58 protein-coding genes (1 of these 58 running past the window's edge) are annotated in these 57,671 nt (G+C 43.2%); 1 reads left to right on the plus strand and 57 read right to left on the minus strand.

The window, feature by feature from the left end; translation table 11 throughout:
• Positions 1–235: 235 nt before the first annotated feature.
• The 3 genes from JOC94_RS16355 to JOC94_RS16365 form a co-directional block, all read right to left on the minus strand.
• Positions 236–460 carry a YlzJ-like family protein gene (locus JOC94_RS16355; RefSeq protein ID WP_205179881.1) on the minus strand — a complete coding sequence of 75 codons (225 nt, stop codon included), beginning with the start codon at positions 458–460 and terminating at the stop codon, positions 236–238.
• Positions 457–1,227, minus strand: coding sequence for a ClpP family protease (locus tag JOC94_RS16360; protein ID WP_077111679.1), 771 nt, complete (start codon positions 1,225–1,227; stop codon positions 457–459). The genes JOC94_RS16355 and JOC94_RS16360 overlap by 4 nt, the downstream gene beginning before the upstream one ends.
• Positions 1,228–1,341: 114 nt before the next feature.
• Positions 1,342–3,009: a ribonuclease J gene (locus tag JOC94_RS16365; protein ID WP_205179882.1), complete on the minus strand. Its 1,668-nt coding sequence runs from the start codon at positions 3,007–3,009 to the stop codon at positions 1,342–1,344.
• 206 nt (positions 3,010–3,215) lie between these two features.
• Here JOC94_RS16365 and JOC94_RS16370 point away from each other — a divergent pair, with 206 nt between their 5' ends.
• A complete protein-coding gene (locus tag JOC94_RS16370) occupies positions 3,216–4,691 on the plus strand; it encodes a PAS domain S-box protein (RefSeq protein WP_077111681.1) in 1,476 nt (491 codons plus the stop codon).
• A gap of 436 nt (positions 4,692–5,127) precedes the next feature.
• Here JOC94_RS16370 and dapA read toward each other — a convergent pair whose 3' ends face one another.
• The 54 genes from dapA to fliF all read right to left on the minus strand — a co-directional run.
• The gene (gene dapA, locus JOC94_RS16375; RefSeq protein WP_205179883.1) at positions 5,128–6,015 is read right to left on the minus strand and encodes a 4-hydroxy-tetrahydrodipicolinate synthase; all 888 of its coding nucleotides are present in this window, start codon (positions 6,013–6,015) and stop codon (positions 5,128–5,130) included.
• 18 nt (positions 6,016–6,033) lie between these two features.
• On the minus strand, positions 6,034–7,266 hold the full coding sequence (gene dapG, locus JOC94_RS16380; protein ID WP_205179884.1) for an aspartate kinase: 1,233 nt from the start codon (positions 7,264–7,266) through the stop codon (positions 6,034–6,036).
• Between the two features lie 13 nt (positions 7,267–7,279).
• A complete protein-coding gene (gene asd, locus JOC94_RS16385) occupies positions 7,280–8,347 on the minus strand; it encodes an aspartate-semialdehyde dehydrogenase (protein WP_205179885.1) in 1,068 nt (355 codons plus the stop codon).
• Between the two features lie 181 nt (positions 8,348–8,528).
• The gene (dpaB, locus tag JOC94_RS16390) at positions 8,529–9,128 is read right to left on the minus strand and encodes a dipicolinate synthase subunit B (RefSeq protein WP_077111685.1); all 600 of its coding nucleotides are present in this window, start codon (positions 9,126–9,128) and stop codon (positions 8,529–8,531) included.
• A gap of 2 nt (positions 9,129–9,130) precedes the next feature.
• Positions 9,131–10,027 (minus strand): dipicolinic acid synthetase subunit A, encoded by an 897-nt coding sequence (gene dpaA / locus JOC94_RS16395; protein WP_205179928.1) that lies wholly within the window; start codon positions 10,025–10,027, stop codon positions 9,131–9,133.
• A 185-nt stretch (positions 10,028–10,212) separates the two neighbouring features.
• Complete coding sequence (locus JOC94_RS16400; RefSeq protein WP_077111686.1) at positions 10,213–10,446, minus strand: YlmC/YmxH family sporulation protein; 234 nt, start codon at positions 10,444–10,446, stop codon at positions 10,213–10,215.
• A gap of 523 nt (positions 10,447–10,969) precedes the next feature.
• Complete coding sequence (locus tag JOC94_RS16405; protein WP_205179887.1) at positions 10,970–12,208, minus strand: M16 family metallopeptidase; 1,239 nt, start codon at positions 12,206–12,208, stop codon at positions 10,970–10,972.
• Positions 12,209–12,238: 30 nt separating this feature from the next.
• Positions 12,239–13,204, minus strand: a complete 966-nt coding sequence (locus JOC94_RS16410; protein ID WP_205179898.1) for a polysaccharide deacetylase family protein — start codon at positions 13,202–13,204, stop codon at positions 12,239–12,241.
• 106 nt (positions 13,205–13,310) lie between these two features.
• A complete protein-coding gene (gene pnp, locus JOC94_RS16415) occupies positions 13,311–15,428 on the minus strand; it encodes a polyribonucleotide nucleotidyltransferase (protein WP_077111689.1) in 2,118 nt (705 codons plus the stop codon).
• Between the two features lie 267 nt (positions 15,429–15,695).
• On the minus strand, positions 15,696–15,965 hold the full coding sequence (gene rpsO, locus JOC94_RS16420; protein WP_077111690.1) for a 30S ribosomal protein S15: 270 nt from the start codon (positions 15,963–15,965) through the stop codon (positions 15,696–15,698).
• A 130-nt stretch (positions 15,966–16,095) separates the two neighbouring features.
• A complete protein-coding gene (gene ribF / locus JOC94_RS16425) occupies positions 16,096–17,037 on the minus strand; it encodes a bifunctional riboflavin kinase/FAD synthetase (protein WP_205179900.1) in 942 nt (313 codons plus the stop codon).
• A 7-nt stretch (positions 17,038–17,044) separates the two neighbouring features.
• Positions 17,045–17,959, minus strand: coding sequence for a tRNA pseudouridine(55) synthase TruB (gene truB / locus JOC94_RS16430; protein ID WP_205179902.1), 915 nt, complete (start codon positions 17,957–17,959; stop codon positions 17,045–17,047).
• Between the two features lie 206 nt (positions 17,960–18,165).
• Positions 18,166–18,384 (minus strand): hypothetical protein, encoded by a 219-nt coding sequence (locus JOC94_RS16435; protein WP_205179905.1) that lies wholly within the window; start codon positions 18,382–18,384, stop codon positions 18,166–18,168.
• A 193-nt stretch (positions 18,385–18,577) separates the two neighbouring features.
• On the minus strand, positions 18,578–18,919 hold the full coding sequence (gene rbfA, locus JOC94_RS16440; protein ID WP_077111693.1) for a 30S ribosome-binding factor RbfA: 342 nt from the start codon (positions 18,917–18,919) through the stop codon (positions 18,578–18,580).
• Between the two features lie 15 nt (positions 18,920–18,934).
• Positions 18,935–19,213, minus strand: a complete 279-nt coding sequence (locus JOC94_RS16445) for a DUF503 domain-containing protein (RefSeq protein WP_077111694.1) — start codon at positions 19,211–19,213, stop codon at positions 18,935–18,937.
• Positions 19,210–21,507, minus strand: coding sequence for a translation initiation factor IF-2 (infB, locus tag JOC94_RS16450; RefSeq protein WP_205179907.1), 2,298 nt, complete (start codon positions 21,505–21,507; stop codon positions 19,210–19,212). The genes JOC94_RS16445 and infB overlap by 4 nt, the downstream gene beginning before the upstream one ends.
• Positions 21,508–21,521: 14 nt before the next feature.
• Positions 21,522–21,809, minus strand: coding sequence for a YlxQ family RNA-binding protein (locus JOC94_RS16455; protein WP_077111832.1), 288 nt, complete (start codon positions 21,807–21,809; stop codon positions 21,522–21,524).
• Positions 21,810–21,823: 14 nt separating this feature from the next.
• Positions 21,824–22,099, minus strand: coding sequence for an RNase P modulator RnpM (gene rnpM / locus JOC94_RS16460; RefSeq protein WP_077111696.1), 276 nt, complete (start codon positions 22,097–22,099; stop codon positions 21,824–21,826).
• 12 nt (positions 22,100–22,111) lie between these two features.
• The gene (gene nusA / locus JOC94_RS16465; RefSeq protein ID WP_077111697.1) at positions 22,112–23,224 is read right to left on the minus strand and encodes a transcription termination factor NusA; all 1,113 of its coding nucleotides are present in this window, start codon (positions 23,222–23,224) and stop codon (positions 22,112–22,114) included.
• A gap of 38 nt (positions 23,225–23,262) precedes the next feature.
• Positions 23,263–23,730 (minus strand): ribosome maturation factor RimP, encoded by a 468-nt coding sequence (gene rimP / locus JOC94_RS16470; protein ID WP_077111698.1) that lies wholly within the window; start codon positions 23,728–23,730, stop codon positions 23,263–23,265.
• Positions 23,731–23,924: 194 nt separating this feature from the next.
• Entirely contained in the window at positions 23,925–28,256 is a 4,332-nt protein-coding gene (locus tag JOC94_RS16475; RefSeq protein ID WP_205179909.1) for a PolC-type DNA polymerase III, read from the minus strand.
• Positions 28,257–28,595: 339 nt separating this feature from the next.
• Positions 28,596–30,305 (minus strand): proline--tRNA ligase, encoded by a 1,710-nt coding sequence (locus JOC94_RS16480; protein ID WP_077111700.1) that lies wholly within the window; start codon positions 30,303–30,305, stop codon positions 28,596–28,598.
• Between the two features lie 21 nt (positions 30,306–30,326).
• Positions 30,327–31,592 carry an RIP metalloprotease RseP gene (gene rseP / locus JOC94_RS16485; RefSeq protein WP_077111701.1) on the minus strand — a complete coding sequence of 422 codons (1,266 nt, stop codon included), beginning with the start codon at positions 31,590–31,592 and terminating at the stop codon, positions 30,327–30,329.
• A 15-nt stretch (positions 31,593–31,607) separates the two neighbouring features.
• A complete protein-coding gene (gene dxr, locus JOC94_RS16490) occupies positions 31,608–32,750 on the minus strand; it encodes a 1-deoxy-D-xylulose-5-phosphate reductoisomerase (RefSeq protein WP_077111702.1) in 1,143 nt (380 codons plus the stop codon).
• A gap of 27 nt (positions 32,751–32,777) precedes the next feature.
• Complete coding sequence (locus JOC94_RS16495; protein ID WP_077111703.1) at positions 32,778–33,566, minus strand: phosphatidate cytidylyltransferase; 789 nt, start codon at positions 33,564–33,566, stop codon at positions 32,778–32,780.
• Complete coding sequence (locus JOC94_RS16500; protein ID WP_077111704.1) at positions 33,566–34,360, minus strand: isoprenyl transferase; 795 nt, start codon at positions 34,358–34,360, stop codon at positions 33,566–33,568. Before JOC94_RS16500 ends, JOC94_RS16495 begins: the two co-directional genes overlap by 1 nt.
• 213 nt (positions 34,361–34,573) lie before the next feature.
• Positions 34,574–35,131 carry a ribosome recycling factor gene (gene frr, locus JOC94_RS16505; protein ID WP_077111705.1) on the minus strand — a complete coding sequence of 186 codons (558 nt, stop codon included), beginning with the start codon at positions 35,129–35,131 and terminating at the stop codon, positions 34,574–34,576.
• Positions 35,131–35,856, minus strand: a complete 726-nt coding sequence (gene pyrH / locus JOC94_RS16510; protein ID WP_077111706.1) for a UMP kinase — start codon at positions 35,854–35,856, stop codon at positions 35,131–35,133. Before pyrH ends, frr begins: the two co-directional genes overlap by 1 nt.
• An 82-nt stretch (positions 35,857–35,938) precedes the next feature.
• A complete protein-coding gene (gene tsf / locus JOC94_RS16515) occupies positions 35,939–36,820 on the minus strand; it encodes a translation elongation factor Ts (protein WP_077111707.1) in 882 nt (293 codons plus the stop codon).
• 93 nt (positions 36,821–36,913) lie between these two features.
• Positions 36,914–37,642 carry a 30S ribosomal protein S2 gene (gene rpsB / locus JOC94_RS16520; RefSeq protein WP_077111708.1) on the minus strand — a complete coding sequence of 243 codons (729 nt, stop codon included), beginning with the start codon at positions 37,640–37,642 and terminating at the stop codon, positions 36,914–36,916.
• 162 nt (positions 37,643–37,804) lie between these two features.
• Positions 37,805–38,314, minus strand: coding sequence for a DUF6115 domain-containing protein (locus JOC94_RS16525; protein ID WP_205179911.1), 510 nt, complete (start codon positions 38,312–38,314; stop codon positions 37,805–37,807).
• A 12-nt stretch (positions 38,315–38,326) separates the two neighbouring features.
• The gene (locus JOC94_RS16530) at positions 38,327–39,091 is read right to left on the minus strand and encodes a FliA/WhiG family RNA polymerase sigma factor (protein ID WP_077111710.1); all 765 of its coding nucleotides are present in this window, start codon (positions 39,089–39,091) and stop codon (positions 38,327–38,329) included.
• Between the two features lie 60 nt (positions 39,092–39,151).
• A complete protein-coding gene (locus JOC94_RS16535; protein WP_205179913.1) occupies positions 39,152–40,015 on the minus strand; it encodes a MinD/ParA family protein in 864 nt (287 codons plus the stop codon).
• The gene (flhF, locus tag JOC94_RS16540; protein ID WP_205179915.1) at positions 40,012–41,118 is read right to left on the minus strand and encodes a flagellar biosynthesis protein FlhF; all 1,107 of its coding nucleotides are present in this window, start codon (positions 41,116–41,118) and stop codon (positions 40,012–40,014) included. The genes JOC94_RS16535 and flhF overlap by 4 nt, the downstream gene beginning before the upstream one ends.
• Entirely contained in the window at positions 41,118–43,151 is a 2,034-nt protein-coding gene (flhA, locus tag JOC94_RS16545; protein WP_408021927.1) for a flagellar biosynthesis protein FlhA, read from the minus strand. Before flhA ends, flhF begins: the two co-directional genes overlap by 1 nt.
• A gap of 23 nt (positions 43,152–43,174) precedes the next feature.
• The gene (gene flhB, locus JOC94_RS16550) at positions 43,175–44,257 is read right to left on the minus strand and encodes a flagellar biosynthesis protein FlhB (protein WP_205179917.1); all 1,083 of its coding nucleotides are present in this window, start codon (positions 44,255–44,257) and stop codon (positions 43,175–43,177) included.
• On the minus strand, positions 44,254–45,033 hold the full coding sequence (gene fliR, locus JOC94_RS16555) for a flagellar biosynthetic protein FliR (protein ID WP_077111714.1): 780 nt from the start codon (positions 45,031–45,033) through the stop codon (positions 44,254–44,256). The genes flhB and fliR overlap by 4 nt, the downstream gene beginning before the upstream one ends.
• A gap of 4 nt (positions 45,034–45,037) precedes the next feature.
• Positions 45,038–45,307, minus strand: a complete 270-nt coding sequence (fliQ, locus tag JOC94_RS16560; RefSeq protein ID WP_077111715.1) for a flagellar biosynthesis protein FliQ — start codon at positions 45,305–45,307, stop codon at positions 45,038–45,040.
• A 467-nt stretch (positions 45,308–45,774) separates the two neighbouring features.
• Positions 45,775–46,440 (minus strand): flagellar type III secretion system pore protein FliP, encoded by a 666-nt coding sequence (gene fliP, locus JOC94_RS16565; protein ID WP_205179921.1) that lies wholly within the window; start codon positions 46,438–46,440, stop codon positions 45,775–45,777.
• Positions 46,433–47,101 (minus strand): flagellar biosynthetic protein FliO, encoded by a 669-nt coding sequence (locus tag JOC94_RS16570; protein ID WP_205179922.1) that lies wholly within the window; start codon positions 47,099–47,101, stop codon positions 46,433–46,435. Before JOC94_RS16570 ends, fliP begins: the two co-directional genes overlap by 8 nt.
• 46 nt (positions 47,102–47,147) lie before the next feature.
• Entirely contained in the window at positions 47,148–48,305 is a 1,158-nt protein-coding gene (fliY, locus tag JOC94_RS16575) for a flagellar motor switch phosphatase FliY (RefSeq protein WP_205179923.1), read from the minus strand.
• Positions 48,298–49,296 (minus strand): flagellar motor switch protein FliM, encoded by a 999-nt coding sequence (fliM, locus tag JOC94_RS16580; RefSeq protein WP_077111718.1) that lies wholly within the window; start codon positions 49,294–49,296, stop codon positions 48,298–48,300. Before fliM ends, fliY begins: the two co-directional genes overlap by 8 nt.
• Before the next feature lie 36 nt (positions 49,297–49,332).
• Positions 49,333–49,755: a flagellar basal body-associated protein FliL gene (fliL, locus tag JOC94_RS16585; RefSeq protein WP_077111719.1), complete on the minus strand. Its 423-nt coding sequence runs from the start codon at positions 49,753–49,755 to the stop codon at positions 49,333–49,335.
• Complete coding sequence (locus tag JOC94_RS16590; RefSeq protein ID WP_077111720.1) at positions 49,748–49,963, minus strand: flagellar FlbD family protein; 216 nt, start codon at positions 49,961–49,963, stop codon at positions 49,748–49,750. Before JOC94_RS16590 ends, fliL begins: the two co-directional genes overlap by 8 nt.
• 47 nt (positions 49,964–50,010) lie before the next feature.
• Entirely contained in the window at positions 50,011–50,805 is a 795-nt protein-coding gene (flgG, locus tag JOC94_RS16595) for a flagellar basal body rod protein FlgG (protein ID WP_077111721.1), read from the minus strand.
• An 81-nt stretch (positions 50,806–50,886) separates the two neighbouring features.
• Positions 50,887–51,279, minus strand: a complete 393-nt coding sequence (locus JOC94_RS16600) for a TIGR02530 family flagellar biosynthesis protein (RefSeq protein ID WP_077111722.1) — start codon at positions 51,277–51,279, stop codon at positions 50,887–50,889.
• 16 nt (positions 51,280–51,295) lie between these two features.
• On the minus strand, positions 51,296–51,931 hold the full coding sequence (gene flgD / locus JOC94_RS16605; protein WP_077111723.1) for a flagellar hook assembly protein FlgD: 636 nt from the start codon (positions 51,929–51,931) through the stop codon (positions 51,296–51,298).
• 8 nt (positions 51,932–51,939) lie between these two features.
• Entirely contained in the window at positions 51,940–53,298 is a 1,359-nt protein-coding gene (locus JOC94_RS16610; RefSeq protein WP_077111724.1) for a flagellar hook-length control protein FliK, read from the minus strand.
• 5 nt (positions 53,299–53,303) lie between these two features.
• Complete coding sequence (locus tag JOC94_RS23235) at positions 53,304–53,918, minus strand: MotE family protein (RefSeq protein WP_077111725.1); 615 nt, start codon at positions 53,916–53,918, stop codon at positions 53,304–53,306.
• A gap of 8 nt (positions 53,919–53,926) precedes the next feature.
• Positions 53,927–54,373 carry a flagellar export protein FliJ gene (gene fliJ, locus JOC94_RS16620; protein ID WP_077111726.1) on the minus strand — a complete coding sequence of 149 codons (447 nt, stop codon included), beginning with the start codon at positions 54,371–54,373 and terminating at the stop codon, positions 53,927–53,929.
• On the minus strand, positions 54,370–55,698 hold the full coding sequence (fliI, locus tag JOC94_RS16625) for a flagellar protein export ATPase FliI (RefSeq protein ID WP_077111727.1): 1,329 nt from the start codon (positions 55,696–55,698) through the stop codon (positions 54,370–54,372). The genes fliJ and fliI overlap by 4 nt, the downstream gene beginning before the upstream one ends.
• Positions 55,695–56,441, minus strand: coding sequence for a flagellar assembly protein FliH (gene fliH / locus JOC94_RS16630; protein WP_077111728.1), 747 nt, complete (start codon positions 56,439–56,441; stop codon positions 55,695–55,697). The genes fliI and fliH overlap by 4 nt, the downstream gene beginning before the upstream one ends.
• The gene (gene fliG / locus JOC94_RS16635; RefSeq protein ID WP_077111729.1) at positions 56,434–57,444 is read right to left on the minus strand and encodes a flagellar motor switch protein FliG; all 1,011 of its coding nucleotides are present in this window, start codon (positions 57,442–57,444) and stop codon (positions 56,434–56,436) included. The genes fliH and fliG overlap by 8 nt, the downstream gene beginning before the upstream one ends.
• A 5-nt stretch (positions 57,445–57,449) precedes the next feature.
• Positions 57,450–57,671: the 3' end of a flagellar basal-body MS-ring/collar protein FliF gene (fliF, locus tag JOC94_RS16640; RefSeq protein ID WP_077111730.1), read on the minus strand. The gene runs 1,377 nt beyond the window's last position; the window shows 222 of its 1,599 coding nt (coding positions 1,378–1,599); its start codon lies off the right edge, out of view; its stop codon occupies positions 57,450–57,452.

Consider the following 57,671-nt stretch of genomic DNA (forward strand, 5'->3'; position numbering starts at 1 on the left):
CTTGGTATGCCTTTCCCAAGAAATGTTAGTTGAACCAATCGGGCATTTAGGTGCCGTTTTCTCACACTTGGACCTTTTGTATTCACTCAAGATTTGAAGTGGGAGTCTTACGGCACCTTACATGCGGGGTAAAGAGAAAGCAGCCTGAAAACCGGGGCTGCATTTTCTTTCCATTATATCATAGATTTGGCTGGCTGAAGTAATGATACATGAAAGCGGGAACAGCGGTCAAAGCCTATAACAGCTTTGTTTCGTTGATCGTTAAGTAAGAACCGGGCTGTATTTCCGGACGCAAAAAGTCTTCCAAGTTACTGCTCATGACCCGAACCACTTTACATTGCTCCCCTTCCGGCTGCACGATGAGCGGGATGCCGTTCCACTGACACTGTCTTTGGTTCGAGAAATCTTCATCATGGGCAGGGAAAATGAGTTCATGCGGAACGATTGAATGGATGATCATTGGATGATGCCTCCTTCTTCTTCATTTTTGCCGGGATCATTTAGTTCAATGAGTTCATTCAACTTTTTCATCGCCTTTCCTATGCCGCCCACTTCATCTATTAACCCATATTTCACAGCTTCTTTTCCGATAATATTGGTTCCAATATCTCTCGTTAAATTTCCTTTCGCAAACATGAGGTCTTTAAATTTTTCCTCGGAAATATTGGAATGGCTAGTGACAAATTTTACAACCCGCTCTTGCATTTTATCCATGTACTCAAAGGATTGGGGAACACCGATGACAAGCCCGGTCAACCTGATGGGGTGGATGGTCATTGTGGCAGTCTCTGCGATAAAGGAATAAGAGCAGGAAACGGCTATGGGCACGCCAATGGAGTGGCCTCCTCCTAGGACAATCGAAACAGATGGCTTCGTCAAGGTAGACAACATTTCCGATATGGCCAAGCCCGCTTCCACATCACCGCCAACGGTATTTAATACGACGAGTAGTCCTTTAATATTGGGGTTTTGTTCAATCGCCGCCAATTGCGGGATAATATGTTCATATTTTGTTGTTTTATTTTGAGGAGGCAGTTGCATATGCCCCTCAATTTGGCCGATGATCGTCAAGCAATGTATGTTCGTATCCTGCGGCATTTGCGGAACATTCGTTTGCCCTAGCTGTTGTATTTTCTCTATGATGCCGGAAGGCTTGTTTTCAGGTGTTTCATTCGGCGTTTCATTTGGTGTTTCAAAACGATATTCTGGATGATTGTCATTATTCATGGAGTCCTCCTGAGGTAAAGAATTCCACGTTATTATTTGCCTGTTTCCACTTTTCCATTCAAAGATAAAGCGTTCAAGAAAAACAAATTCTTGAACGCTTTTATCGCAACTGATTTATATTTCCATGATGATCGGCAAAATCATCGGCCTTCTTTTTGTGCGATCAAATAAATATTGATTGAGTTTGTCCCGGATATCTTGCTTGATTCCCGCCCAATCAAAAGAACCTTCCGCTACCGCTTGTTCCACGATTTTTCGTACGATTTTTGTGGATTCTTCGATTAATTTTTCCGATTCTCTGACATAAACAAACCCGCGTGATATAATTTCCGGTCCTGACGCGATGCGTTTATGCTTCTTGTCCAATGTGACAACAACCGTAAAAATGCCGTCCTGGGATAGTAATTTCCGGTCGCGAAGTACGATGTTTCCAACATCACCTACTCCTATGCCGTCAATTAACACATTCCCGGCAGGAACTCTGCCGCCTTGCCTCATTCTTCCGTCTTTGTATTCAATGACTTCCCCGTTTGCCGGTATAAATATGTGGTCTCTGGCCAGCCCTGTTTCTTCCGCCAGTTTCGCGTGAGAAAACAGCATGCGGTATTCTCCTTGGATCGGAATAAAAAATTTGGGCTTCATTAAGTTAAGCATCAATTTTAAATCTTCCTGGCTGCCGTGGCCCGATACGTGTATTTTACGGTATGGTGTATTGACAACCGCGCCCGCCCGGTACAGAAGGTCGATCGTCTTGAACATAAATGTTTCCAACCCAACCGATGGAGTTGCTGTAATCAATACCGTATCACCTTTTTTAATATTTACCTGTCTATGGTTTTGTCTTGCCATTTTTTGTAGTGCTTCCAGCGGCTCGCCCATTGTTCCAGTGGATATAATGACAATTTCACTGTCATCATATTTGCCAATATCGGTGATTGGAATAATTAAATCGGTACCGGCAAGAGATAAATAGTTTAATTTGAGCGCTATTTCAAAGCTGCGTTCAATGCTCTTTCCTACAATAGCCACTTTCCGTCCATTTTCAAAAGCGGCATCAAGCGCTTGCTGGATTCGGATAAAATTCGACGCGAAACAAGCCACAATAATTCTTCCTGTTGCCGAATGAAAAATGGAGGACAGTTCCCTTTCCGTCACTGCCTCTGACGTAGTATAACCTGGGTGTTCCGCTTCCGTGCTGTCTGATAAAAGACACAATACCCCGGACTCGCCAATACTGGCCATTTTTCCGATTTCCGCCCTGTACAACCCGGTAGCTGCCTGGTCGAATTTAAAGTCGCCCGTATGGACAATTTTTCCTTCCGATGTTTGAATACAAATGCCTACAGAATCCGGAATGCTGTGTGTAGTATGGAAAAACGTAACTACTGCCCGGTCAAATTTCAGCCTGGAACCGGACTTGATCGTCTGGAAACGGACTGGTTTGACGCTATTTTCCTTCAGTTTTTCCTTTGCAAGGGCAATCGTTAATTTCGTTCCATATACAGGGGCATTTATTTTTTGCAGTACGTAGGGAAGCGCCCCGATGGCGTCTTCATGGCCGTGCGTTAAAAATATTCCTTTGATCCGTTCCCTTTGTTCTTCAAGCCATGTCGTATCTGGAATGACGATATCAATGCCAAGCATTTCGTTTTCTGGAAACTTGAGGCCGGCATCGATCACGAAGATCTCCTCATCCACCTCAACGACATACATATTTTTCCCAATCTCGCCCACCCCCCCAAGCGGGACAATTTTAATACTTTCGTTTTTTATTTTAGTCAAAATATTTTTCCTCCCATGGTGTTTTATTCCCGATCAAATGAAATCAGTTATGTTTTATTATACTTGATTGTTATTTCCATCTTCAACCCAACTGTCACCCAAAAAAAATAGCTACATGTTGCCAGCGCCGTCCAACAAGCAAATATGAGCTGTCTATGATACAATCCAATTAACCAACCTATGAAAAATATTAAAGGGGCAGCAATATGTATAAGGACTCTCTTTTTCACGAACTGGAAATGTACCGTTCTTTTATCCAATTTTCGGACATCCTTTTTTCCCGCCATGCTTTGGACGGCTCTTTTACATACGTATCACCAACTTCCGTTTCTTTGCTTGGGTACGAACAGGACGAATTGTTTAATACTCCTCTTTTCGAACTCATACACCCTGCGGATAAACATCAAGTTGAAGACTCCTTTTCAAGCAATATACACCAAAAAATATATTATCGTTTTCGCAAGAAGGAAGGGGATTATATATGGCTGGAAACGGCGATCATTCCCTTTCTTGATGGTGAAAAACCAAAGCAAATCTCTTGTATTTCAAGGGATGTCACATTTCAAATTGCCACTAAGGAACAATTGGAGGAGAATAAAGAAATTTATCGCCTTCTCGTGGAAAATTTTCAAGATACGGTCGGCATTATTACGAAACGCGGACATTTTATTTATATTAATGAAGCGGGGAAAAAATTGTTTGGCGTAACCGGAAAAGAAGAGCTGATCGGAAAATCCGTTTTCGACTTTCTCCCTATGGAGTCACATGCTATTTTTCAAAAACAATTGCTTAAAACGGGTTTGAACGAGACGTTTGAGATGAAAATATCCCGCCACGATGAACAACTAAAGCATGTCCAAGTGAAATTGATCCCTACAAAATATAAGGAACGTAGTACATATCAAATTTTAATACGCGATATGACGGAACAAAAAAAGGCCGAAGAATTGATGCACCGGACTGAAAAGTTATCGGTTGTCGGCCAGCTTGCGGCCGGAATAGCTCATGAAATTAGAAATCCACTTACCGTCATTAAAGGATTTACACAGTTATTAAGCCAGGAAGAGGATAATGATTACCTGAATGTGGTTTTGGATGAACTGGAAAGAATTGAAGATATTGTGAGCGATTTGCTCATATTGGCCAAACCGCAGCCCTCCCGCTTGGAAAACCTTGATATTAGCCAACTACTTTCCAGTACCATCGACTTGTTTAAATCGGAAGCCATTTTGCATAATGTGGAAATCATACCGAATTTTGAACTTTCAAATCCGTGGATAAAGGGTGAACCGAATAAACTGAAACAAGTATATATTAATATTATTAAAAACGCGATAGAGGCGATGCCAAAGGCTGGAGGAAAAATTTATATTACGGCGCAAAATTTAAGTTACCGCAAAATATTAACGAGGGTGCAAGATACAGGAGTAGGCATTCCGAAGGAAAGAATCCCCAATCTGGGAGAACCTTTTTACAGTACAAAGGAAAAAGGAACGGGCCTTGGATTGATGATTTGTAATCGCATCATTAAAAATCATGGCGGAACAATCAAAATTGACAGTGAACTAAACAAAGGAACTACAATCAGCATCATCATGCCTGCAGCAGACATCACCGAAAATGACGAGCTTGGCCAAGGGCCCCCTCTCCCAAAACCGGATACGGATAATGACCATAAGTGAAAATGAGGCTGGGACACAACAAAATCAGCTGAGAAAAACGAACAATACAGTGAAACTTCATTCAGTAGGCGTTTTCTTCCATCTCCTACTGATTGTTAGTTGAACCAATCGGGCATGTAGGTGCCGTTTCTCCCACTTGGACCTTTTGTATTCACGCAAGATTTTGAAGTGGGAGTCTTACGGCACCTTACATGCGGGATCAATTGTCCCAGTGTATCATACGCAAGCTTTTTGCGTAGTCAAAATATGTAGAGGAATAGCTCGAGCTGAAGATCCACAGGAAAGCGATCTTTGCTTTCCGAGGAAGCTGAAGAGACCTGCGGAAAGCGAAATATGTTGACGTAGCGATGATAGGAATTTTTTTAACACAAATAAACCGAACAATTATAAATGAATTGTTCGGTTTTTGCTATTTCGTATTTGCTTATGCCCCAGCTTAACAATTGGTTACTTTTACAGTTTTCAACAGTGCCTGCAAATTCAACCTTTCATCCTCCGTTAGAGGAACCAACGGAAGACGGACAGACCCCACATCAAATCCGGTTAACTGTAAAGCAGTCTTAACCGGTGTTGGACTGGGAGCATGGAACAGGCCCCGCATTAGTGGTAGTAATCGCTGATGAAGAAGTGCGGCATTTGCATGGTCTCCATTTAAAAAATAGCGTACCATTTCTTGTAATTCATTCCCAATGATATGGCTTGCCACCGATACGACTCCAGCACCGCCAATGGATAATACAGGCAGCGTAAAGGCGTCGTCCCCACTATACAATACGAAGTTGTCATCTGTTTCGGCAATTATTTTTGCCATCGCATCCAAATCTCCGCTTGCTTCTTTCACAGCCACAATGTTGTCTATCTTCGACAACTCAATGATTGTTTCTGGATGGATATTGACAGCTGATCTGCCCGGAATATTATATAGCATGACAGGCAGAGAAGTAGCCTCGGCAATTGAGGCAAAATGCTGATATAATCCAGTTTGGTTCGGTTTATTATAATAAGGGGCTACCAGCATAATTGCATCTACGCCTAATTGTTCTGCACGCTTCGTTAGTTCAATTGACTGATACGTATTATTACCGCCCGTACCCGCAATGACAGGTATACGGCCATCGGCCGCACGGACAGTATGGTCAAAAAGGGCGAGTTTTTCTTCCGTTGTCAGTGTGGGGGATTCCCCTGTTGTTCCTGATACAACCAAAGAATCGGTCCCGTTGTTGATCAGATGGTTGACAAGTTTCATTGTTTTTTTGAAATCTATATTGCCTTTGTTATCGAATGGTGTTACCATCGCCGTTGAAACTCTGCCAAATTGAGCCATTGTATTTACACCTCAACCTTACACATATTCTATTTTTTCTTTTTGCAATTCAAACACATCATGTAAAGCATTCACGGCATCCGCTAAATCTTTTCCTTCGACAAGGACCCAAATTGTCGTATGGCTGTCTGCAGTTTGCAGAATACGGATTTCCTTTTCAGCCAGCGCAGTAACAATTTTTGCCGTAACTCCCGGAACACCGGTGATTCCCGCTCCTACAACAGAAACTTTGGCACAATGACGTTCAACTTCAGGTTCGTATCCATGTTGTTTCAAGACCTCAACGGCACGGTCAATCGTATTTTCCGGTACGGTGTAGACAACATCGTTCGGTGAAATATTAATAAAATCAACACTGATATGTTTATTGGCCATTGCTTTAAATACTTCGGATTGAAAATAATATTGCCCCTCTTTGGCCGTTACTTTAATCTGGGAAACATTTTCCACATGGGCAATACCTGTTACGAGCTGTTCGCGGACATCAGGCATGTTGTTTTTCCGGTCTAACGTTGTAACAAGTGTGCCTGGGGACTCCGAATAAGTCGAACGGATTCGCAAAGGTATTTTAGCCTGCATGGCAATTTCAACAGCCCGGGGGTGAATGACTTTCGCCCCTTGATAAGCCATGTTGCATACTTCGTTGTAAGTAACCACTGTAAGCGGACGGGCTTTTTTGACAATCCGCGGATCCGCCGTCATCATTCCCTCTACATCTGTAAAGATATCAATGTATTCGGCATTAAGCGCCGCCCCAAGAGCTGCTGCAGATGTGTCGCTCCCTCCGCGGCCAATCGTGGTGATATCTCCGTTTTCAGCCGCGCCCTGGAAGCCGGCAACGACGACCACATCATTGGTCTTTAATGCTTCGATCAGGCGCTCGCACTTCATTTTTAATATTTTTGCGTTTGTATAGTCGCGGTTTGTCACAAATCCCGCCTGCGCTCCGGAAAAAGCGGAAGCTTGAATACCTTTTTGCTTCAAAGCATGTGTAAAAACGACACTGGAAATCGTTTCTCCACATGCCAAAAGCATATCTTGCTCTCTGTTTGACAGCGTTGTTTGATTACCGCCAATCAGGCCAAGCAATGTATCCGTCGCATATGGGTCTCCCTTACGACCCATTGCGGATACAACAACGACTACTTTATACCCGTTATGAATCGCATTTATAATGTGATTTTTTGCATGTTCACGTGTTTCGCTGTTTTTGACAGATGTGCCGCCAAATTTTTGAACAATTACTTTCATGATAACACCCCGATTACGAACTATGCTGTGGAGCGTTGACTAAACCCAATTTAACCAGGCTTTCTGCGATCTGAACCGTGTTTAGTGCAGCTCCTTTAAGTAGATTATCAGAAACGATCCACATATGGAACCCATTTTTTTCATCCAAATCTTGACGGATTCTCCCAACAAAGACATCTTCTTTGCCCGCGGCCATTGCCGGCATTGGGTATAGTTGTTCTTTCGGTTCATCCTGCAATGTTACACCGGGTGCACCATTCAGGACTTCCTTCATATTTTCAACTGTTACGTCATTTTGTCCAATTTCAATATAAACCGACTCGGAATGGCCAGTTTCAACAGGAAGACGGACACATGTAGCCGCTACTTTCAAATCAGGCATGCCCATAATTTTTTTCGTCTCATTGATCATTTTCATTTCTTCAAACGTATAGCCGTTGTCTGTGAATTTGTCAATTTGCGGAATCGCGTTAAAAGCGATTTGATAATGTTTTTTATCGCCGCCAACCGGTAAGATTTGCGGCTCGTAATGTTCTTCATCCAGAATCGCTTTCGATTGATCATTCAACTCTTCGATCGCGGCTGCTCCTGCCCCGGATACCGCCTGATAAGTGGAGACAACCACTTTATTTAAGCCGAAGGCTTTTCTGATCGGCTCAAGGGCAACAACCATTTGAATAGTGGAACAATTTGGGTTTGCGATAATTCCCCGGTGGTTTTTCAATGCTTCTGCGTTTACTTCGGGAACAACGAGCGGCACCTCCGGATCCATACGGAATGCACTTGTATTATCGATCACGATTGCTCCTCGTTTAACGGCTTCTTTTGCGAACTTTTGTGAAACGCTGCCACCTGCGCTAAACAAAGCTATGTCTACCCCTTCAAATGATTCAGGAACCGCTTCTGCCACAGTGATTGTTTCTCCGTTAAATGAAACTTGCTTGCCTGCAGAACGTGCTGACGAAAGCAATGTTAATTTACGAATAGGAAAGTTCCTCTTTTCAAGTGTTTGAATAATTTGCTGGCCAACCGCACCTGTCGCTCCCATAACAGCAACATGATAGCCTGTAGAATTTGACATATAAAACTCTCCTCCCAATCCCGACAACTTTTCTTAAAAACTAGGTATTACAGGATTTATTCAATAATAATCATTCTACCACATTTTTAAAAGCTTTTAATACTGTTTTGTGGAAAAGTTGCAACAGGGCAAGAACGAGCAGGGAAAAGAGAGTTGGCGATTTCTCCTTTTCCCTTTACATTTAATCGCCATCCCGAAATCGCTCTATAATGACCGGCTGGATTTGATAGCCTTCAATGGCTGCTTCAACCGTTTCAGGGAGCATATCCATGCGTGCCACCATGGATGTCGGCTTTTTTTCCGGATTATCTTGCCCATACGGAATAAAATATATATGTTTGGCGGCCATCAACCTCATTAAGTTGACGCCATTTAACCCTAAAGCATCATTGGTTGAAATTCCCAATACAACGGGTCTCCGGTTTCGCAGTGTAGCTTTCGCGGCCATGAGGACGGGGGAATCGGTTAAAGCATTGGCGAATTTGCTCATTGAATTCCCAGTCATTGGAGCAATAACCATACAATCAAGAGGCGTTTGGGGTCCCAGCGGTTCCGCCTCTACGATAGAGCCGATTATCTTTCGGCCCGCCAGACTTTCAATTTTGGCGACCCAGTCTTCGCCTTCCCCAAATTTCGTATCGGTGTTTTTAACCGTGTATGTTACAACCGGAATAACTTCCGCCCCCAATTGAACGAGCTTTTCAATTTGCGGCAATACGGCATCATACGTGCAATGAGATCCGGTCAATCCAAAACCAATGCGTTTTCCCTTCAAACTCATGGTTACGTCCCCTTTCGTTCTTGTAAATCATCCGCAAGCAATTTTGATAGAACATTTGCCAAAATATTGCCGGCCGTTTTTGGCGCAACAATTCCAGGAAGACTAGGAGCGAGTAACGCTTTAATTCCCCGTTTTTCCGCATACCTAAAGTCTGTCCCTCCAGGCTTTGAAGCCAAATCAATAATAAGCGTATGTGAAGGCATTTGCGCAATCACAGCGGCATTGATGACAAGATGGGGGATTGTATTGATACAAATATCAATATCATTCACTTCATTTCTTAATTGACTTAAATGAAATGAATCAAGCCCCATTTCTGTCGCCCTTGCAAGATCGGCTGTTTTCCTGGATCCTACCTTGACCTTTGCTCCGAGTAAAGAAAAAGCTCTGGCAACACTCATCCCGACCCTTCCCAGCCCCAATACCGCAACCGAAGAGCCATGGATGGTAATCTCGGTGTTTTGTATCGCCATCAAAATCGTTCCTTCCACGGTAGGAATCGAGTTATATATGGCCACATCATCTCGTTCAAATAAATTGACCAGTCTTCTGTCGGCATTTTTTGTAATCTTGTTTAAATAACGATTGCTGATTCCTGAATAAACGGTACAGTGGGAAGGAGTATGGCGTAAAACTTGCTCAGTGAGGACAACTTTTTCGTTTGAAAAGATCGTTTCGATCTCCCCCTCCGGGTTTGTTCCCGGGACGGGCAATACGATGGCGTCCATTTCCGCAAAATGAATGTCATGAAGCTTCTCTTTTACTGCGCCGGTAAAAGGCTGATCCAAATGTTCAAATCCTACCAGATACACTTTGGCGTCCAGTTCGGTAAGCTTTTTGATAATTTCCAGTTGCCTCGCATCTCCCCCTATGATGACAATTTGCATATCAGTCAACATTAAGTTTCCATCATCTTCTCTATCCATGGTAAATCCCTCCGCTTCCATATTGTATGTTTAACCAGGGGATGAGTGCCTGGCATTCTATGGACGTTTATATCAATTTGTACACTGCTTCTTTAAAATGAAAGAATGCCGGTAACCTCTTTCCGATAAGAAAGAGATCCGGCATTTTGACATCTGCTTTACGATTCCGGGACTTCTAAAATAATCATATCTGACCCAATTGTTCGAATATTCCTCCAAGGAACTCTGATTTCGCCCCCAGATTTTCTCATCCATTTTCCCGTTGGAATGATTAAACTGTTTATTTCACCGGTGCCGCTGTTGATTTCCAGATCAGCCTGGCCCAGTATCCCTAATCGTTCCGCTTTTTTAAAGTCCACAATTTCTTTTCCACCCAGTTCGCTTAACCGCACCTTCCCACCTCCATATTGCTCTTTCTTTAATACAATATATAGCCCGTTCAACTGATTTAGAATGACAAAAGCACCTTAGTGAATTTCACATTGAAAGAACGAAAAATGGAAAAAGCTGGGATACAACTAAATCAGTTTGATGAAAAAACGCACAAACTTCATTCAGTAGGGCTCCTACTGAATGTTAGTTGAACCAATCGGGCATTTAGGTGCCGTTTTCTCCCACTTAGGCCTTTTGTATTCACTCAAGATTTTGAAGAGGTGTATATGGGCACCTTACATGCCGGATAAATTGTCCCAGTGTACCTTTTAGCGTAGTCAACATATGTAGACTCCTGCGGGAATAGCTCGAGCTGAAGATCTCGCAGGAAAGCGAGCTTTGCTTTTACGAGGAAGCTGAAGAGACCTGCGGAAAGCAAAATATGTTGACGTAGCGATGATAGGGATTTTTTTACAAAAATAAACCGAACAATTATAAATGAATTGTCCGGTTTTTGCTATTTCGTATTTTTATGTCCTAGTCTCAGTTAGCTGCAAGTGTCAGCTGTTTTTTGGGACTGATCAATGCCAAGGTGTATTCATCTGAAAATATCTTTTCAGCCATTTCGTTTACACAGCCTACTGTTACTTTATCAATTTCAACAATAATTTCATCTAGTGTACGGTGCTTTCTCAACAATAATTCATTTTTGCCATTTCGGCTCATTCTGCTGTTCGTGCTTTCCAATCCCAGCATTAAATTCCCTTTTAGTTGTTCTTTACTGTTGGTCAGTTCTTTATCGGTTACTCCTGCTGATTTTAAGACACTGAGTGTTTTTCGAATCGTTTCAAACAACTCATCCGCCTGATTTGATCCTGTCCCACCATAGATAGTCACCAGTCCGCTGTCCTTAAATGAAGAATGGTAAGAAAATACCGAATAGGCCAGTCCTTTTTCCTCCCGCACTTCTTGGAACAGCCGAGAAGACATGCTTCCTCCGAAAATATTGTTCATGACGATCAACTTGTATATATCTGGATGTCCGATGGGTAAACCTTCAAATCCGACACACAGATGGGCCTGCTCCGTTTCTTTTTGTCTGACCGCTCTGTTCGTTTGAAAAACAGGCTTCGTTTCGGGGGATGGCCTCCCCTTTCTTTCGAAGTTTCCAAATAAGCGCTCAATCTCATAAATAAACTGCTCGTCAATATTTCCCGCAACAGATATGACGATATTTTCGGGAATATATTTGTCTTCAACGTAAGCATTGAGCAAATCACTTGTAAAAGTAGAGAGCGATTGTTCTGTTCCCAATATGGGAAAACCAAGCGGATGTGTATCATATGCCGCTTTGCTTAATAAGTCATGAACGATATCGTCAGGTGTATCTTCATACATTTTAATTTCTTCCCGGACGACGTTTTTCTCTTTATTGAGTTCATCTTCTGCAAAGGTTGAATTGAAAAACATGTCCGCCAATGTTTCCAAAGCAAATTTTGCGTGGTTGTCCAGCACCTTGGCGTAATAGCAAGTATATTCTTTTGAAGTAAAGGCATTTACATGGCCACCGATGGAATCAAATGCTTCAGCCAATTCTTTTGCGTTTCGGGTAGTTGTCCCTTTGAAAAACATATGTTCCAAGAAATGGGAAATTCCGTTATTCTCTGTCAGTTCATCACGGGAGCCGATTCCCACCCAAATACCGATAGCTACAGAGCGAACAGTGGACATTTTTTCTAGTACGACCCTTACTCCGTTTTGGCATGTATATTTCTTTATCACTATGCTTCCTCCTGTTCGTGGTGCAAAAATCTATTGAGCAGTTTGTATTTTGATTATATATTCTTCATCCATTAATTTACTTACTGTACCGATCCTTAAATGTTTGCTTTTTATTTGAATGATTAACTGTTCCAGAGCTTGAGCGGTTGGATCGGTCGGGTGCATGAGGATCATCGCACCAGGATGGACCCTCGACATGACACGCTTCAAAATTGTACCTGGCGACGGCTTCTGCCAATCAATGGTATCCACCGTCCAAAGTACGGTTTTCATGTTCAGGTCGTGGGCGATTTCAATTGTCTCTTCCCGAAATCCCCCGCTAGGCGGGCCGAACCAGACAGGCTTTTTTCCTGTCGTGGCTTCAATCACTTCATTGGCCTTTACAATTTCTTCTCGCGCTTGGGCAGTTCCAAGCGACTCCATTTTAGGATGGCTGTAGGAGTGGTTGCCAATTTCATGGCCTCCGGCAGCAATCATTTTCGCCAAATCCGGATTTTCTTTTACCCAACGCCCTTCTAAAAAGAATGTTCCTTGTACATTGTGTTTCTTCAATGTTTGCAGAATAGACGGTAAATATTCATTTCCCCAAGCTACATTAATTAAAAGTGCGACCATTGGTTTGTCGGGATGTCCCCGGTAAATTGGCGCAGGGGGCAAGTCGTCCAAGTGTACTTTGGGCGGAATTTGTTTAAATACAAGTTTGCGCTCATCGAAAGAACGCCCTTTCATCTTTTTATAGGACGCTTCAATATCAACTTGTATTCCGTTATACCCCGGCATCGCCTTCCATACTCTGTCGATTTGCGCATCTTGCGGCGGTATGTCATATTTTTTTGCGGCAGCTTCAATTGATTTTAACAGCTTATTTTCGCTGGATGATGTTTGAACCGCTTCATTTTTTAACTGATGTACATAGGTGCTCGTAAAAGGATTAGACACGGTCAATATTGCTAGAATAGCAACTAGTCCGAAACCAAGCAAGTTTTTTGTATTCATCTCGACATTTGGCCTCCTTCAACATTACTTTATGAAGGAGGAAGACAAGGTAGACCAATTGTAGCAATATGTAAAAAGCCAGGCACAGTACCTGGCATGTAACACGTTATTCTTTTGACTGCTTTTCTTTTTGCTCTTTTAAAATGGCTTTGCGTGACAAGTTAACGCGGCCTTGCTGATCGATTTCAATCACTTTTACAAGCAGTTCGTCACCGAGCGATACAACATCCTCGACTTTGTTCACTCTTTCTTCTGCCAATTGGGAAATATGGACAAGTCCATCTTTTCCTGGGAACAATTCGAGAAACGCGCCAAATTTTTCGATCCGCTTTACTTTTCCTAAATACACTTGCCCCACGGATACTTCGCGAACGAGATCTTCGATAATCTTTTTCGCTTTCTGGTTCATTGTATCGTCAGCTGATGCAATAAACACGGTTCCGTCTTGCTCTATATCAATTTTAACTCCGGTTTCCTCGATGATTTTGTTAATTTGTTTTCCGCTTGGTCCAATTACATCCCGGATTTTATCTGGATTAATATGAAGTGTGACGATTTTCGGCGCATATGGCGATAATTCTTTGCGCGGCTCGGAGATCGCTGCCATCATCGATTTAAGAATGACCATGCGCCCTTCTTTCGCCTGTAGCAAGGCTTCTTCAAGAATTTCCTTGGAGAGCCCTTCTATTTTAATATCCATCTGCAACGCCGTTATACCGTTTTTCGTTCCAGCCACTTTAAAGTCCATATCACCCAGGTGATCTTCCATTCCTTGAATGTCGGTAAGGATTGTGTAATGATCTCCGGATTTCACAAGTCCCATGGCAATACCGGCAACAGGCGCCTTGATGGGAACACCTGCATCCATCATCGCAAGCGTGCTCGCGCAAATACTTGCTTGCGAGGTAGATCCGTTGGATTCCAATACTTCCGACACAAGACGTATCGTATAAGGAAATTCAACCTCATTTGGTATGATTGGTTCTAAAGCACGTTCGCCGAGTGCCCCGTGGCCAATTTCCCTTCTGCCGGGACCGCGAATGGGTCCAGTTTCACCGACACTGAAGTGAGGGAAATTGTAGTGATGCATAAATCGCTTCGATTCTTCGATTCCTAGTCCATCCAATATTTGGACATCCCCCAGCGCTCCAAGGGTACATATGCTTAGGGCCTGTGTTTGACCTCTTGTAAACAGACCAGAACCGTGGGTTCTTGCCAACAGGCGAACCTCAGATTGAAGCGGCCTGATTTCATCCGGTTTTCTTCCGTCGGGACGAACTTTTTCAACTGTAATCAAGCGGCGTACTTCTTCTTTTACGAGATGGTCCAAAATATAGCTTACTTGCTTTAACGTATCTTCATCGGTCGTTTCCCGTCCGGTAAAGTCAGCAATCACCTCGTCCTTTACGGATTGAATGGCTTCTTCGCGGGCGTGTTTTTCTTCAACCTGTATCGCCGCAACCAACGATTGCTCGCACATGGAACGAACTTCTGTATCTAATTCCTGATCAACTTCAAAAAGTTCAACTTCCCTTTTTTCTTTACCAACTTGTTGAACAATTTCCTCCTGAAAAGCAATTAAGCGTTTAATTTCTTCATGCCCAAACATGATCGCTTCCAGCATCGTTTCTTCAGGAACCTCATCCGCACCGGCTTCCACCATATTAATGGCATCTTTCGTTCCGGCAACAGTCAGGTCAATATCACTTTTCTCCATTTGTTCCACTGTCGGATTAATGACAAAATGGCCATCCACTCTTCCGACAACGACTCCCGCAATTGGTCCTTCAAACGGAATATCAGATATGGAAAGCGCCAGGGATGATCCAAACATGGCCGCCATTTCGGATGAGCAGTTTTGGTCGACACTCATGACAATACTGACGACTTGGACTTCATTCCGGAAGCCGTCCGGAAAAAGCGGCCTGATTGGCCGATCGATCAAGCGGCTCGCCAAAATCGCTTTTTCACTCGGGCGTCCTTCTCTTTTAATGAATCCTCCCGGGATTTTTCCAACAGCATATAAACGTTCTTCATAATTGACTGTCAAAGGAAAAAAGTCAACTGATTTTGCTTCTTTTGAAGCTGTAGCGGTGCTTAAAACTGCCGTGTCCCCATATCGGACAAAAACAGCACCGTTTGCTTGTTTGGCCAATTGGCCGACTTCAACGGTCAGTTTCCGACCGGCCCATTCTATGGCAAAAACTTTCTTTTCATGGCTCATAGTGAGTAACGCCTCTCTTTCATATACGAATAAATTTTATTAAAGAGGATAGATGAACGCACCTGCCCGCATGTAACTGAACATTCGACAAGAATATGATCCCTGTCATATCCATGTCCAATGTTCAGTCTATATATGCCGGAGTTTTGTATATTTTCTCACGGCACATTTGTCATTTGCTGGGTTCAGGATTTGTCATCTTCTCTTTTTTATCCTAACAAAAAAGCGGGAGATGATCCCGCTTTTTTAAGCTGACTCCCCACGATTTTATCGACGCAGGCCAAGTCTGTCGATTAATTCACGATAACGCTGCACATCTTTGTTGCGCAGGTATGTCAATAAATTCCGGCGCCGTCCAACCATTTTCATTAATCCCCGTCTTGAATGATGATCTTTTTTGTGGGTTCGAAGATGTTGGTTCAAATTATTGATCTCTTCGGTCAAAACCGCAATTTGTACTTCCGGAGAACCGGTATCTGTTTCATGAATTCGATATTGGCTGATAATATCATTTTTTCGTTCTTGAGAAATGGACAACTGCCTTCACCTCCTGTTTTTCATCCCCTGTTACCGAGCAAGCGTCGGTGAGTCGCATTGCCAAGCAACGGTTCTAAGATACTGTTTTAGGATACATCTTTCTTTTGGAAAAATCAAGTTTAAAAATAGGTCAAGCTTGCAAAAAGTCGGATGCTCTTACAATGTCATATGCAATTTGAGCTTTCAAATCCTCTAAACTATGAAACTTTTTTTCATCCCTTATTCTGTGCCGCCACTCGATTGTGACTTCCTCGCCATAGATTGAACGCTTGAAATGGAGAAGATGTACCTCAATAGATAAATGGGATTGACCCGGATCATGAAAAGTCGGTTTATAACCAATATTACACACACCTTTTTCCCAACGCCCATTAACGAAGAGCCGCACTGCGTAAACGCCGGGTTTGGGGATAATATAATCCTCATTTAATTGGATATTTGCCGTTGGAAAGCTGAGCTGTCTACCGCGTTTCTCTCCGTGGATGACAGTGCCTTTCGTTTCATAATAGCGCCCCAGAAACGTTATAACTGATTCGGTGTCCCCTTCCCGAAGCTTTTCTCGAATGGCGGTGGAGCTTATTTTTTCATTGCCTTCTTCCATTTTGGTTACAGTCGTTACTTGCAATATCCCCATCCCATGGTGCGGAAGCGTATCCATCGTGCCCTTTCCGTATTTGCCATATGTAAAATCAAACCCGGCAACGACATGCCGAACATTCAAATCGATTACATACTGCTGTACAAATTGCGCCGGGTCAAGATTAGCGAAAGAGGACGTGAATCGGACGATAAACAAATAGTCTATTCCCAGCTTGGATATCAAGTCAGCTTTTTCTTTTAAAGGTGTGATATATTCCACCGGACGATTTTCCTGCGAAAGGACAACCGACGGGTGGGGATCAAACGTCATAACAGCACTTTTCCAGCCGCTATTCACTGCCGCGGCTTTAGCCGTTTCGATGACTTTCCTATGGCCAAGATGAACTCCGTCAAAAAATCCAAGAGCCATGACAAGCGGCGGGAAATCGTGCTGCTGAAAGGTATGAGGATGCTGGACCATTAACACTTTCACTCTATGTTCACCTAATTTCATTTGTTTCTAGAACTTTGACTGGTTTAATTTGTCCGGGTTTTTCGGGATGATTTTTATAGATGGCGATTGCTTTAGATTTATGCGCCAAAACAGTTTCGTCGCCTGGCCAATGCTCCGGTTCAGGCAGAACCGCACCATTTCGTACTTTTATCGCTAATTTATCACTAATTGCAAGATGCGGCAAATGAGAAATCCCTTTTTCCAGCGGAAAAATCGCTTCCGCCGCCTTCCCTGCTTGGACCAGTTTTTCAAGCTCTTCAAACGTCACACAGTCATCTTCCCGAAACGAAGCGGATGCTGTTCTGACGAGGTCCGACATATGTGCTGGATAGCCAAGCTTCTCCCCAATCATAACGGCAAGTGTTCGGATGTAGGTTCCCTTGCTGCATTGAACAGAGAAACGAAAAGACAGCAAGCCGTCTTGCAGCTCAACAGCGTTTTCCAATAATTGGATATGATAGATATAAACAGTTCTTTCCGGCCGCTCAACAGTGATGCCTGCACGGGCATATTCATATAAACGCTTCCCTTTTACTTTTACAGCTGAATACATCGGAGGAATCTGCTTTAATTCTCCTTTGAACGACTGCAGGACTTCTTCGATTCTCTCCAGGGGAAAAATCTCTTGTACCAATCTCTTTTCGACAATATCACCGGATGAGTCCTCTGTTGTTGTAGAGGTTCCAAGTGTCACTTCGCCTTCATACTCTTTTCCTGCATTCGTTATATATTCGGCAATTTTCGTCGCCCTGCCAAGACAAATGGGTAAAACCCCCGTAACATCCGGGTCGAGAGTGCCGGTATGGCCAACTTTTTTGATCCCGAGCCTTTTTCGAACTTTGTAAACACAATCATGGGATGTCATCCCTTTGGGCTTCCAGATTGGTAAAATCCCTTCCAACCGCACTTAACCTCCTCGCTTATGAATGACGCCCGCACCTTCCTGCTCTCAATATGAATAACCAGCCCCGAAACGCCAAGTAGGCGCACGGGCCCGATCGACAAGCTGATCCTTTTATGAAAGAAATCTCTTTAGAATAGCAAGCTCCTTGCCAAACTAAGACACGATACACTTGTGATCTAGGGCAAAAGCGGATATTGCCATCCTTATGGCCTTATGCCGAGCTTATACATCCAACCGCCTTGTGGACAAAGCGGATATTGCCATCCTTGGCCGGCTGCTGGCTCAAAGCGGCGCATCCGTGTCACTTCGCCATGCACTTGGACGCCCTGTCCAGCGACTCGCTCAAGCCTTGCAAAAGCAGCAGTCGCTCTTCGTACGATGATATCGCTGCCGGAGACTTCTTTTGGCCTATTACTTCCCATGCACTAAGACGTCCTGTCCGGCGAGAATTGGAGCGGGCATATCATTTCTTTCCTTTCAATTCCACTTTTTTGATCTGATGAAGAACACATCGTTTAGCACCAAGCCTGAAGACGCAGATGATTGTCTGGCTGCTTTTATCATGTCTCTGTTATCTTTCCTAACGAGGAAAAAAGGATAGACCGGGCGTCTATCCTATTCTCCATTCAATTCTTTCAACAGCTTTTCAATTTTATCTCCATATTGAATGGATTCATCAAATTCAAAGCTTATTTCCGGGGTTTTACGGAGCCGTATTCTTTGCCCGATTTCGGATCTGATAAAACCAGTGGCTTTTGCCAATCCCTTTAAAGTGTTCTCCTTTTCCTCCTCGTTTCCAAGGACGGATATAAACACTTTTGCTTGCTGAAGATCACCGGTCACCTGTACATCGGTGACTGTTACAAACCCTACCCGCGGATCTTTAATCTTGCGAGAAATAATTTCTCCCAGTTCTTTTTTCATTTGTTCTGCCACACGATGGGCTCGCAGACTCATTTTCGACACCTCACATTACAGCCATTCATACGTAGTTCCGATTCTCTCCCACTCTGGAAAAGAGTCGAGGAATTCAATGGCATGTTCCAATTCATGTTCAGCCCTTTTCCTGGTGGAAGCAACAGCGGCAATCGCAATTTCAGTACGCTGCCATAAGTCCTGATGCTTCACCTCGGCAATCGAAATATTAAACTTTTGTTTGGCCCTTGTCAGTATACGCTTGACGATTGATCGTTTATCCTTGAGCGAATGGGTATTGTATATACGAAATTCTATCAATGCAAAGCCGATCAAGCACGTTCAACTTCTTCCATTAGGAAAGCCTCGATGACATCTCCTTCTTTTACGTCATTGAAGTTTTTAATCGTAATCCCGCACTCGTATCCTTGGGCGACTTCTTTAACGTTGTCTTTAAAACGTTTTAAATCGTCAATTTCGCCTTCAAAAATAACAATGCCATCACGAATCAGGCGGACTCCGCTGTCGCGGGTGATTTTTCCATCTGTTACGTAGGAACCAGCAATTGTACCGATTTTGGAAACTTTGAATGTTTGTCTTACTTCCGCCTGGCCAATTACTTTTTCCTCATATTCAGGATCAAGCATCCCTTTCATGGCTGCTTCAATTTCTTCAATAGCCTTGTAGATAATCCGGTGCAGACGTATGTCCACATTCTCGGATTCAGCCGCCCGCTTAGCATTGACATCCGGACGGACATTAAAGCCAATGACGATGGCATTGGAAGCCGCGGCCAAGGTAATGTCAGATTCATTGATGGCCCCGACACCGGAATGAATGATTTTGATATTGACGCCATCCACTTCGATTTTCTGTAAAGAAGCCGCCAATGCTTCAGCAGAGCCTTGTACGTCGGCCTTGATGATGACATGGAGGTCTTTCATTTCTCCTTGCTTCATGTGCTCAAACAGCGTATCAAGGCTTACACGGGATCTTTCATTTCTTAATGCTTGCAATGCCTGTTGAGAACGAGCCTCCCCGACTTGGCGGGCTGTTTTTTCATCCTCGAACACGACAAACCGATCACCTGCTTGCGGTACATCATTCAATCCGGTAATTTCAACAGGGGTAGAAGGTCCAGCTTTTTTTACTCTTCGCCCCATATCATTCACCATGGCCCGTACACGTCCATGCGTATTACCGGCAACGATTGGGTCTCCCACTTTTAATGTACCATTTTGAACGAGTAGTGTGGCAACCGGGCCGCGTCCTTTATCAAGCTGGGCTTCGATCACGGTGCCAAGGGCAAGCCTTGCTGGGTTTGCTTTTAATTCTTCTACTTCGCTCACAAGGAGAACCATCTCAAGTAACGAATCGATTCCTTCTCCTTTTAAAGCAGAAATGGGAACAAAAATGGTATCTCCGCCCCAATCTTCCGGAACAAGCCCATGTTCAGTCAATTCCTGCATCACACGATCCGGATTGGCGGTTGGTTTATCAATTTTATTGACGGCTACAATAATGGGAACTTCTGCCGCTTTCGCGTGATTAATCGCTTCAACAGTTTGCGGCATGACACCGTCATCTGCGGCAACGACCAAAATGGTAATGTCGGTTACTTTCGCTCCTCTTGCACGCATTGTTGTAAACGCGGCATGTCCCGGCGTATCTAAAAATGTGATTTTTTTGCCGTTTGAATCAATTTGGTAGGCACCGATATGCTGGGTAATGCCGCCAGCTTCTCCGGCAGTCACCTTAGTATTCCGTAAAGAATCAAGCAACGTCGTTTTTCCATGGTCAACGTGTCCCATAATGGTAACGACTGCTGGTCTTTCCACCATTTCTTTTTCTTGATCTTCGGTAAAATACACTTCAAGGTCCGTTTTATCAATTTGAATCTCTTCTTCTACTTCCACACCATATTCGGCGCAAACTAATTCGATCGCATCTTTGTCAAGCTCCTGATTAATCGTTGCGATCACACCGAGCATAAAGAGCTTTTTGATAATCTCGGACGGTTCTCTATGAAGCTTTTTAGCAAGTTCAGCCACTGAGAGAGATTCCGTAAAAGTGATTTTTTCCGGAAGTTCTTTTTGTTTCGGCGGAGCAGGCTGATGTTGGTGTTGCTTTTGGCGCTGGCGTTGTTGATTTTGCTTCCTGTTGCGATTCGGTCCTTTGTTTCCGCCTTTGAATTGGCTTTTTCCGCGCTGTCTTTGCCCGCTTTCGCTCTTTTGATTGTTCGGTTTATGATTCCGTCCGTTCTTGGCATTTTGCTGGCTTCCTTGGGCATTTTGCTGGCTTCCTTGAGCATTTTGTCCCTGCTGCTGGGGTTTGTAATTTTTCTGTCTCCCCTGCTGGCCGGTTGCTCCGCTTTTGCGGTTATCTTTTCCTTGCGTCTTTATGTTCTCCGTACTTCTCTGCCGCCCATGATTTGGTTTTTCTTTCCGTTTCGCATCTTGCGGCCGGGATTCTTTCTTTTTAAAAATGGCGTCAAGCTTCGTAACCGTTTCTCCCTCAATTGTTGACATATGGTTGGCTACTTCTATATTCATGCCTTTCAGCTTATCAATAACATCCTTGCTGGTAATACCTTGTTTTTTTGCATATTCATATACACGCATTTTACTCATATGTTCACCCCCGTTTATTCATAAAGCAAAGCAGCAATTTTTTCAGCAAAACCCGCTTCCAATATCGCTGCCACAACCCTCGCATCCTTGCCAATGGCATGGCCGAGTGTTTTTCTAGTGTCTACATGCCGTAAAGGCACATGGTAATATTGGCATTTATCCTTGATTTTCTTTGCCGTATTATGGGAGGCGTCTTTCGCCAAAATGACCAGTTTGGCACGTCCACTCTGGATTTCCTTGACTACCAGTTCTTCCCCTGAAACAACTTTCCTGGCCCGATGTGCCAGACCAAGTAACGACATCCCTTTAGCTTGTTTCACTTGTTTTCCTCTTCAACAAGAGAAAGAAGTTCTTCGTATACATCGTCTGTGACATCTGCCTGTAAATGATTCGCCAGAATATTTTTTCTTCGTGCATTCATGATGACTTCCCTGTCTTTTGACAGGTAAGCCCCTCTCCCGGACTTTTTCCCCGTTACATCAACAGATATCTCACCTTCTTTGGAACGGACAATCCGAATCATTTCTTTCTTTGGCTTCATCTCTCCCGTTGCTACACATTTGCGGAGTGGTATCTTTCTCTTTTTTACCATCTTGCTTCACCTCTATTCGATTTCTTCGTTTATAAAATCGAATGATTCGTCTGACTCTTCTTCCTCCAGATCCCTTGGATAAATGCCAGCTTCTCTTGCATCTGTCTCACTTTTAATATCGATTTTCCAACCGGTCAATTTTGCTGCGAGTCGCGCGTTTTGCCCTCTCTTGCCGATAGCCAGCGATAGTTGATAATCCGGAACGACAACTGTCGTGGCTTTTTCTTCCTCATTCACGATTACATCGAGAACTTTGGATGGACTTAAAGCATTGGCGACGAAGACAACCGGATCTTGTGACCATTCAACAATATCTATTTTTTCACCCTTTAATTCGTCCACGATTGCCTGAACTCTTGAACCTTTCGGTCCGACACATGAACCAACCGGATCGACATCTTCTTGGTCTGTCGCTACAGAAATTTTGGAGCGGTCGCCCGCTTCTCTCGCAACCGATTTAATTTCAACGGTTCCATCATATATTTCAGGGACTTCGATTTCAAATAATCGCTTTAACAATCCCGGATGTGTCCTTGATACAAATATTTGCGGACCTTTCGTCGTTTTTTCGACTTTCGTAATGTACACTTTAATTCGGTCATGCGGTTTGTATGTTTCGTTGGGCATTTGCTCGCTTTGCGGAAGCAATGCTTCAATTTTCCCAAGACTGACATATATAAAACGCGGGTCCTGCCTTTGCACGATTCCGGTCATAATGTCATCTTCCCGGTCCACAAACTCGGAATAGATGATCCCTCTTTCTGCTTCTCTTACCCGTTGGGTGACGACTTGTTTTGCTGTTTGTGCCGCAATTCTGCCAAACTCCTTCGGGGTCACTTCGAGTTCTACAATATCCCCTGTGTCATAGACCGGGTTAATGGTATGGGCTTCTTCCAATGAAATTTCAAGCCTGGAATCAAAAACTTCATCCACTACCTCTTTTCTGGCAAAAACCCTCATCGTTCCTGTTTCCAAGTTCATGTCTACACGAACGTTTTGTGCTTGGTTAAAGTTCCTTTTGTACGCAGATACTAAAGCGGCTTCGATCGCCTCGATCAAGACATCCCGGGAAATTCCCTTTTCCTTTTCCAATATGACTAGAGCATCCATTAATTCTGAGCTCATGACCATGTCCTCCCCTTTATTATTCTTCGCTTTACCTGTTAAAAGACGACTGCCAAGCGGGCTTTTGCCACTTTATTGATTGGAATTTCAAACGTCTTTGTCCGGGTTTTTATTTTCACTTCAACTAGCAGGTTTTCTCCGTTAAACTCCGTTAACCGTCCCTCAAACACTTTTTCCCCATCGATCGGTTCATATGTTTTAACATGAACTTGCTTTCCAACCGCATTGGCAAAGTCGGCTTCTTTCTTTAAAGGACGCTCCGCTCCGGGCGAGGAGACTTCCAGAAAGTAATTATGGGGAATCGGGTCTACTTCATCAAGCTTCTCGCCAAGACGCTCACTGACTATGCCACACTCTTCAATATCAACACCATCCGGTTTGTCAATGAAGAGGCGGAGAAACCAGTTTTTTCCTTCTTTTACATATTCAATATCGACCAGTTCAAGTTTCATTTCGTCCAAAATAGGAGCCGCAAGATTCTCTACTGTGTCTGTTACTTTACTCATACAAACCTCCTATGTTCAGGTATCCATGTATATCAAAGTTTTCCGTAACAATACGAAAGAGTGGGGGGCGCCCACTCTTTTGCAACGAGAGTATTCATAGTATTTCCAATAAAAATATACCATAACCGATTTTCAATTGCAAACAAGGCAAACTACCGCCAAGTATGCAAAGAAAAGCGGTTCCTACTTTTCTTCTAGAAAAGGGATAATTGATTCTGTTCGGGAAGTGATTCCAAACAGCCATGGTTGTCCAAATACTCCATAATTGTTTTGGATACTTTTCCACGGATTTGCAAGTCCTCTTTGGAAAGAAATTCTCCGTCTTCTCTGGCTTTTACAATATTCAACGCCGCGTTCGTACCCAGCCCCGGAATAGAGTTAAAAGGCGGGATAAGAGAATCTCCGTCTATGATAAACTCGGTGGCGCTCGATTTGTACAAATCTACGCGCTTGAACTTAAATTTGCGTTCGCACATTTCCAACGCAATTTCCAAAACGGTAAGAAGACTTTTCTCTTTGGCCGTCGCATCCAGGCCTTTGGCATTGATTTCTTCGATTTTGGAGCGAATCGCCTGAGAACCCCTGACCATTACTTCCAAATCAAAATCTTCTGCCCGCACCGTAAAGTAGGCGGCATAGTAAAGGAGCGGATGGTGCACTTTAAAATAGGCAATCCTGACAGCCATCAAAACATATGCCGTGGCATGCGCCTTGGGAAACATGTATTTTATTTTTTTACATGAATCAATATACCATTCCGGCACATTATTTTTTCTCATCTCTTCTTCCCATTCTGGAGTAAGACCTTTTCCTTTTCGTACAAACTCCATAATTTTAAAAGCAAGAGACGGTTCCAAACCTTGATAAATGAGGTATACCATGATATCGTCCCGGCAGCCAATCACTTCCGACAGCGTACAAGTTCCTGAACGAATCAGCTCTTGTGCATTGCCAAGCCATACATCTGTACCATGTGAAAGGCCGGATATTTGAACGAGCTCGGAAAACGTTGTCGGCTTTGTATCTTCAAGCATTTGCCTGACAAATCTTGTCCCAAATTCGGGAATTCCAAGCGTTCCTGTTTTACACATAATCTGTTCCTCTGTTACGCCGAGAGATTCGGTACCACTGAATATTTTCATCACTTCCGGGTCATCGATCGGAATCGTTTTTGGATCAATTCCGCTTAATTCCTGAAGCATCCGGATAACGGTCGGATCATCGTGGCCAAGAATGTCCAGTTTGAGTAAGTTGCTGTCGATGGAGTGGAAATCATAATGCGTCGTTCTCCAATCAGACCCAACCGCGTCAGCCGGATATTGAATCGGTGAGAAATCGAAAATTTCCATATTGTCCGGCACAACAATAATCCCTCCGGGGTGCTGGCCGGTTGTTCTTTTTACGCCTGTACACCCTTGGACGAGCCTTTCCACTTCCGCATTTCTCAACATAAGATTATGGTCTTGCTCATAAGCTTTGACATACCCGTAAGCGGTTTTCTCTGCTACTGTTCCGATCGTGCCAGCACGATATACGTAGTCTTCCCCAAACAAAACCTTCGTGTAATGGTGGGCTTTCGGCTGATAGTCCCCTGAAAAGTTCAAATCAATATCTGGCACTTTATCTCCCTTGAAGCCCAAAAACGTTTCAAACGGAATATCATGTCCGTCTTTTTTATATGTTGTCCCACACTTCACACAGTCTTTGTCGGGCAAGTCAAATCCGGACCCGACCGAACCGTCATCAAAAAACTCGGCATGCTTGCAATTGGGGCAGACATAATGCGGGGGAAGGGGGTTTACTTCCGTAATTTCCGTCATGGTGGCCACGAAGGAAGAGCCGACAGAGCCCCGTGAACCGACAAGATATCCGTCTTCAAGCGATTTTTTTACAAGCTTATGAGAAATTAAGTAAATAACTGCAAAACCATGGCCAATGATGCTTTTTAGTTCTTTTTCGAGCCTGGCTTCCACAATCTCGGGAAGCGGGTCTCCATAAATGGATTTGGCCATGCCGTAGCTCATTTGCCTGATTTCATCTTCGGCTCCTTCAATTTTCGGTGTGTACAAGTCATCTTTAATCGGTTTTATTTTATCGATCTTGTCATTAATGAGATTGGAGTTTGTGACAACCACCTCATAAGCTTTTTCATCACCAAGGAAAGAAAACTCGGACAGCATTTCGTCTGTTGTCCGGAAATGAACATCGGGAAGCTTATGCCTGTTTAGCGGATTTGCCCCGCCTTGGGAGTTTATGAGAATCTCCCGGTATATTTTATCTTCTTTATTTAAATAATGGACATTTCCTGTTGCAACGACGGGCATGTTTAAAGTTTCTCCCATCATGACGATGTTTCGGATAATGTCTTCCAAGTCTTTTTCATTCCTGACAAGCTCCATCTCAATTAGCGGGGCATATACAGGCTTGGGATGTATTTCCAAGTAGTCGTAAAAGGCGGCCGCCTGTTCGGCCTCAGCCCGTCCTTTTTGCATCATCGCTTCAAACACTTCACCTTTGTCACACCCGGAGCCAATCAAAATCCCTTCTCGGTGTTTCTCCAGCAAAGAACGCGGGATGCGCGGTACTCTATAAAAATAGTGCAGATGCGAATAAGATACGAGTTTATATAAGTTTTTCAGACCCGCTTCATTTTGGGCAAGCAAAGTGCAATGGTATGGACGCGCCTGTTTATAAGCGTCACCTTTGCCCATATTGTCATTGAGCTGATCATGATAAAGGATGCCCTTTTTCTTGGCATCGCCCAGCATTTTCAAAAAGATATTACCAGTTGTTTCGGCATCATAAATGGCCCGGTGGTGTTGCACAAGCTCTATATCAAACCTTTTTGCCAGCGTGTTTAACCGATGGTTTTTAAATTCGGGATATAGGAATCTTGCAAGCTCAAGCGTGTCAATGACCGGATTTGCGACTTTATCAAATCCAATCCTTTGATATCCGCTATTTAAAAAGCCGATATCAAAAGAGGCGTTGTGGGCTACAAGAATGCCGTCCCCTGTCCAATTCTTAAATTCTTCCAGCACTTCCTCGATTTCGGGGGCGTTTTCTACCATATCGTCTGTAATGCCTGTCAATTCAATCGTTGTTGCGGACAATGGATGGTGGGGATTGGCAAATCTCTCAAACTTGTCAATCACTTCCCCCTGATGAATTTTGACTGCCGCCAGTTCAATGATTTTGTCATATATCGCCGATAGACCGGTTGTTTCCACGTCAAAAACGATAAACGTATCTTCTTCCAGCAGCCTGTTGGCGCTATTATAGGCGATTGGCACCCCGTCGTTTACCAAATTGGCTTCCAGCCCATAGATGATCTTCATATCATGTTTTCCGCCCGCCCCAAACGCTTCGGGAAATGATTGAACGACGGCATGGTCGGTAATTGCCACCGCCGGATGTCCCCACTTTTTCGCCTGGGCAATAAGATCCCCCACTGAGGTAACAGCATCCATTTGGCTCATGGGTGTATGCATGTGGAGTTCAACCCGCTTATCACCGGCTGCTTTATCCTCACGTATTTTCGGCTTTACTTCATTAATGTCTTGCGCCATAATGACCAGTTCGCGGGCAAATGTGTCCGTTTGGACACTTCCTCGAACCTTCACCCACATGCCTTTTTTTAAACTGGCCATGATGGAAGCATCCTCATTATCTTTTGAGAACATTTTTACGGAGATGGAATCGGTATAATCCGTCATTTTAAACGTCAGTAAAGTTCTTCCGCTTCGCAGTTCCCTTGTCTCTGCCTGAAAAACATACCCTTCTACCGTGACCCTGCGCTCTTCGTCCACTATTTCCTCGAGTCTTTTCATCTCTTCACCATTTTTAATGGCATACCCAAGCATTAACGGTCCGGAAGGCGCCTCACCTTCGTTTGTCCGCCTTTCCTGCTCAAGCTTTTGCATTTCTAAAACAGCTTGTCTTGCCCGCTCTTCATCCTCTTTCCGTTTCGCTTCAACAAATTTTGCATATTCTTCACTCGATTCACTTTCAGAGCGGACTTCCGCTGAAAATAGGAGTGAAGGAAAGCCAAAGTATTGATACACTTCGGTGATGATTTTTCCATATTTCTCTTGAAGCGTCCTGGCCTCCATATCGTTGCGGACTTGAACGATGATTTTATTTCCATCGACTTTGGGTGTTTGATGATGTAAAAGACTGAGCAGCATAGGAGACATTCCTTCTATTTCTTTCAAGCAGCCCTGCCAGTAATCTGCCACAAGCTGATCAGTGATCGTTGTTTGCGATATCGACAACGAGAATTGAACCCGGGCAATGTGTTGAAACGACTGTTCAAGTCTCCTGGTGAAATGTTCATATATTTGGAAAGGCAAAATCCGCTCAAAAATAAAATAAAAATGCCATTTCTGATTGATGCGATCCACAACAAGCTTTTCAATTTGTCCAGACCGCAAGTGCTCTATGTACGGGTCATCTGTTAAGCCGATCTGTTGCAGCAGCAGATGGAAACGTTTCTTTTGTTCGACGGGATTTTGCGTCTTTTGCATCGTTTATCCTCTCCCATCTATTAATCGTCCAATCAATAAAAAGATCATATGAAACTTCAATCAGCGAGGGCTTTCTTCCCCCGCTGATAAGAAATAATACAAAAGCCCAGTTCTATAGCGTCCTGTTGGCAAGCTCAGGCAACGATGTCACCAAATTGCACTAGTACATCCTGTACGTCGCAAAGCATTTGTGACCGATACCCTTGATGCATGATAGATGTCGAAGTCTTTCAGGTTCTGTCTATCGGAAATAGACAATGATCTGACACCCTTCTCCACATATAGACGGAAGCCTTGCCGGCTTTTACATGCGGGTAAAGGAGTCACCTGAAAGAACCGTTATACCGATAATGCTTTAAAAATATTTTGCAATGTTGCCGAAAGATCCCCCCGATGTACTTCCAACATTTCACCGGTCTTCCGGACTTTCACTTCCACGATTCCTTCGGAAGCTCTCTTTCCGACAGTCACGCGAACAGGAAGACCGATTAAATCCGAGTCGTTAAATTTGACGCCTGCGCGTTCGTTGCGGTCATCAAACAGCACATCATATTCAGCCTGTAATTCATCGTATAATTGTTCGGCACAGCTCGCTTGTTCCGAATCTTTCATATTGATCGGAATAAGATGAACATCGTATGGCGCAATATTCACAGGCCAGATCAACCCTCGCTCATCATTGAACTGTTCCGCTACTGCGGTAAGGGTTCTTGATACACCGATTCCGTAACAGCCCATGATATAAGGATGGGGTTTTCCGTTTTCATCAAGGAATCCGGCGGACATCGCTTCACTGTACTTTGTTCCCAATTTAAAAATATGCCCTACTTCAATACCACGCGCGAATCGAATTGTTCCTTTTCCATCAGGGGAAGGGTCGCCTTCCTGGATAAACCGGAGATCGGCATATTCGTCAACAGCAAAATCACGCCCTGGTACAACATTGATATAATGATGCTCATCTTCGTTGGCGCCGCAGACCGCATTGACCATTGCCCCGACCGCATGGTCGGCTATGATCTTCATTTCGGATGGTATCTGGATCGGCCCTATCGATCCGAAGGAACATTTCAATAGCTCTTTCGTTTTTTCTTCCTCCGCAAATTCTACCATTTTGGCGTTCAAAGCATTTTTCACTTTAATATCGTTTACTTCGTGATCACCTCGCACGAGTACCATGACGGGCTCTTCATCTGCAAGCATTACAAGGGATTTAATAACTTCTGAAGGCTTTACACTTAGAAACTCTGAAACATCCACGATCGTTTTTTGACCTGGGGTTTTTATTTTTTTCAACTCTTTTTCCGCAACATCCGGCTTTTCATAAACTTGACAGACGTCTGCCATTTCAATGTTGGCGGCATAATCGGACTGATCGGAATAGGCAATGGTATCTTCGCCAATCTCCGACAACACCATGAACTCCTGTGTGTCTTTACCGCCAATGGCTCCAGAATCCGCCAATACGGATCTAAAGTTCAGGCCGCACCTTTTAAATATATTCGTATACGCCACATGCATTTTCTGATAAACTTCATCCAAACTTTCGTGTGAAGTATGGAAGGAATAAGCATCTTTCATAATAAATTCACGCCCGCGAAGCAACCCGAAACGGGGGCGCTTTTCATCCCTGTATTTCGTTTGAATTTGAAATAAGGTTAATGGCAGACGCTTATAGGATTGGACTGCATCCTTTACGATACTCGTAATGACTTCTTCATGAGTGGGACCTAAAGCAAAATGTCTGTCGTGGCGGTCATGAAGGCGCATTAACTCATCGCCATATGTATGCCAGCGCCCGGATTCCTGCCATAGTTCAGCAGGCTGGAGAGCCGGCAGAAGCAGTTCTGCAGCTCCTGCCTTTTCCATTTCTTCCCTAACGATATTTTCGATGTTATCGAGCGCTCTTTTTGCCAATGGCAAATAGGAATAAATGCCGCTGGCAATTTGCTTAATAAACCCTGCTCTTAAAAGCAGCTGATGGCTTTTTATTTCTGCATCAGACGGAACTGCCCTTAGAGTGGGGATGAAAGTCATGCTTTGTTTCATCAATTGCACCTCTACTTATAGTTATTTAATAATAAAAAAGCGCTGTATATCATTCCAGGTGACTACAATCATCAAAACCATCAAGAGCGCAAAGCCGATAAAATGCACCATTCCTTCTTTTTGCCGGTCAATCGGTTTACCCCGCAACGCCTCAACGCCGAAGAACAAGAGGCGGCCTCCATCAAGCGCCGGTATCGGCAGCAAGTTCATGATGCCGAGGTTAATGCTCAACAACGCAGCCCATTTCATTAATATCAATATTCCTGCCTGGGCAGCTGTCTCTGTCGTTTTATAAATCCCTACCGGACCAGCCAGCATATCAATGGAGAATTGACCCGTAACAAGTGTTCCCAGCAACTCGATAATTTTGACTGTCCAATTGTACGTTTCTACAAACCCGAATGTCGCCAGCCGCAGGAACGACTTGTCGACCGGTGCTTGTACCCCGATTAAGCCAATTTCCTTATCCTCGATGATTTCCCGTTTTGGTGTCACCGGAACGTCCAGTGTTTCTTCATTTCGTTCCACCGTAAAAATGAGCTCTTCTTCAGGATGGCTTCGTACAATTTCAGTGATGTCATCAAAATCCGAAATTTCCGCTCCATCAATGCTCAGGACAACATCACCCTCCTGCAGCCCCGCTTTATGGGCAGACCCTTCAGGAAGAAGTTCACCGATGAACGGCTCATTGACTTGAACCCCTTGGATAAAACCGAGCAATGTAAAGATCACAATTGCCAGTAAAAAGTTCATCATCGGACCCGCAAAAATCGTCATTGCTCTGGCCCCGAGCTTTTTGGAAGCAAATTGCCGGTCCCAAGGCGCGATAAGTGTTTCCGCTTGTTCTTCCACAATGACTGCGGTGCGAGAAAGATGAAATGTTTTCAATGTCTCATCTTCTTCGTCTTCATATCCTTTAATGATCAGATCGTGTTCCAAATCAGCCATTTCCACTTCGATAATCCTGGCGTTTGGAAACCGGTCTTTCCCCTGTAAAACAATTTTTTCAACGAGATTATCGTCGTTCAATACGAGCGCGAGCCGATGACCCGGTTTAATTTCAACCATTTCGGGGTCGTCTCCCGCCATCCGGACAAATCCGCCGAGCGGCAAAAGCCGAATCGTATAGTTCGTCTCATTTTTTGTGTGAGAAAACACTTTCGGTCCAAATCCGATGGAAAAATCCCTGACAAGGATTCCAGCGCGTTTGGCAAAAATAAAATGTCCAAGTTCATGGAAAAACACAAGCGCCCCAAAAATAATAATAAACGCAATGACTGTATTCAAAAAAATAACCACCTTTTACAGGAGTGTATAAACGTGCTTCCTTGTCTCACGGTCAACTTCCTCTATAGCCGCCAAATCCGGCTGATCAATAACATTATGCCTTTCCAACGCTTTTTCAATCAACTCTTCAATATTTAAAAAGGAAATTTGTTCTTTCAAAAATGCTTCGACAGCTACTTCATTCGCCGCATTTAACACTGTGGGCATCGTTCCCCCTCTCATTCCCGCATCATAAGCAAGCTTTAGGCAACGATAGCGATCCATGTCCATTTTTTCAAAATGAAGGATGCCTATCTCCGCGAGGCCGAGTCCTTTCGTAACAAGCTTCATTCTGTCCGGATAAGTAAGTGCATATTGAATCGGAATACGCATATCCGGAGTACCTAGTTGGGCGATGACGCTGCGATCCTTATATTCCACTAGTGAATGGATGATGCTTTCCCGGTGAAGAAGAACCTCAATGTTTTCATAGGGAATATGGAACAGCCAATGTGCTTCGATCACTTCCAGCCCTTTGTTCATCATTGTAGCAGAGTCAATCGTAATTTTGGAACCCATTGACCAGTTTGGGTGCTTCAATGCTTGTTGTCGTGTAACATGCTTCAGCTCTTCTCTGCTCAAATCCCGAAAGCTTCCTCCGGACGCCGTGATGATCAATTTAGAAACATTTTCCCGGCTTTCTCCCTGCAAGCACTGAAAAATAGCAGAATGTTCGCTGTCAACCGGAAGAATATCCACTCCGAACTTTTTAGCTGCACCCATAACAATATGACCCGCCGTTACAAGTGTTTCCTTATTGGCCAGCCCAATCGTTTTTTTAGCTTCAATCGCGTGCATTGTCGGAACAAGGCCGACGCTTCCCATAACGGCGTTTAATACAATATCGGCCTGGTCGTGTACCGCGGCCTCGATTAAACCATGCTTGCCGTAAGTAAATTTGATCCCGGACGGGAATTCGGCTTTTAATCGTTCACAGTCTTCCTTTTCAAGCACTGCTACGAGATTTGGTTGAAAATCTGAAATGATTTTTCGGACTAGGTCAATGTTTCTTCCAGCCGAAATCGCGCAGAGCCGAAATTGGTCCGGATGTTCTTTTATGACTTGCAGTGCTTGCGTCCCTATCGATCCGGTTGCGCCCAGCAAACTAACATACTTCATCATTTCACTCCTAAACTAATTCTACGCTTATATGATTTGCAAAATGTGTATGAGCGGCAAAACGAAAAGCCAGCTGTCACACCTGTCCAAAATGCCCCCGTGGCCCGGAATAAGCTTGCCGGCATCTTTTACCCCATAATGGCGTTTGAACGCTGATTGGACCAAATCCCCCATTTGCCCAAACATGGACAATAAGACCGTTACAAACAACAATTTTAAGGTAGGAATGCCCATGTCCGCAAAGACAGAAAACAACAGGGCAACGACAATTGCAACGACTATGCCCCCGATGGACCCGCCGATCGTTTTATTGGGACTGATCACCGGCCACAGCTTTCTTTTTCCGAGTGACTTGCCAATAAAGTAAGCTCCGGAATCCGTTCCCCATATGACGAAAAGGACATAAAAAAGATATATAAGCCCCGCTTCACGAGTCGCTATCAAAAAATAGAACCCGACACCGACATATAGTGCCGACAAGATGGAAAAACCGGCATTGTCAAAGGTAAAGCGGTTTTTTGAAACGACCGTATATGACAAAATGAGCAATACGGCCAAATATACAATTTCCATTTTTGTCATTGCCCCCGCGAAAAGCAACTGAAAATATTCGTTCGGCAGCAATATGACCCAAAGCATGACAAAAGATAGCAAGCTTTGTCCGGACATTACCGGCTGCTTTTTCATTCGTAACAATTCAAAAAGTCCTATAGTCGCCATCATATATGTCAAAATGACGAAAGGTAGTCCGCCTATCCATACAAGCGGCAAAAAAATTCCCATGGCAACAACTGCTGATATAATTCTTTCTTTCATTACTGAAACTCCTCGCTGATTAATCCGCCGAACCGTCTAGAGCGGCGCTGAAAAGATTCGATCGCATCCATTAAATGTTTTTCTGAAAAATCGGGCCATAATACATCAATAAAGAATAATTCTGTATAGGCAAGCTGCCAGAGCATAAAGTTGCTCAACCTCAGCTCCCCACTTGTTCTAATCAATAAATCGGGATCACGCAAACTTTTTGTCATCAAATAATTGGAAAAGCATTCATCATCAATATCATTTTCATTCAGCCGGCCATCCTTGACATCGGCGGAAAGTTGCTTGATTGCATCAATGATTTCTGCACGGCTCCCATAGTTCAATGCAAAGTTTAAAATAAGTCCATTATTATGTTTCGTTTTGTTGATCGCATGGTTGACAGCTTTTCGTGTAGTCTCCGGTAGACGGGTTGTGTCGCCCATTGTACATACTTTCACATTTTCTTCAACAAGCTCCGGTAAAAAGTTTCCGAGAAACTCTTCCGGAAGCTTCATTAAATAGTCCACTTCCGATTTGGGCCTTTTCCAATTTTCTGTTGAAAAAGCATATAATGTTAATATTTTCACCCCAAGGCGGTTGGCTGCTTTCGTTATTTTTCTGACCGTCTTCATTCCTTCGTGATGGCCTGCAATTCTCGGAAGTGCCCTCTTCTTCGCCCACCGGCCATTCCCATCCATAATAATCGCGATATGTTGCGGTATCGGCTGGTTCATTATTTGGCCTACTCGGTCTTCACTAATTTCTTTATCTTTTGAAGTTTTCCATAACTTCATTTTATTAAACATAATTAGTCCTCCGTCAGAAGTGCTGGCATCTAGCATCAAACATATTTTAGCATATTGGAAGGAATAAGCGATATGATTCCCGCCTGATTTATTATTACAATTTCAAGAGAAAGAATAAAATACGAAAAAGAGACGTTAACGTCAATAGAGGGAAACTTGATCATCCCATAAAAAAACCCTCCGATAGGAGGGGATCATATCAATTATATTTGCCTAAACTTCTAAAACTTCCTGCTCTTTTTCCTTCGTTATCTGGTCAATTTTCTTGATGTGTTCATCTGTAAGCTTTTGGATATCTTCTCCATATGAGCGCAAGTCATCTTCAGATATGTCTCCGTTTTTCTCAAGCTTTTTTAATTCGTCGTTCCCATCCCTGCGAATATTCCGGATGACGACTTTGGCATCTTCCGCTTCTCTTTTTACTTGTTTCACAAGCTCTTTGCGACGTTCTTCCGTCAGCTGTGGAATCGAGATTCTTAAAAGAGAACCATCATTTGCCGGTGTAAGGCCAAGGTCAGATTTTAAAATGGCTTTTTCCATATCGCCCAAAACCGCTTTATCGTAAGGTTGAATAACGAGAAGCCGTGCTTCTGGAACGGAGACTGTCGCTAATTGATTGATCGGTGTTGGGACACCATAGTAATCAACTGAAATTTTGTCCAAAAGTGCCGCGCTTGCTCGTCCGGCACGAATGCTGGCCAATTCCCGGGTGTAGACTTGAATGGCTTTTTTCATTTTCTCTTTGACATTCGAGATTACTTGATTAGGCATTATTCCTTCCCCCTTACTATCGTTCCGATTTGTTTACCTAACACAGCGCGCTTAATATTTCCTTTTTCCGTAAAAGAAAAGACGATCAGCGGAATATCATTGTCCATGCAAAGTGATGAAGCGGTTGAATCCATGACGGCCAATCCTTCTTTTAAAACGTCAAGATATGAAAGCTGCTCATATTTGACAGCATCTTTATCAAGCTTCGGATCGGCATTATACACTCCGTCAACATTGTTTTTCGCCATTAAAATGACGTCCGCTTCAATTTCGGCAGCCCTTAAAGCGGCAGTGGTGTCCGTTGAAAAATAAGGATTTCCCGTACCAGCGGCAAAAATGACAACGCGTTTTTTCTCGAGGTGGCGAATGGCTCGGCGCCTGATGTAAGGTTCAGCTACTTGAATCATGTCTATCGACGTTTGAACCCGCGTTTCAATTCCCAATTGTTCGAGGCTGTCTTGAAGAGCAAGCGAGTTCATGACTGTTGCGAGCATACCCATATAGTCTGCTGTAGCCCGGTCCATTCCCATTTCGCTTCCGACTTTCCCTCTCCAAATATTTCCTCCGCCAACAACTACGGCAATTTCAACATTAAGCTCCGCCACTTCTTTTATTTGCTCCGCAATGGATTTGATGATGGCCGGATTAATGCCAAAGCCTTCTTTACCCGCCAACGCCTCTCCACTCAATTTCAGTACAACTCGGTTATATTTCGGGATGCTCATCTGAACCTCCAAATCAATTATGTATTCCATTTTCAGTTTGTAAAAGAGGGAACACAAAGTGTTCCCTTTAAAGCTGGATGATTTATTTCTTCGCTTGATTCATTACTTCTTCAGCAAAGTTTTCTTGGCGTTTCTCCAACCCTTCGCCGACCTCATAACGAACAAAATCCACAACTTTCGCTCCGTTTGAGCTGACAAATTTACCAACTTTTTCATCAGGGTTTTTTACAAAGGATTGGTCAAGCAGACAAATTTCTTCGAAAAATTTGCCGAGTCGGCCTTCCACCATTTTTTCAACAATTTTTTCCGGTTTGCCTTCATTTAAGGCTTGCTCTGTCAACACTTGGCGTTCGCGTTCTGTTTCCTCCGCAGGCACTTGATCGCGAGAAATGTATTTAGGCTTGATTGCGGCGACATGCATCGCAACATCCTTGGCAACATCGGCGTCTGTCGTTCCTTCAAGAACAGTCAAAACACCAATGCGTCCGCCCATATGCAAATACTCACCAAATACGCCATTATCCGTTTTTGTTTTTACTTCAAAGCGGCGAAGCGTGATTTTTTCACCGATTTTCGCAATGGCTGAGTTAATATATTCAGTGACAGTTTCGCCGCCGCTCATTTTTTGCTCAAGTGCTTCTTCCAATGATGAAGGTTTGTTGGCAAGTAAATGCTGGGCCAATTCTTTTACAAGCTCTTGGAAGTTTTCGTTTTTTGCAACAAAATCTGTTTCGGCGTTCACTTCTAAGATGACAGCTTCATTGCCCTCACTGAGGATATAAGCTGTTCCTTCGGCTGCAATCCGATCAGCTTTTTTTGCTGCCGAAGCCATGCCTTTCTTTCTGAGAAAGTCAATTGCTTCTTCCATGTTTCCATTTGTTTCTGTTAGTGCTTTTTTGCAGTCTAGCATGCCCGCACCTGTTTTGGCACGCAGTTCTTTTACCATTTGTGCAGTAATTGCCATTATTTTTCCTCCTTGAATGAGATACGAACCAAGTTGTTTTAAAAAAAGGTGACAAGCGTATCCACTCTTATCACCTTTTCACTGCATTAACTGTTATGCATTGGCAGTTTCAGACGCTTCTTCTTCTTCCTGCTCTTCTTCGCTGTATTTAGCTTCCAACAAGGCATCGGCCATTGTAGCTGTCAACAACTTAACCGCGCGGATTGCGTCGTCGTTTGCCGGAATCACATAATCAATTTCATCCGGATCGCAGTTCGTATCAACAATACCCACAATCGGAATATTTAACTTCCGGGCTTCAGCCACTGCAATGCGCTCTTTTCTCGGATCAATGATAAACATTGCGTCAGGAAGAGTCTTCATGTCTTTGATTCCGCCTAAAAACTTGACGAGACGGTCACGTTCCCTATTCAGCATGACAACTTCTTTTTTCGGTAGAACGTCAAATGTTCCGTCTTCTTCCATTTTTTCAATCGCTTTTAAGCGCTCGATTCTTTTTTGGATTGTTTCAAAATTCGTTAAAGTTCCGCCGAGCCAGCGGTGGTTGACATAAAAGTGTCCAGCTCTCTCCGCTTCATCTTTAACAGATTCCTGGGCTTGCTTCTTCGTTCCGACGAATAGAACTTTCCCGTCGTTTTCGGCAAGCTCTCTCATAAATTTGTAAGCTTCCTCGACCTTTTTCACAGTTTTTTGCAAGTCGATGATATAAATACCGTTTCTTTCCGTAAAAATGTATTTCTTCATTTTAGGATTCCAACGGCGGGTTTGGTGTCCAAAATGTACACCAGCTTCAAGCAATTGCTTCATAGAAATGATAGACATAAAATGTTTCCTCCTTGGTTTTTTTCCTCCGTTTCAATCATTTTTTGTGCAGGCTGTTTTTTGCAATAATGCCAAACAGCACCCTGTCACAAAATTATGAAACGTGTGTTTTAATACCACCAAATAATATAGCACAATCAAAAATCGTAATCAAGTAATGTTTTAAGCCTGCTGGTAAAATTTCATGGCAAGTTCAATTTCGGTTTTCCCCTTCCCAAGAGCTTTTGCGATCTCTGTCATTGTCATCCCCTGGGCCGCCATTGCTTCCACTTGGTTTCGGAGGGATTGTTCCTCTTGAGCATTTTCCGTTTCTTCAACCCTGTCTAACGTTTCTTCAGTGATGTCTATTGTTTCCTCAGTACTGTCTATCGCTTCTTCGGATAGCCCGCCTCCAATGACGTCTTCAGGTTTGTCCGCTTTATCGTTATATGAGGTGTTCTGCCCCGGTTTTTCATCCATCTTTCTAGCATGCGCGAGTTGCTGTAAAAACCGGTCGTTTTCTTCCCTCATCTCCGCAAGCAGGCCGCTTACCAGCTCTTCCGCTTCAGATAGCATTTCCCGCTGCTTTTTTTCAACCTCCAATAGCCGATTTTGCCGCATAAACAGGAGGATAATGGCAAAAATCAAAAGAGCGTTTATTAAAAATAAAATAAGTATCATTACGGCTGTCAAGATGATCCCTCGCTATCTTAATTGCATGAGCTGGTTTCTTAACTTAAATAACGCTTTAGAATGAATTTGGGAAATTCTTGAGGTCGACAAGTCTAGGACTTGGCCGATCTCTGTCAATGTTAGCTCCTCTTTATAAAACAGGCTTAAAACGAGTTGTTCATTTTCCGTCAGATGGGCGATTGCCCCAGCCATTTCTTCCAGCCATTCATGATGGACAAGCTGTTCCTCAGGTCCGGGGGTTTGTTCATCTTTTATGATATAGCCGTGATGTTCTTGATCTTCGTCTCCAGTTAAAAAATCATCCACTGAAATAATTTGTGAAAAATAATATTCATTTAATGTTTTCGTTACATCTGTTTCATCAAGGCCGAGCTCTTGCGCAATCTCTTCTACGGTTACACGCCGCATATATTGCTGTTCTAGCTTTTGCTGCACAGATTCGATTTCTTTTGCTTTGTCGCGGGTGTTTCTCGGAAGCCAATCTTCCTTCCGAAGGCCGTCCAAAATCGCGCCTCTTATCCGAAACGATGCATACGTTTCAAACTTTAGATCCCGGGAATGGTCAAATTTTTCAAATGCGTCCAAAAGACCAATGAGCCCAAGGCTCCGTAACTCTTCCCGACTTACATTTTTAGGCAAATTGACGGAAATCCGCTGGACATGGTATGAAACGAGAGGCATATATTTTTTAACCAAATGGTTGCCGGATTGTTCATCCCTTGTTTTTTTCCAGAGATCCCAATGCCTCCGTTCTTCAAGAGGTGGGGAAAGTGACATATATATCTCCTCCTTTTCGAAATGGAAACGGGGGAAACGTTTGAGAAAGTAGCCCCTTGTTTATTTGCCGTGAAACAGCTTGCGCAATCTTGCCATAAATGAATCGTTCTTTGTTTCACCACCAGACCTGCCGTTTCTTCCCGTCAATTGGTCAACGGCATGTTCCAATATAATAGATACGGAAGAACGGGGATACACACAATAAACAGGGGTGTAATTCAAGACGGCTTCTCGTACAAGTTTGTCTTCCGGTAATATCCCCAACAATTCGATTTCCTTTTGAAGAAACTTGCGCATGGCTTGCTGTAGACGAAAGAATGTTTCCCGTCCCTGTCGTTCATGATCAGTCCGGTTGCACACTACGAGAAACCGGGTATTTTCATTCTGCAGATAGGCCAGTTTCATGATTGAGTAAGCATCCATGACCGCAGTAGGTTCCGGGGTTGTCACAACGATTAAATCATCGGCTGCCAGCAGGATATGGAGCAATGCTTGGCCGGCTCCTGCCGCCATATCAAAAATAATATAATCGTATGTTTCCTGAAACATTTGTAAACCTGCAAGAAGCGACTTGACCGTATTGTTATCCAGTTCAACCGCGCCATATAGCCCGTTTCCGCCTGCAATATACGAGACGCCCAAAGGCCCTTTCTGCACAATTTGGGCTAACGGTTCACCTTTTAGGATAAAATCACCCATTGTCTTGTCCGCTGAGCCACCCAACAGTAAATTGACATTCCCCATGCCGATATCGAGATCAAAAACAAGCACTTTATATCCTCTTTTGGCAAGGATGACAGCTAAATTACTTGAAATATTGGATTTGCCCACTCCGCCTTTCCCACTGACCACGGCTAAAGTCCTCGCCTGTTTCTTTGTTATGTTCTTCAATTTTAAACGCAGGCCTTCTGCTTGATCCTTCATCTGCTTTGCTCTCCAAAGATATAGTTGCCAAACAACTCCGGTGCAGCAAGGACAAGGTCATCGGGTACTTCTTGCCCGTCTGTGATATAGTCGGCCGCCAAGCCATACTGAAGCATCATGTTAACCATGGGACCGTAAACATCCGTTTCATCCACTTTTGTAAAAATAAATTTTTGAGCACTGAGATGCTGAAAATGCTTCATGATGGATTCAACATCCCTTTCTTTCATGGAGGCAGTTAATATGAGATAAACATCCAAATCACTTACCAGTGAAAGTATACAGTTTAAATCGGTGACGAATTTGCCATCACGATAATTCCGTCCCGCTGTGTCAATAAATACATGGTCAAAGGAAGCAAGTTTGTTTGCGGCTTCTTTAAAATCATTCGCGTCATATACGACTTCCACCGGGACATCAAGCAGCTTAGCGTATGTTTTTAATTGTTCGATCGCGGCAATGCGGTATGTATCCATCGTCATAAAGGCGATCTTCTTTTTCTGTTCGAGCATGGCGCAGGCTGCCAGCTTGGCCAAGGTCGTTGTTTTTCCCACACCCGTAGGCCCGACAAGCGCAATAAATTTTTTTTCGAAAGTCGCGCCAGAAAAGCCCAATTTCTTTAATTCGCCGCAAAGAATGGATTTAGCCGCCAGCGACATCTCCATTTCATCGGGTTCTTTTTCTGCTTTCCTCCATATGTCCAATAACTGGTCCCCAATCGCCAGGACAAAATTCTTATCCAGCTCTTGATTCATGCATCTTAACAAACTTTTTTGAATCGCGGACGGATACATTTCGAGTTTGGGATCAGGGACATAACTTCTTTTTTTCACAATTTTTTTCAACGTTTCCAGTTCTTTTAAAACAGCATCATTTTGCGCTGGTTGGAGCATTTGGGCATAAACTGCCGGTTGAACTGGCTTTGTTTCCTCTACGTGATCAAGAGCGGCAATCACTTCAAATTGCTTTTTCTTGAAAAGTCCCATAACGCCCTTCGTCCATAACACTTTTGAGCTTAATATGACAGCATCCTCGCCGAGCTGTTTTTTTACCCTGTTAATAGCCTCCGGCATCGAAGCCGCCACGATTTTTTCAACCTTCATCAGACATTCACCATCCCGATGCTCTGTACTTCAATATCCGCTTCCAACTCATTATAGGATAGAACTGGCACTTGTGGGAAATATCTCTCGGTCAATTGCCGGACATACATTCTGACAGCAGGAGAACAGAGTAAAATGGGTATTTGTTGCACCTTCGACAATTGTTCGAGTTGTGCCGCAATAGATTCCAATATTTTTTTCGAGTCATTTGGCTCGATGGCCAAGTAATTGCCATTCTCCGTTTGCTGTATGCTGTCAGCAATCATTTTTTCCACTTTTCCTGAGACTGTCAGGACTTTTAAGACTGGCTCATCTCCTACATACTGTTTTGTTATTTGCCGTGCCAGCGCCTGGCGAACATATTCCGTTAGCAGATCGGTATCAATGGTCGTCTTTGCATAATCAGCAAGTGTTTCAAATATAACAACCAAGTTTCTGACCGATACTTGCTCTTTTAACAATTTGGCAAGGACTTTTTGAACTTCTCCAATCGTGAGCGGATTAGGTGTTACTTCTTCAACAAGAATCGGGTGTGTTTCCTTTAAGTGATCTATCAATTCTTTCGTTTCCTGTCTGCCGAGCAGCTCATGAGCATTCGCCCTAAGCACTTCCGTTAAATGAGTCGCTACGACAGAAGCAGGATCGACAACGGTATAACCGGCAATCTCGGCCTGTTCTTTTACTTCTTCTGTAATCCATTTTGCGGGAAGACCAAAGGACGGTTCAATCGTATCAATTCCCTCAATCTCGTCCTCGCCTCCCGGACTCATTGCCAAGTAATGATCCAATAACAAATTACCGGAAGCAACAGGGTGACCCTTAATTTTAATTTGGTAGGCATTAGGTTCCAACTGGATATTGTCACGTATCCGTACAACAGGAATCACAATTCCCAGTTCTAATGCCAATTGCCTCCTAATCATGACAATTCTGTCCAGCAAATCTCCTCCCTGCTTCACATCGGCAAGCGGAATGAGCCCATACCCAAATTCAAACTCAATCGGGTCCACATGCAATAACCCAAGTATATTTTCCGGCTTTTTCATTTCTTCCGCTTCCAGTTCCTCAGGAGCTTGTGCTATTGCAGCACTTTCTTTGTCGGGTATCCGGGAAAGGAAGAACCCCCCTGCTCCAAGTAAGCCTGCAATCGGGACCGTTAGCATATTATGTATGGGTGTTGCAAGACCAAGCAGAAAAATGGTGCCAGACGCGATGTACAGCAACTTTGGGTAACTGAGCAGTTGTCCGACGATATCAGAACTAAGGTTCCCGTCTGATGCGGCCCTTGTCACAACAATACCGGTTGCCGTTGAAATCAGGAGCGCAGGGATTTGGCTGACAATCCCATCTCCTACCGTAAGCATGGAGTATTTCAAAGCGGCTTCCCCGATCGGCAGGCCATGTTGCAGCATTCCAATCAAAATTCCAAATAATAGATTGATCAGTACAATAATAATACCGGCAATGGCATCACCTTTTACAAATTTGCTGGCCCCATCCATCGCTCCGTAAAAATCGGATTCGCGGGCCACTTTTTCTCTTCGCACTTTCGCCTCGTGCTCTGAAATAATGCCGGCATTTAAATCAGCATCGATGCTCATCTGTTTGCCCGGCATCGCATCGAGGGTAAACCTCGCGGCTACTTCCGATACCCGTTCGGCTCCTTTTGTAATGACGACAAATTGAATAATGACCAGTATAAAAAAAACAACCAGTCCAACAAGGACATTACCGCCAACTACGAATGTCCCGAAGGTTTCTACGACATTTCCGGCATCTCCAACGGAAAGAATAGATCTCGTCGTCGAAACGTTTAGTCCCAGCCTGAACAAAGTGAGCAGCAATAATAAAGATGGAAAAATTGAAAACTGCAGCGGCTCATGCATGTTCATGGAAGTAAGTACAACCAACAGTGCGAGAGAAATGTTCGCGATGATGAGAAAGCTTAACAGCCATGGCGGAAACGGAATGACCAACATGGCGATGATTAATATAACGCCTAATAAAATAGTAATATCTTTTACTTTCATCATACGTTCTCTCCCTAAAGCCCAAATCAAATCTTATGTTTGATTCGATACACATAAGCTAATATTTCAGCAACCGCCTTAAAAAAGTCTTCGGGTATTTTGTCCCCGATGTCGGTTTGTTTGTATAATGCCTGTGCCAATGGACGATTTTCAACAAGCACAACATCATGTTCCTTGGCAATTTTTTTTATTCTTTCCGCCATGAAATCGAGTCCTTTTGCTACCACAAACGGAGCGTCGGATTCATCTTCGTCATATTTAAGGGCAATGGCATAGTGTGTGGGGTTAGTAATGACAACATCCGCATTGGGAACTTCCTGCATCATGCGAGCCATGGCCATCTCTCTTTGCCTCTGCTTAATTTTTGATTTTACCAGCGGATCGCCTTCTGTATTTTTAAATTCGTCCTTTACATCCTGCTTGGACATCCGGATGTTTTTTTCAAAATCATACCGTTGATATAAATAGTCCAATAGGGATAACAGCAATAAGGCGATGGAGGCGCTGATTCCCATTTGCAAGGTCAAGCTTGCGATTGTTTTTAAAGCTGCGGGGGCGGCTTTATGGGACAGCACGAGCACTTCGTCAATTCTTTGCCACAATACAAAGAAAGCCACGAAGCCGACAAACCCGATTTTCAAAATCGACTTTAACAATTCAACAATTGCCCTGACAGAGAATATCCTCTTCATCCCTTTGATCGGATCAATTTTTTCAAACTTTGGTTTGAGCGGCTCGGTTGTTGCCATAAACCCGATTTGCAGCAAGTTCGCCCCCACTCCTGCCAGCAATCCCAATAGCATGATGGGGCCCAAGAGAATAGCCATTCCGTTTAATACTTCAATGGAAATGAGCCGCAAATTCCCAGGCGTCAAATCAAGAAGCATATATTCCGTAAATGTTTCCCGAAAAATATGAAAAACTGTTTGGCCCAGCTTCGAGGAAAAAAACAGTAAAAAGATGAAGACAGCAAGCAATCCAATCGCTGTATTGACATCTTGGCTTTTTGCCGCCTGTCCTTTTTTTCTCGAATCTTGCCTTTTCTTCGGTGTTGCTTTCTCTGTTTTCTCCCCCGCAAAAAATTGTAGATCCAACTGAAACTGTTTCATGATTGACTCCCCAGCATTTCCATCACATCTCTCATCACTTGTCCCATCGTTTCAAATAACTGTTGAATGACACCAAATATGACACCCATCACAATAAACAGGACAATAAAACTGACAGCAATTTTGATTGGAAAACCAACGACAAACACGTTCATTTGCGGTACCGTCCTGGCCACTATCCCGAGTGCCACATCTACCAGAAAAAGCACGGCAACAACAGGCACTGAGATTTGAAAAGCAATTAGAAACAGCATCGAAAAAGATTTTGCGATATACTCCGCCAGATTGGCATTGGCAAATCCAAAGCTGGCCTGATCGAGCGGAATAAACTGATAACTGTAAAAAATCCCGTTTAGCAGCATATGGTGTCCGTCCACGGCCAAGAGCAATAAAAGAGAAAAAATATACAAATACTGGCCAATTAAGGGAGATTGAACGCCTGTTTGCGGGTCAATGATATTAGCGATGGCAAACCCCATCTGAAAGTCGATAAAATTTCCGGCAACTTGAATGGAAGTCAAAACCATATAGGCGATAAACCCGATAAAAAGTCCTACAGCCGCCTCTTTTAACATCAACAGAAAATAAGCCGCATTAATATCAATCGTTCCCTGGTATACCGATGCATACATCAAAACCGATACAAAAAAAGCAAGGCCGATACGAAATAAGGAAGGCAGTGTCCGGTATGAAAATAGCGGCATCGTGACGAAAAAGGCAGACACCCTGACAAATACAAGCAAAAAGACTGAAAATCGTGTAATAAACTCTTCCATTCCATCAACCTACAAACTGGGTTAAGTTTTGGAAAATATCCGAAGTGTAGGATAACATCCGACTTAACATCCAGGGCCCGAAAAATACAATTCCCAACAGGACTGCAATAATTTTGGGAATGAACGCGAGGGTTTGTTCCTGTATTTGTGTCGTTGCCTGAAAAATACTGACGGCCAGGCCAATGATTAATGCAAGTAACAGAAGAGGGCCGGCGATAATTAAAATCGTATAAACTCCCTTTCCCGCTAACGAAATAACCGATTCGGCGCTCATATGATCACCTTCTTTGAATGTATAAAGTGAAATAGGACCACATGGTGTGGTTCATGCAGACGTTGCCGCACGATGTGGCGTTCCCGCTAATAAAAGGCAGAACAAAGGCAAAAGCCGAAAGCGTCCTATTCATAAGCCCATGTCATGCAGAGACTTCCTCGAAAAAGCTTGCGCTTTTTCTACAGATGATGACGGTACGATCGAAACTTTCCTTGTCTTTTCGCTTCGCTTGTACGTTGCAACGCCTTTTTGCCCGCCTTGAAAACATGCGATGTATCACTGTCAAAGTTTCTTCTTATCCTGGCCATCCAAAGCCATCGGGCGATTACCGGCAGTTGCTCCCTATACAGATCACGCTCATGTGATTTTCTGAAAGCAGGGGGCTTCCTGCCAGTCAAAGCCGGATAAAGTGAAACTTCAATTAGTGACGGTGAGACCCGTAATATGGGGCAGCGGGTTAAAACTTGTTACGTAAAACTTTCAAGCAATGATTTGATCACCAAGTACCACCCGTCAACGAGCACAAAGAGCAAAATTTTAAACGGGAGAGAAATCATCATCGGCGGAAGCATCATCATCCCCATAGACATCAAAACACTGGCCACAACCATGTCAATGACCAAGAAGGGGATAAAGATCATAAAGCCAATTTGAAACGCGGTCTTCATTTCACTGAGCGCAAAGGCCGGCACAAGTGCCTGCAATGGAATATCCTGAATCGACTCGGGCGGTTCAGATTCTGTATACGTTAGAAAGAGTTCCAAATCTTTTTGTCTTGTATGCTTGCTCATAAATTCTTTAAAAGGCACCGCAGCCTTTGTGTACGCTTCTTCCAAAGTAATTTCATCCTGAAACAAAGGGGTCAGCGCTTCATTATTTACCTCGTTGAATGTGGGTGCCATAATGAAAAATGTTAAAAACAGCGATAAGCCCACGATGACCTGGTTAGGAGGCATTTGTGGAGTTGCTAGGGACGTTCTCACAAATGAAAGAACGATCACAATACGCGTAAATGATGTCATGACCATTAAAATGCCTGGAGTGATCGACAACACGGTTAACAGGAGAAACAATTTAACGGAAGTGGACACCGATTCTGGTGAACTGTTAAAAAACTCCGTGATTTCACTCATGTGTCTCACTCTCCTTCCGCAAACGATCAAGCGCCTGTAATCTTTCTTTTTTGATGCCATCCATTTCATCCATCAGCTGCTGGTGAAAATCTTTTTTATGTTTGTTGTCCATTCCGCTTCCATGCTTGACAGCCTTTTTTACATTGTTAACCCATTTTGTCAGCTTTGTTGGCTGAAAACTCTTTTCCAACTGCTCGTTATACTGGTGAAGATATTCCTGAATTTCTTTTTCGTCTGATACTTCTTTAATCAAGCGAATATCTTCACCAACACCCAAAACAAAAAGGCGCTTGCCGACCCTTACCATTTGGAGCGAGCGGTTGCCGCCCAATGCCGTCCCGCCAAGATTTTGGATCAGGCTTGTTTGTTGATATGATTGGGTCCGTTTATTGATAAACTTTAACAAGAAATATAAAAGGGCGATGACAAAAATCAAGGCAAATAGCATTTTTAAGACATCCATCACACCGATTGAAACTGACTGATTTTTTTTGGGCGCAACATCCCCTTGTTCCGTTTCTTCTTTATTTTCTTTGCATTTCTCAGGGTTTTCCATGCATTCGCCGACGGAATAACCCGTTTTGCTTGCCTGGGCAACTGGCGGGTTGATCAGGGTGAAAAAAATGATCACGCACCATAAAACTTTACTTTTGTTTATCATTGTTCGATTTCCCAACTCTATGAAAATATATGGCTTTGCCTCCATTCTATCTCAAACGTTCGAGGCGATTCCGCTTGTTCAAAATATTAGTGACTCTTACACCAAAGTTTTCATCAATCACAACCACTTCCCCTTTTGCTATGTGACGGTTGTTGATTAAGATATCTACTGGTTCCCCAGCCAATTTATCAAGTTCTATAATGGATCCTGCGCCAAATTCAAGTATTTCCTTAACCGAACGGCTAGTTCGTCCGAGCTCAACAGTCACTTGCAAAGGTATATCCAGTAAAACATCAAGGTTGTTGGCTTCAAAACTATCAACACTCTCTTCATTAAAATCGGAAAAGTCGGCTTTATGAACATTGGGCGGAGTGTTTTCGGCAGCCATTTGTTGAGTCGCTGTCCTTGTATTTTCCTTCCTGGGACGCGATGCCTCTTTATCTGTCATTTGAGGGGAAGTCGTCTCACGCTGTTCTTTAACAGGTTTCTCTCCTGCTTTTTCCATCTTGGACTGCTCATCTCCTCCTTTTTCAAGCTTTAACATAAGTTCTTTCACCAAATCCTTTGCAAAGTCGATCGGTATGAGCTGTGTTAATGTGGAATCAATAATATCACCGACTTTTAACTGGAAAGAAACGCGGGCAAACTTGCTTTGGTTTGACAACTCTTCCAATACTTCAACAAAGGAGTCTTCAGGCCAATGAATAGTGGGAGGAGAAATATCCACCCTTTTACTAAAAAATGTGGACATCGATGATGCTGCTGAACCAATCATCTGATTCATCGCTTCCTGAACAGCGCTTAAATGGATCTCATCCATTTCTTCTGCAGGCGACGTTCCATCCCCGCCCAACATCATATCGGCAATGGCAGCCACATCGCTTTTTTTTAGAATTAATACATTTACCCCTGAAAAGCCGGAAGTATAGGTAACACGGACAGCCACACCCGAATCCAAAGGCTCATCCGAGATATCCCTGTCTAACATAGAAACAGTCGGCGTTGTGATTTCTACTTTTTGATTTAGCAGTGTAGAAAGAGTGGTTGCTGCCCTGCCGACAGAGATGTTGCCTACCTCGCCTAATGCGTCACGTTCCATTTCATTCAAATCATCTATTTCATTGTTGTTTTCATTCTCTTTTTCAATGAATCCTGTAGAAAGCAGCATTTCAATCTCTTCCGGAGAGAGCTTCTCATTATTCATTGTCTTCATCTCCCTCGTTTATCATCGATAGAATTTGTACAGCAAGATAATTATGTCTCCTGCCCGGTTGACCCAGGTATTTCGGGATGCCGGCAATTTTGACAGTTAGGGGGTCATCTATACTTGTATTGAGTTGAAAAACATCCCCCTCATTAAGCGACAGAAAATCTTTTACAGTCAGATCCGCCGAGCCCAAGTCGGCTGTTATTTCCATCTCTGTACCTCTTATATTTTTGTCCAGAGCCAAAATGGTTTCAGGCTTTCTTTCTTTGGCGCCCGATTCCATCCAATATTGTGCCGAAAGCTTCGGAATGATGGGCTCCAGTACAACGTGGGGAATACATATATTAATCATTCCGCTCGTTTCTCCAACCGTTGCCTGCATTGTAATGACAACAACCGTTTCATTTGGGGAAACCATTTGTAAAAATTGTGGATTCACTTCAATTTCGGTTAAAATCGGATCAATATGCGTAATGCCCGTCCACGCCTCTTGCAATGGTTCCAGCGTCCGCCGAAATAGCTTTTCCAACAGCTTCATCTCTATATCTGTTAAATGATTGATCTTGTTCAAACCAGAACCCTTACCGCCCAAAATGCGATCAACCATCGCATAAGCAATATTGGGATGGACTTCCATGATCATTCTGCCTTTAAGCGGCGGTATTTCCAAGACATTTAAAAATGTCATACTTGGAATGGAACGTATGTACTCGTCATATGGTATTTGATCAGCCGACGCGACTGAAAAATTGGTATATGTTCGTAAATGAGCAGAATAAAGAGTTGTCAATAACCTGGAAAAATTGTCATAAATCCTCGTTAAGCTTCTGATTTGATCCTTGGAAAAGCGTAAAGCCCTTTTAAAATCATAAACTTGCACATCTTTTTCTTGCTCATTAAGTACTTCTTCTTCAAGAGTGATGTCTCCCTCTGAAAGCCCCGATAATAAATCGTCAATTTCACTTTGAGATAATATCTCATCAGACATGATAGCCACCTCCAATGATACAATTTGAATATTTATTCATGAAACAATATAGGAGGTGATATATACTTTTTTTATTTCACCATTTTGTAACAGTTCGCCTATTTTGACTTCCATCATTTCTTCTAACTTCCTTTTCCCTTCTTTTCCCTCTAAATCTCCCGACTTCATGTCTGCAAGTTCAGACAGAATGATACTCCGAATTTGAAAATCACGCTTTTCAAGCTCTTGTTTCGCTTCTTCCCCGTCCGTTTCCACTGTCAAAGACAGCTTAATATAGCGGCCATCCTGCAAGTTCGTCGTAATGTCATTTACATGAACTGATGCTTCTAACACTTCGTCAATGGAAGGCTCTTTATCTTTCGATTTTCCACTGTTGTCATTTATCAACAAATAAGCTGTTCCGCCAAGAAGCACAACGATAAATATAATAAGCAAAATATTGATAATTCGTTTACCCATCAGCATGGCCCCCCTGTTTCTGGCCAAAAAGTTGAATTGATTGATAAAAATCAAGCATTCTTTCCCTGACCAAAATTTCAGATTCCGAAACAACATACTTATGCCCATTCGTCAAAGTAATGGTCGTATCAGGAAAAGTTTCAATTTTTTCTATGTACAATGCATTCAAATAAAAAGACTTTCCGTTTAATTTCGTCACCTGAATCAATAATCATCCAGGACCGGAGTGTGACCGGTCCTGTCCCCTCCTTTTAGTTAACGTTTTAAGTTGACAAGTTCCTGAAGTATCTCATCGGATGTGGTAATGATTCTTGAATTGGACTGGAAGCCGCGTTGTGCAATGATCATTTCTGTGAATTCTTCTGAAAGATCAACGTTTGACATTTCCAACCTTCCGCTTAAAAGCTTCCCTGCCCCGTTTTCCAGAGGCTGCCCATGCGCGGGAGGCCCGGACGCTTCAGTCGGAATGTAAAAGCTTTCCCCTGATTTTTCCAGCCCACCATTATTAGGGAACCTGGCTACTCCGATCACCCCGGCAGTACCAGGTGTTCCATTACGCATAAATGAGACTGTTCCATCATCTGCGATGCTTATGTTTGAAACTTGATTAATATCATTAATGACAATCGGATCCCCATTACTTTGCAATACTAGGGCACCAGTAGATGTAACAAGGGTGCCGGATTGATCAAAACCAAGATTTCCAACCCGTGTGTATTTAATGTCATTTCCGACCTGGGCAATCAAATAGCCGTCTCCTTGAATGGCGACATCTAGCATTCTATCAGTCATTTGCGGGCTTCCTTGCGTATCGATCGTTTCAATCGCGGAAATCTGCGAGCCCAGCCCCACTTGTTTAGGATTGACTCCTCCACGATTATTCCCCCCGCCGCTGGCACCGGAGATCGTCTGGCTTACCATGTCCTGAAAGGTGATACGCCCTTTTTTAAATCCGTGTGTGTTGACATTCGCGATGTTGTTTCCTATTACATCCAGCTTAGTTTGAAAGTTTTTCATTCCACTTATTCCTGCATACATTGATCGCAGCATATTTTTTTCCTCCTTTAATCAACCGCTTCAGTCATTCCGCGGTTACGGCTCCCTATTCAGGTCCAGCCGTTTGCAAAATGTCTATTCCATAATAATGGTTCCATCAATATTTGTGAAAATATGGCTCGCCGCTTCTTTTCGGTCCAACAATGTTATAACGGTATGATTCTTCGTACTGATCAGAAGGGCCGCCTCTTTCAGCAGCACAAGCGGTTCATTTACGCCTTTTGCCTGTGCCTTATGTATTTTTTCTTCTATTTGGCCCCACTTGTTGGGACTTATATGGATATTCCTTTGCTCCATCCTCAACCTGGCATGTTTGCTTAATGTCAGCTTGTTCGATTGTTGAATCGTTTCGTTTAGCTGTTGCGCAAATGAATGTTTATTTTGCACGGTTGCATGTTTCGCTTCGTTTGCCGGCTGGCGGATTACATTCACTTTTCCGCTGTAGGGATGAATAAAATGATTGTTCATGGATCTTTTATCCTTTTTACAAAATTTTCGTAATCTGATTGAAATCAACGACAGTCTGATCTTCAAGCAGAAGCGAAAGTACACCGTTTTTAACGGATACGGATTGTACAGTTCCGGATTGTTCATTTTGTTCATCGTCCATCCATGACACTGTTTTTCCGATGAGATGGCTCGCCTCAAGCAATGGATTTCCAGCCGGAGCAGGCATTAATTCAGAGATGTTCGCCGGTGTCAGTTCTGTACCGTCTTCAAGAATGATCCGTACCGTATCTCCAAGAAACTGGACAGATGCTACAACTCCCTTGCCTTCAGTAATGATCGGCTCTCCCGTCTCACTATCTTGACCATCAACCCTATGCCAAGTCACTTCTTTCCCGACAAACTCGGTAAAAGAAAGCAAAGAGGACTGTGAAAAACCATCTTGCCACATTTCCAAGGTCTTATTAATATTTGTCAACTGCTCTAATGACGAGAAAGTGGCCATTTGCGCAATAAAATCTTTATCTTCCATCGGATTCAGAGGGTCTTGATTTTGTAACTGTGTTAGTAAAATCTTTAAAAACGCATCCTGCCCTAAAGTGTTTTGACCCTCACTTTTCTTTTGAAATGGATTTTCCGGTACAGAATAGTCGTTGTTGATCGCGTTTGTCACAATTTCACCTACACTTCCGTCTCAAATATGGCATCATTTAGTACAATGGAAAAATGTTGTTCATTCTTTTCCTTCTTTTCTTTCTGTGTTTGTTCGCTGTGTTGTTCTTCTTGCTGCTCCTTTTGCCCTTGCTTGCCGTCAAAGTACGGGTGCTTTTCGATGTTTGGCTGATGTGTTACATCCACTTTTTCAATTTGAATGTTGTGGTTTACCAAGCCATGCTTCAGTTGCTGTAAATTCGAATCAAGCAGTTTTTTGGCCATTTGCGTAGATGCGATAATACGGGCAACCATTTCCCCTTCTTTTTGGAATAACTCGACTCTCAGCATCCCCAGATGTTCTGGATAAAGGCGAATCGTCAATTGTTTTGTTTGATGAATATTGGAAAAATGAGCGTTCCGTAAAACGGAAACTAATTTCCTTACAAGTGCTCTCCCCTCTGGTTCTTGAACACCGTCATCAAGTAAGCGGGACAAGTATTGCTTTGTATGAGCTTCTGTCAAACCCATATTGAAAGGACTGTCGCGGTCAATCGAAATTCTTGGTGCTGCGTGTTCCTGATAAGCTTGGCGTCCGAATATAAGCCCCAAGTTCAATTGTTGCTCCCTGCTCACTTGATTGTTCACTGGTTGCAACGATCTTGACTTCGCCAATTGTACAATAGGAGACTCTTTATGTTTCTCAGTTGAGTCCGCTACTTTCGGCCATTCGTTTTCCGGTTGAACAGCCCTGAGAGATTCAGGCCGCTCTGGAACAGTCTTAGTCGGCTCCGGAACAGTCTTAGTCAGCTCTGAAACAATTTCAGACCGCTCTGGAGCAGGTCGCGTTTTAAATTCGTCAAAGCGCAAGTATTTCTGAGCTTCTGGGGTTCCCAAGATTGATGTCAACTTTTCTCCCAACTGATGCAGTTGTTGAATAGTGTTGTGCTCATGCTCAACCGGCGATTCAGCAACAAGGGAAATGAACTCCTCCAGTTTCTTTAATAAATCAAGCGGATTCGTGACTTCTGTGTTCTCCAGTTCCAAAAGAACTTGTTTCATATTTTCCAATAATTGCGGGTCTATATGTTCCAGCTCCTGCTCTATTTCTTTCGAAAGCAAGGGAACCAAATGCTGAATGTCCTTGATCAACTTTTGGAGTACCGAACCATCTTCCTCAGAAAGCAAAGAAGCAAAGTTTTGAACATCCTGCGTTAATTTTTGCGACTGTGAATCACCTTCTTCAGAAAGCAAAGACGGGTCATCACCATTCAAATTTTTTATCAGTCCTCCAAGCACCTGATGAAATAAAGTGCCTTGATCCACATTTGCCTGGCCCGTTTCGGACGTTACTTTATTGGGCATCATTTCTAACAGCTGCAGCCGCACTGCACTCACCTCCTTTCATTGGCCTCCGTTGATAATTTCTGGGAGAAAGCAGCCGCTCTATCCGGAGGCATTTTCTCCAATATCCTCGCCAATGATTCGGTCGATAAATTAGAAAGTATGTTTAATGATTCCTCTTCTTTCATTTCCAGGATAATCAGTGCAGCTTTTTTGGGCGCCATCGTTTCATAGACCGCTTTTATCTCTTTTATGTCAGGCTTGGCTTCCTGATTGTTTTCTGGATTCCCTTCTGCATCTTCTTCAATGGAACTCTCCAATCTTTCCTGTTCCAAAAGCAACTTGTCCGCTTCCGCTTCTTTTTCTTCCAATTTTTTTTGAAGGCGTTCAAGTTGAGTGTTTTTGTCTTGTATTTCTCCTTCCAGATCCACAATTCTTTTTTGATACTCTTCAATGCTCAAAGTGCTGCTATCTGTAAAAGCCGAAAGAATCGGTACTTTGCTCATTGATTTTTTCGCCTTTTCAAAGACGTTTATACCAGCAATGGATGCAATGACAAGAATGAGGAGCAATATGACTAAAAGCGGAACCGCCACCCATAATATAAACTTCTTAAATACTCCCTTTTTCTCGTTTTGTTCCATATCTTTCAAGGATTTATCCACTTCACCACCTAATTTCCCTTTCGATGACTATATTGAATAGCTGCCAATTCATCCATTTGAGTGTTTTCATGACGCTGAATGAATTGTAAGAAAGACTCTTCGTTTTTTTCTTTTAAACGCTCATATTTCTTACATTCAATATCCCTTTCCAGAAGTTCATCTTTCAGAGATTGCATCTGTTCCCTCGCTTGAATGACTTCCAATTGCCAATGATCAATCGTCTCAGTCATACTTTGCAAAAATTGTTGATACTGCCTAATACCGTTTACTGTAAACCCTTTTTGTAGTTCGTTTGACTGGACTTGTTCAAGGTTCTCTTTTTTCCTTAGAAACTCATACAATGTGGTGGCCGCTTTTTCAAATTGATGAACTGCATTTTGATACGACACATATGCTTCATCTTTTTCTCTTTCTTTTATCTCTAATAAGTTTTGAAATCGATATTCAAACTTCATTTAAACTCACCTGTTTCTACTAAATGAATCAATGACCTGATACATTCTTCACTGGATATCCGTTCATTTGTTTCCTGCTGCAAAAACTTCATAATAGCGGGATAATATTGTATGGCTTCATCAATTTCTGCAGAGCTTCCTTTTTTATAGGCGCCTATATTGATTAAGTCTTCATTATTCATATAAGTACCTAATACATTGCGAATTTTTTCTGCAGCTTTTTTGTGTTCCGGTGTAACCAGGTGATTCATTAGCCGGCTGATACTATTCAATACATTGATCGCTGGATAATGGCCTTTTTGGGCCATTGCCCTGTCTAACACAACATGCCCATCCAATATACCTCTTACTGTATCAGCAACCGGTTCATTCAAATCGTCTCCATCGACAAGAACTGTATAAAAGGCAGTAATGGACCCCTTTTCGCTTGTCCCTGTCCGCTCCATAAGCCTGGGAAGTAACGCAAAAACAGAAGGTGTGTAGCCTTTTGTTGTTGGAGGTTCGCCAACAGCCAAGCCAATTTCTCTTTGGCTCATTGCCACTCTCGTTACCGAATCCATTAATAACGTTACATTGCAACCCTTATCCCGAAAATATTCAGCAATGGCCGTTGCGGTAAAAGCGCCTCTAATTCTCATTAAGGCAGGTTGGTCGGAAGTTGCGGCAACGATAATTGATTTCTTCAATCCCTCAGGACCTAAATCACGTTCAATGAATTCTTTTACTTCTCTTCCCCGTTCACCAATTAAGGCAATGACATTTACATCTGCATGAATATTTCTGGCAATCATGCCAAGAAGCGTACTCTTCCCAACGCCGCTTCCCGCAAATATGCCGAGACGCTGTCCATGACCCACAGTAAGCAAACTGTCAATCACTCTAATACCAACTTCCAATTTGCTGGATATGGATGGCCTTGTTAATGGCGGGGGCGGATTTCTTTCTATCGGTACCGAAGGCATGCCTTGGGGAACCAATGATCCATCCATCGGAACCCCCAAGGGATCGACAACTTTTCCAATCAATTCATTCCCCACATGTATCTTAAGAGGCTTGTTGGTTGATTCAACAAGACTGCCCGGTGCTACTTCCATTAAATTGGAATACGGCATGAGAATTAATTTTCTCCCTTGAAAACCAACTACTTCTGCCATCACAGTACGAATCTTGCCTGTTCTACCGGAAACGTGAATAAGACATACGTCGCCAATTGAACTTTCTGGCCCATGTGATTCGATCATTAACCCGACAACTTTCGTCACTTTTCCATATCGCTTAAACGTATTGATATTACGGATATGCGGAATTAAGTCTTTCGCCTTCATTTTTTTTCATCAGCGGAAAGTATTTCCGTTAGCTTTTCTTTTAACTCTGACAGTTGGCTGTCGATACCTGCTTCTATTCTGATATTTTCCGATTCTATAATGCAGCCATGTTCGTCCATTTCTTCAGATGGGTATATAAACATTTTGACATCAGTGGAACTTGCGGCGGCAAGCTCTTTAGACGCTTCCATCATGAAAGGATATTGGCAAGGATGGACATATAAAGAGATTTCCGGTTCGTTTCTCAACTCTTTTAATACGTTTTTCACGATACCAATATATTGTTCCGGATGATTCGAAACTTCGGATTGCAAAATGGCTTGCGCACTCTCGATAGCGAGTTCAAGTATGGTATACTCGGCCTCTTCGATGTATGCACGGCATTCGTTTTTTGCATGTTCAATGACGCCCTGGGCTTGCATAATCAATTGCTTGTATTCTTTTTTACCTGCTTCTCTCCCGGCTTCCAATCCTTTTTGATAAGCTTCATTCCATGCTTCCTCTTGCAATCTCTTTTTTTCGGCATCCCATGATTGGCGTTCTTCTTCAATGTCCATTTTTAATTTGTCGGCAGCATTGTTAGCATCAGCTAAAATCTTTTTTGCTTTATGTTCTGCTTCAATAATAAATTCTATCGTTTTATTTTCGGTGTCCTCTTCATAAGGTTGTACTTTTTCTATAATTTTTGGCTTTATTGTGGCAGACGTAAGGTGTTCGGAATTCAGTTTGATGAGCTTAGACAAGTATATCGTCTCCTCCTCCTCGCGCCAGTACGATTTCTCCGGTTTCTTCCAAACGGCGAATAATCGAAACAATCGTTGATTGCGCTTCTTCAACATCACTTAATCTGACTGGTCCCATGAGCTCCATCTCTTCTTGAAGCGTCATAGCCATCCGTGATGACATGTTCTTGTAGACCATTTCTTTGACTTCATCGCTTGCCACCTTAAGCGCCAACATCAGATCTTCATTTTCACACTCTCTTATGACTCTCTGAATAGAGCGGTCATCGAGTGTGACGATATCTTCAAACACAAACATCCGCTTTTTAATTTCTTCCGCCAATTTGGGATCTTGAACGCCAAGCGCATCAAGAATGGTTTTCTCGGCTGCACGCCCAACACCTTGAAGGACCTCCACCACAGTATTAATTCCCCCGCTTTGTGAATAATCGTTGGTTACAGTGGCAGAAAGCTTTCTTTCGAGTATCGACTCAACTTCCTTAATGACATCCGGAGATGTTCTATCCATTACCGCGATCCTTCTGGCGATATCAGCCTGCGTATCATTGGGCAATTCCGAAAGAATTTGACCTGCTTTCTCCGGATCCAGATAGGACAATACCAAAGCAATGGTTTGCGGATGCTCATTTTGTATAAAGTTTAAAATTTGGCTTGGATCGGCCTTTCTTGCAAAATCAAAAGGCCTAACTTGCATGGTGGATTGCAATCGATTGATGATTTGGCTGGCTTCTTCTTCGCCGAGCGCTTTTTCGAGCACTGCTTTTGCATAGTCAACGCCGCCTTGAGATATGTACTTCTGGTCGATTGCAATTTCGTGAAATTCTTGAATAACCTCGTCAATTTGTTCCGAGTTAACATTTCTAACCCCAGTAATCTCCATCGTTAATGCTTCAATTTCTTCTTCTGACAAATGCTTATATACTTTAGAGGCACTTTCAGGACCCAATGAAATAAGAAGCACGGCAGCTTTTTGCCTGGCTGTTAGTTCTTGATCTTTTCTCATATGCGTCATGCCTCCTCATCGTCAGCCAGCCACGTGCGAAGCAGCTCCGCAAATTGTTCGGGCTTTTCTTGCGCAAATACTTCCAGCTGTTTACGGTGTTCAAATGGTTCCAGTTCGGCTTTCATATCCGTGTCTGCGTTAGTGTCTTCCGGTTGTTCCACAACTTCCACTTCTTCGGCTTCTTCCCTTGATTTAGAAGATCGAATCCATAAAAATATCAAAGTTGC

The sequence above is a fragment of the Siminovitchia thermophila genome, assembly GCF_016909185.1.
Classification (GTDB): Bacteria; Bacillota; Bacilli; order Bacillales; family Bacillaceae_C; genus Siminovitchia; species Siminovitchia thermophila.

Bases quoted from the DNA above. Each gene is read 5' to 3' on its own strand.
- fliY (WP_205179923.1), bottom strand. From the start codon at position 48,305: ATGAATAATGAGAAGCTCTCTCCGGAAGAGATTGAAATGCTGCTTTCT.
- fliR (WP_077111714.1), bottom strand. From the start codon at position 45,033: ATGGAAGAGTTTATTACACGATTTTCAGTCTTTTTGCTTGTATTTGTC.
- JOC94_RS16480 (WP_077111700.1), bottom strand. From the start codon at position 30,305: ATGAAACAAAGCATGACTTTCATCCCCACTCTAAGGGCAGTTCCGTCT.
- flhA (WP_408021927.1), bottom strand. From the start codon at position 43,151: ATGATGAAAGTAAAAGATATTACTATTTTATTAGGCGTTATATTAATC.
- fliJ (WP_077111726.1), bottom strand. From the start codon at position 54,373: ATGAAGTTTGAATATCGATTTCAAAACTTATTAGAGATAAAAGAAAGA.
- fliG (WP_077111729.1), bottom strand. From the start codon at position 57,444: ATGAGAAAAGATCAAGAACTAACAGCCAGGCAAAAAGCTGCCGTGCTT.
- dxr (WP_077111702.1), bottom strand. From the start codon at position 32,750: ATGAAGTATGTTAGTTTGCTGGGCGCAACCGGATCGATAGGGACGCAA.
- JOC94_RS16500 (WP_077111704.1), bottom strand. From the start codon at position 34,360: ATGTTTAATAAAATGAAGTTATGGAAAACTTCAAAAGATAAAGAAATT.
- rimP (WP_077111698.1), bottom strand. From the start codon at position 23,730: ATGAGTAAAGTAACAGACACAGTAGAGAATCTTGCGGCTCCTATTTTG.
- nusA (WP_077111697.1), bottom strand. From the start codon at position 23,224: ATGAGCTCAGAATTAATGGATGCTCTAGTCATATTGGAAAAGGAAAAG.
- rpsB (WP_077111708.1), bottom strand. From the start codon at position 37,642: ATGTCTATCATTTCTATGAAGCAATTGCTTGAAGCTGGTGTACATTTT.
- JOC94_RS16370 (WP_077111681.1), top strand. From the start codon at position 3,216: ATGTATAAGGACTCTCTTTTTCACGAACTGGAAATGTACCGTTCTTTT.
- asd (WP_205179885.1), bottom strand. From the start codon at position 8,347: ATGTCAAATTCTACAGGCTATCATGTTGCTGTTATGGGAGCGACAGGT.
- fliM (WP_077111718.1), bottom strand. From the start codon at position 49,296: ATGTCTGATGAGATATTATCTCAAAGTGAAATTGACGATTTATTATCG.
- JOC94_RS16570 (WP_205179922.1), bottom strand. From the start codon at position 47,101: ATGATAAACAAAAGTAAAGTTTTATGGTGCGTGATCATTTTTTTCACC.
- JOC94_RS16410 (WP_205179898.1), bottom strand. From the start codon at position 13,204: ATGAATACAAAAAACTTGCTTGGTTTCGGACTAGTTGCTATTCTAGCA.
- fliQ (WP_077111715.1), bottom strand. From the start codon at position 45,307: ATGAGCGCCGAATCGGTTATTTCGTTAGCGGGAAAGGGAGTTTATACG.
- JOC94_RS16360 (WP_077111679.1), bottom strand. From the start codon at position 1,227: ATGAATAATGACAATCATCCAGAATATCGTTTTGAAACACCAAATGAA.
- frr (WP_077111705.1), bottom strand. From the start codon at position 35,131: ATGCCTAATCAAGTAATCTCGAATGTCAAAGAGAAAATGAAAAAAGCC.
- flhF (WP_205179915.1), bottom strand. From the start codon at position 41,118: ATGAAGGTTGAAAAAATCGTGGCGGCTTCGATGCCGGAGGCTATTAAC.
- JOC94_RS16530 (WP_077111710.1), bottom strand. From the start codon at position 39,091: ATGTCACTTTCCCCACCTCTTGAAGAACGGAGGCATTGGGATCTCTGG.
- dapA (WP_205179883.1), bottom strand. From the start codon at position 6,015: ATGGCTCAATTTGGCAGAGTTTCAACGGCGATGGTAACACCATTCGAT.
- dpaA (WP_205179928.1), bottom strand. From the start codon at position 10,027: ATGTTGACTGATATGCAAATTGTCATCATAGGGGGAGATGCGAGGCAA.
- tsf (WP_077111707.1), bottom strand. From the start codon at position 36,820: ATGGCAATTACTGCACAAATGGTAAAAGAACTGCGTGCCAAAACAGGT.
- fliI (WP_077111727.1), bottom strand. From the start codon at position 55,698: ATGAAGGCGAAAGACTTAATTCCGCATATCCGTAATATCAATACGTTT.
- flgG (WP_077111721.1), bottom strand. From the start codon at position 50,805: ATGCTGCGATCAATGTATGCAGGAATAAGTGGAATGAAAAACTTTCAA.
- JOC94_RS16435 (WP_205179905.1), bottom strand. From the start codon at position 18,384: ATGGGAAGTAATAGGCCAAAAGAAGTCTCCGGCAGCGATATCATCGTA.
- JOC94_RS16535 (WP_205179913.1), bottom strand. From the start codon at position 40,015: ATGAAGGATCAAGCAGAAGGCCTGCGTTTAAAATTGAAGAACATAACA.
- JOC94_RS16355 (WP_205179881.1), bottom strand. From the start codon at position 460: ATGATCATCCATTCAATCGTTCCGCATGAACTCATTTTCCCTGCCCAT.
- flhB (WP_205179917.1), bottom strand. From the start codon at position 44,257: ATGAAACAGTTTCAGTTGGATCTACAATTTTTTGCGGGGGAGAAAACA.
- JOC94_RS16475 (WP_205179909.1), bottom strand. From the start codon at position 28,256: ATGCAAAAGACGCAAAATCCCGTCGAACAAAAGAAACGTTTCCATCTG.
- dapG (WP_205179884.1), bottom strand. From the start codon at position 7,266: ATGAAAGTAATTGTTCAAAAATTTGGCGGCACATCTGTCAAAAACAGC.
- infB (WP_205179907.1), bottom strand. From the start codon at position 21,507: ATGAGTAAAATGCGTGTATATGAATATGCAAAAAAACAAGGTATTACC.
- rbfA (WP_077111693.1), bottom strand. From the start codon at position 18,919: ATGAGTCTGCGAGCCCATCGTGTGGCAGAACAAATGAAAAAAGAACTG.
- pyrH (WP_077111706.1), bottom strand. From the start codon at position 35,856: ATGAGCATCCCGAAATATAACCGAGTTGTACTGAAATTGAGTGGAGAG.
- JOC94_RS16600 (WP_077111722.1), bottom strand. From the start codon at position 51,279: ATGAACAATCATTTTATTCATCCCTACAGCGGAAAAGTGAATGTAATC.
- fliL (WP_077111719.1), bottom strand. From the start codon at position 49,755: ATGGGTAAACGAATTATCAATATTTTGCTTATTATATTTATCGTTGTG.
- JOC94_RS16455 (WP_077111832.1), bottom strand. From the start codon at position 21,809: ATGTCGTTACTTGGTCTGGCACATCGGGCCAGGAAAGTTGTTTCAGGG.
- dpaB (WP_077111685.1), bottom strand. From the start codon at position 9,128: ATGAGTTTGAAGGGAAAACGCATTGGTTTTGGATTGACCGGATCTCAT.
- JOC94_RS16495 (WP_077111703.1), bottom strand. From the start codon at position 33,566: ATGAAAGAAAGAATTATATCAGCAGTTGTTGCCATGGGAATTTTTTTG.
- fliP (WP_205179921.1), bottom strand. From the start codon at position 46,440: ATGAGTGAAATCACGGAGTTTTTTAACAGTTCACCAGAATCGGTGTCC.
- pnp (WP_077111689.1), bottom strand. From the start codon at position 15,428: ATGAGCCATGAAAAGAAAGTTTTTGCCATAGAATGGGCCGGTCGGAAA.
- rnpM (WP_077111696.1), bottom strand. From the start codon at position 22,099: ATGGTAAAAAAGAGAAAGATACCACTCCGCAAATGTGTAGCAACGGGA.